General features: G+C 73.0%; 54 protein-coding genes (2 of these 54 only partly in view). 31 read left to right on the top strand and 23 right to left on the bottom strand.

The features are described 5' to 3' along the window. Positions 1–21, bottom strand: partial view of a hypothetical protein gene (locus tag O7600_RS03255; protein WP_281592216.1) — the beginning only. It extends 363 nt beyond the left edge of the window; 21 of the gene's 384 nt are visible here — the first part of the coding sequence; it begins with the start codon at positions 19–21; its stop codon lies off the left edge, out of view. 234 nt (positions 22–255) lie between these two features. Here O7600_RS03255 and O7600_RS03250 point away from each other — a divergent pair, with 234 nt between their 5' ends. The 7 genes from O7600_RS03250 (at position 256) to O7600_RS03220 (ending at position 6,384) form a co-directional block, all read left to right on the top strand. Continuing rightward, positions 256–3,177, top strand: coding sequence for an MXAN_6230/SCO0854 family RING domain-containing protein (locus O7600_RS03250; RefSeq protein ID WP_281592215.1), 2,922 nt, complete (start codon positions 256–258; stop codon positions 3,175–3,177). Positions 3,178–3,208: 31 nt separating this feature from the next. Then, complete coding sequence (locus O7600_RS03245; protein WP_281592214.1) at positions 3,209–3,607, top strand: YbaB/EbfC family DNA-binding protein; 399 nt, start codon at positions 3,209–3,211, stop codon at positions 3,605–3,607. After that, complete coding sequence (locus O7600_RS03240; RefSeq protein ID WP_281592213.1) at positions 3,594–3,914, top strand: type VII secretion target; 321 nt, start codon at positions 3,594–3,596, stop codon at positions 3,912–3,914. Before O7600_RS03245 ends, O7600_RS03240 begins: the two co-directional genes overlap by 14 nt. Beyond that, positions 3,911–5,212 carry a hypothetical protein gene (locus O7600_RS03235; protein WP_281592211.1) on the top strand — a complete coding sequence of 434 codons (1,302 nt, stop codon included), beginning with the start codon at positions 3,911–3,913 and terminating at the stop codon, positions 5,210–5,212. Before O7600_RS03240 ends, O7600_RS03235 begins: the two co-directional genes overlap by 4 nt. A gap of 13 nt (positions 5,213–5,225) precedes the next feature. Next, positions 5,226–5,699, top strand: a complete 474-nt coding sequence (locus O7600_RS03230; protein ID WP_281592210.1) for a hypothetical protein — start codon at positions 5,226–5,228, stop codon at positions 5,697–5,699. A gap of 130 nt (positions 5,700–5,829) precedes the next feature. Next, on the top strand, positions 5,830–6,114 hold the full coding sequence (locus O7600_RS03225; RefSeq protein WP_281592209.1) for a hypothetical protein: 285 nt from the start codon (positions 5,830–5,832) through the stop codon (positions 6,112–6,114). A 54-nt stretch (positions 6,115–6,168) separates the two neighbouring features. Continuing rightward, positions 6,169–6,384, top strand: a complete 216-nt coding sequence (locus tag O7600_RS03220) for a DUF4926 domain-containing protein (protein WP_281592208.1) — start codon at positions 6,169–6,171, stop codon at positions 6,382–6,384. 364 nt (positions 6,385–6,748) lie between these two features. Here O7600_RS03220 and O7600_RS03215 read toward each other — a convergent pair whose 3' ends face one another. The 5 genes from O7600_RS03215 to O7600_RS03195 form a co-directional block, all read right to left on the bottom strand. Continuing rightward, positions 6,749–6,973, bottom strand: coding sequence for a hypothetical protein (locus O7600_RS03215; RefSeq protein WP_281592207.1), 225 nt, complete (start codon positions 6,971–6,973; stop codon positions 6,749–6,751). A 223-nt stretch (positions 6,974–7,196) separates the two neighbouring features. Next, on the bottom strand, positions 7,197–13,139 hold the full coding sequence (locus O7600_RS03210) for a DUF4011 domain-containing protein (protein ID WP_281592206.1): 5,943 nt from the start codon (positions 13,137–13,139) through the stop codon (positions 7,197–7,199). A 117-nt stretch (positions 13,140–13,256) separates the two neighbouring features. After that, positions 13,257–13,832, bottom strand: a complete 576-nt coding sequence (locus tag O7600_RS03205; protein ID WP_281592205.1) for a hypothetical protein — start codon at positions 13,830–13,832, stop codon at positions 13,257–13,259. Between the two features lie 45 nt (positions 13,833–13,877). Continuing rightward, positions 13,878–17,336 (bottom strand): protein kinase, encoded by a 3,459-nt coding sequence (locus O7600_RS03200; protein ID WP_281592204.1) that lies wholly within the window; start codon positions 17,334–17,336, stop codon positions 13,878–13,880. A 9-nt stretch (positions 17,337–17,345) separates the two neighbouring features. Continuing rightward, complete coding sequence (locus O7600_RS03195; RefSeq protein ID WP_281592203.1) at positions 17,346–17,936, bottom strand: SAVMC3_10250 family protein; 591 nt, start codon at positions 17,934–17,936, stop codon at positions 17,346–17,348. 192 nt (positions 17,937–18,128) lie between these two features. Here O7600_RS03195 and O7600_RS03190 point away from each other — a divergent pair, with 192 nt between their 5' ends. From O7600_RS03190 to O7600_RS03180, 3 genes are all read left to right on the top strand, one after another. Continuing rightward, positions 18,129–18,464: a nucleotide pyrophosphohydrolase gene (locus O7600_RS03190; protein WP_281592202.1), complete on the top strand. Its 336-nt coding sequence runs from the start codon at positions 18,129–18,131 to the stop codon at positions 18,462–18,464. Between the two features lie 127 nt (positions 18,465–18,591). After that, positions 18,592–20,505, top strand: coding sequence for a DUF2075 domain-containing protein (locus tag O7600_RS03185; RefSeq protein ID WP_281592201.1), 1,914 nt, complete (start codon positions 18,592–18,594; stop codon positions 20,503–20,505). Between the two features lie 100 nt (positions 20,506–20,605). Next, a complete protein-coding gene (locus O7600_RS03180) occupies positions 20,606–21,625 on the top strand; it encodes a hypothetical protein (protein WP_281592200.1) in 1,020 nt (339 codons plus the stop codon). Between the two features lie 53 nt (positions 21,626–21,678). Here the strand turns inward: O7600_RS03180 and O7600_RS03175 are convergent, their stop codons facing one another. Further along, entirely contained in the window at positions 21,679–22,353 is a 675-nt protein-coding gene (locus tag O7600_RS03175; protein ID WP_281592199.1) for a GntR family transcriptional regulator, read from the bottom strand. Between the two features lie 156 nt (positions 22,354–22,509). Between O7600_RS03175 and O7600_RS03170 the strand changes: the two genes are divergently transcribed. The 7 genes from O7600_RS03170 (at position 22,510) to O7600_RS03140 (ending at position 31,047) form a co-directional block, all read left to right on the top strand. Continuing rightward, complete coding sequence (locus O7600_RS03170) at positions 22,510–23,709, top strand: CoA transferase (RefSeq protein WP_281592198.1); 1,200 nt, start codon at positions 22,510–22,512, stop codon at positions 23,707–23,709. 9 nt (positions 23,710–23,718) lie between these two features. Further along, positions 23,719–25,794 carry a hydantoinase/oxoprolinase family protein gene (locus O7600_RS03165; RefSeq protein WP_281592197.1) on the top strand — a complete coding sequence of 692 codons (2,076 nt, stop codon included), beginning with the start codon at positions 23,719–23,721 and terminating at the stop codon, positions 25,792–25,794. Positions 25,795–25,796: 2 nt separating this feature from the next. Next, positions 25,797–27,668, top strand: a complete 1,872-nt coding sequence (locus tag O7600_RS03160; RefSeq protein ID WP_281592196.1) for a hydantoinase B/oxoprolinase family protein — start codon at positions 25,797–25,799, stop codon at positions 27,666–27,668. Then, positions 27,665–28,291, top strand: coding sequence for an isochorismatase family protein (locus O7600_RS03155; RefSeq protein WP_281592195.1), 627 nt, complete (start codon positions 27,665–27,667; stop codon positions 28,289–28,291). The genes O7600_RS03160 and O7600_RS03155 overlap by 4 nt, the downstream gene beginning before the upstream one ends. After that, positions 28,288–29,187, top strand: coding sequence for a hydroxymethylglutaryl-CoA lyase (locus tag O7600_RS03150; RefSeq protein ID WP_281592194.1), 900 nt, complete (start codon positions 28,288–28,290; stop codon positions 29,185–29,187). Before O7600_RS03155 ends, O7600_RS03150 begins: the two co-directional genes overlap by 4 nt. An 82-nt stretch (positions 29,188–29,269) precedes the next feature. Further along, positions 29,270–30,013, top strand: a complete 744-nt coding sequence (locus O7600_RS03145; protein WP_281592193.1) for a methyltransferase domain-containing protein — start codon at positions 29,270–29,272, stop codon at positions 30,011–30,013. A gap of 137 nt (positions 30,014–30,150) precedes the next feature. Continuing rightward, positions 30,151–31,047, top strand: a complete 897-nt coding sequence (locus O7600_RS03140) for an arginase family protein (protein WP_281592192.1) — start codon at positions 30,151–30,153, stop codon at positions 31,045–31,047. On the opposite strand, the gene O7600_RS03135 is transcribed toward O7600_RS03140, so the two are convergent. Next, positions 31,044–31,454 (bottom strand): NUDIX domain-containing protein, encoded by a 411-nt coding sequence (locus O7600_RS03135; protein ID WP_281592191.1) that lies wholly within the window; start codon positions 31,452–31,454, stop codon positions 31,044–31,046. The two genes, O7600_RS03140 and O7600_RS03135, sit on opposite strands and share 4 nt — an antisense overlap. A 186-nt stretch (positions 31,455–31,640) precedes the next feature. Between O7600_RS03135 and O7600_RS03130 the strand changes: the two genes are divergently transcribed. Further along, a complete protein-coding gene (locus O7600_RS03130) occupies positions 31,641–32,582 on the top strand; it encodes a sugar phosphate isomerase/epimerase (RefSeq protein ID WP_281592190.1) in 942 nt (313 codons plus the stop codon). A 123-nt stretch (positions 32,583–32,705) separates the two neighbouring features. Continuing rightward, a complete protein-coding gene (locus tag O7600_RS03125) occupies positions 32,706–33,323 on the top strand; it encodes a class I SAM-dependent methyltransferase (RefSeq protein ID WP_281592189.1) in 618 nt (205 codons plus the stop codon). 19 nt (positions 33,324–33,342) lie between these two features. Here the strand turns inward: O7600_RS03125 and O7600_RS03120 are convergent, their stop codons facing one another. After that, on the bottom strand, positions 33,343–33,852 hold the full coding sequence (locus tag O7600_RS03120) for a pyridoxamine 5'-phosphate oxidase family protein (RefSeq protein WP_281592188.1): 510 nt from the start codon (positions 33,850–33,852) through the stop codon (positions 33,343–33,345). A gap of 70 nt (positions 33,853–33,922) precedes the next feature. Next, a complete protein-coding gene (locus O7600_RS03115; RefSeq protein ID WP_281592187.1) occupies positions 33,923–34,921 on the bottom strand; it encodes a LacI family DNA-binding transcriptional regulator in 999 nt (332 codons plus the stop codon). Between the two features lie 153 nt (positions 34,922–35,074). Between O7600_RS03115 and O7600_RS03110 the strand changes: the two genes are divergently transcribed. The 6 genes from O7600_RS03110 (at position 35,075) to O7600_RS03085 (ending at position 40,491) form a co-directional block, all read left to right on the top strand. Further along, complete coding sequence (locus O7600_RS03110; RefSeq protein WP_281592186.1) at positions 35,075–36,226, top strand: Gfo/Idh/MocA family oxidoreductase; 1,152 nt, start codon at positions 35,075–35,077, stop codon at positions 36,224–36,226. Continuing rightward, on the top strand, positions 36,223–37,386 hold the full coding sequence (locus O7600_RS03105; protein WP_281592185.1) for a dihydrodipicolinate synthase family protein: 1,164 nt from the start codon (positions 36,223–36,225) through the stop codon (positions 37,384–37,386). The genes O7600_RS03110 and O7600_RS03105 overlap by 4 nt, the downstream gene beginning before the upstream one ends. Next, the gene (locus tag O7600_RS03100) at positions 37,383–38,222 is read left to right on the top strand and encodes a sugar phosphate isomerase/epimerase family protein (protein ID WP_281592184.1); all 840 of its coding nucleotides are present in this window, start codon (positions 37,383–37,385) and stop codon (positions 38,220–38,222) included. The genes O7600_RS03105 and O7600_RS03100 overlap by 4 nt, the downstream gene beginning before the upstream one ends. Positions 38,223–38,304: 82 nt before the next feature. Continuing rightward, entirely contained in the window at positions 38,305–39,483 is a 1,179-nt protein-coding gene (locus tag O7600_RS03095; protein WP_281592183.1) for an SGNH/GDSL hydrolase family protein, read from the top strand. Positions 39,484–39,503: 20 nt separating this feature from the next. Then, the gene (locus O7600_RS03090) at positions 39,504–40,073 is read left to right on the top strand and encodes an adenylate kinase (protein ID WP_281592182.1); all 570 of its coding nucleotides are present in this window, start codon (positions 39,504–39,506) and stop codon (positions 40,071–40,073) included. A 58-nt stretch (positions 40,074–40,131) separates the two neighbouring features. Further along, on the top strand, positions 40,132–40,491 hold the full coding sequence (locus O7600_RS03085) for a hypothetical protein (protein WP_281592181.1): 360 nt from the start codon (positions 40,132–40,134) through the stop codon (positions 40,489–40,491). Positions 40,492–40,720: 229 nt separating this feature from the next. Here O7600_RS03085 and O7600_RS03080 read toward each other — a convergent pair whose 3' ends face one another. The 4 genes from O7600_RS03080 to O7600_RS03065 form a co-directional block, all read right to left on the bottom strand. Next, entirely contained in the window at positions 40,721–41,146 is a 426-nt protein-coding gene (locus O7600_RS03080) for an integrase (RefSeq protein ID WP_281592180.1), read from the bottom strand. A 63-nt stretch (positions 41,147–41,209) separates the two neighbouring features. Further along, positions 41,210–43,150: a beta-propeller domain-containing protein gene (locus O7600_RS03075; protein WP_281592179.1), complete on the bottom strand. Its 1,941-nt coding sequence runs from the start codon at positions 43,148–43,150 to the stop codon at positions 41,210–41,212. Between the two features lie 49 nt (positions 43,151–43,199). After that, positions 43,200–43,496, bottom strand: coding sequence for a MoaD/ThiS family protein (locus O7600_RS03070; protein WP_281592178.1), 297 nt, complete (start codon positions 43,494–43,496; stop codon positions 43,200–43,202). After that, entirely contained in the window at positions 43,493–44,608 is a 1,116-nt protein-coding gene (locus O7600_RS03065) for a sialidase family protein (protein ID WP_098744937.1), read from the bottom strand. Before O7600_RS03065 ends, O7600_RS03070 begins: the two co-directional genes overlap by 4 nt. 163 nt (positions 44,609–44,771) lie before the next feature. Here O7600_RS03065 and O7600_RS03060 point away from each other — a divergent pair, with 163 nt between their 5' ends. Beyond that, a complete protein-coding gene (locus O7600_RS03060; protein ID WP_281592177.1) occupies positions 44,772–45,182 on the top strand; it encodes an MmcQ/YjbR family DNA-binding protein in 411 nt (136 codons plus the stop codon). Position 45,183: 1 nt separating this feature from the next. On the opposite strand, the gene O7600_RS03055 is transcribed toward O7600_RS03060, so the two are convergent. After that, positions 45,184–45,720, bottom strand: a complete 537-nt coding sequence (locus O7600_RS03055) for a GNAT family N-acetyltransferase (RefSeq protein WP_281592176.1) — start codon at positions 45,718–45,720, stop codon at positions 45,184–45,186. A gap of 113 nt (positions 45,721–45,833) precedes the next feature. Between O7600_RS03055 and O7600_RS03050 the strand changes: the two genes are divergently transcribed. Next, positions 45,834–46,712: an alpha/beta hydrolase gene (locus O7600_RS03050; protein WP_281592175.1), complete on the top strand. Its 879-nt coding sequence runs from the start codon at positions 45,834–45,836 to the stop codon at positions 46,710–46,712. A gap of 10 nt (positions 46,713–46,722) precedes the next feature. Here O7600_RS03050 and O7600_RS03045 read toward each other — a convergent pair whose 3' ends face one another. After that, a complete protein-coding gene (locus O7600_RS03045) occupies positions 46,723–47,298 on the bottom strand; it encodes a TetR/AcrR family transcriptional regulator (RefSeq protein ID WP_281592174.1) in 576 nt (191 codons plus the stop codon). Between the two features lie 148 nt (positions 47,299–47,446). Here O7600_RS03045 and O7600_RS03040 point away from each other — a divergent pair, with 148 nt between their 5' ends. Continuing rightward, positions 47,447–48,466: an aldo/keto reductase gene (locus tag O7600_RS03040; protein ID WP_281592173.1), complete on the top strand. Its 1,020-nt coding sequence runs from the start codon at positions 47,447–47,449 to the stop codon at positions 48,464–48,466. 25 nt (positions 48,467–48,491) lie between these two features. Next, positions 48,492–48,908: an ASCH domain-containing protein gene (locus tag O7600_RS03035; RefSeq protein ID WP_281592172.1), complete on the top strand. Its 417-nt coding sequence runs from the start codon at positions 48,492–48,494 to the stop codon at positions 48,906–48,908. 6 nt (positions 48,909–48,914) lie between these two features. On the opposite strand, the gene O7600_RS03030 is transcribed toward O7600_RS03035, so the two are convergent. The 3 genes from O7600_RS03030 to O7600_RS03020 all read right to left on the bottom strand — a co-directional run bounded on the left by O7600_RS03030 (position 48,915) and on the right by O7600_RS03020 (position 52,338). Next, on the bottom strand, positions 48,915–49,856 hold the full coding sequence (locus tag O7600_RS03030; RefSeq protein WP_281592171.1) for an inositol-3-phosphate synthase: 942 nt from the start codon (positions 49,854–49,856) through the stop codon (positions 48,915–48,917). Between the two features lie 182 nt (positions 49,857–50,038). Further along, positions 50,039–51,034 (bottom strand): hypothetical protein, encoded by a 996-nt coding sequence (locus O7600_RS03025; RefSeq protein WP_281592170.1) that lies wholly within the window; start codon positions 51,032–51,034, stop codon positions 50,039–50,041. Positions 51,035–51,210: 176 nt separating this feature from the next. Continuing rightward, complete coding sequence (locus O7600_RS03020; RefSeq protein ID WP_281592169.1) at positions 51,211–52,338, bottom strand: CoA transferase; 1,128 nt, start codon at positions 52,336–52,338, stop codon at positions 51,211–51,213. 168 nt (positions 52,339–52,506) lie between these two features. Between O7600_RS03020 and O7600_RS03015 the strand changes: the two genes are divergently transcribed. Further along, positions 52,507–53,343, top strand: coding sequence for a glycosyltransferase family 8 protein (locus tag O7600_RS03015; RefSeq protein WP_281592168.1), 837 nt, complete (start codon positions 52,507–52,509; stop codon positions 53,341–53,343). A 69-nt stretch (positions 53,344–53,412) separates the two neighbouring features. Here O7600_RS03015 and O7600_RS03010 read toward each other — a convergent pair whose 3' ends face one another. From O7600_RS03010 to O7600_RS02995, 4 genes are all read right to left on the bottom strand, one after another. Beyond that, a complete protein-coding gene (locus tag O7600_RS03010) occupies positions 53,413–53,748 on the bottom strand; it encodes a VOC family protein (protein ID WP_281592167.1) in 336 nt (111 codons plus the stop codon). A gap of 57 nt (positions 53,749–53,805) precedes the next feature. Continuing rightward, positions 53,806–54,039, bottom strand: a complete 234-nt coding sequence (locus O7600_RS03005; protein ID WP_253866477.1) for a DUF5988 family protein — start codon at positions 54,037–54,039, stop codon at positions 53,806–53,808. Positions 54,040–54,279: 240 nt separating this feature from the next. Beyond that, complete coding sequence (locus O7600_RS03000; protein ID WP_091574810.1) at positions 54,280–55,020, bottom strand: ABC transporter permease; 741 nt, start codon at positions 55,018–55,020, stop codon at positions 54,280–54,282. Continuing rightward, positions 55,017–55,949 (bottom strand): ABC transporter ATP-binding protein, encoded by a 933-nt coding sequence (locus O7600_RS02995; protein WP_099161124.1) that lies wholly within the window; start codon positions 55,947–55,949, stop codon positions 55,017–55,019. Before O7600_RS02995 ends, O7600_RS03000 begins: the two co-directional genes overlap by 4 nt. Before the next feature lie 352 nt (positions 55,950–56,301). Here O7600_RS02995 and O7600_RS02990 point away from each other — a divergent pair, with 352 nt between their 5' ends. Then, positions 56,302–57,671, top strand: the 5' portion of a protein-coding gene (locus O7600_RS02990; protein ID WP_281592166.1) for an acyl-CoA synthetase. It continues 40 nt past the right edge of the window; only the first 1,370 of its 1,410 coding nucleotides appear in the window; its start codon is at positions 56,302–56,304; its stop codon lies off the right edge, out of view.

Genomic DNA, 57,671 nt, shown 5'->3' with positions numbered 1-57,671 from the left:
TCCGAACTCGATGTCCGCCATCGCTAGCTCCCGCCGACACGGTCGTCCGCACCCTACCAAGGCGCGGCTCGCGGAAACGCCCAGCGAGACGCCGGCTGGCACGCACCGCCGGTGAAACCGGGCTGAGATCGTCGCCGGACGTCCGTATGATCCATCGCGCGGTGGGCGGCTCCCCGCGGTACTTCCTTCTCACCTTTCCGACGAACCAGTGTCACGACCCTCCGCCCACCGCCTCACACGGGGAGGCGGCAACAGGTGGACGCGCTCGCGGTGGTGCTGCTGCGACGGACCGGCCGGGTTTCGGCGTTCGGCGCCACCGACCCGCCGAGCGACGGCACGGCGTGGGTGACGGCGCTGGAGGCGGATCTGGCCGACCGCGGCTGGGTGCTCCGGCACGACCTGCGCGTCGTCGCGTCCCGCCTGCCGGCGGCGCTGCGGGTCCGCTGGGCCGACTGGCTGCTCGCGGCCGTCGACGACCTGGTGGGCGCGGACCGTCCGATGCTTCCGCTCTACCGTTCGTTCCCCGCCACGCCGCACGACGTGGAGGCGCTCTACGTGCGGCGGCTGCTCACCCACCTGTTCGCCGTGCCCGACGCGCCGTGCGTGCTGTGCGGTCGCGAGGTGGGCGGGGCGCCACTGGACCCGTGCGGGCACGTCGTCTGCCCCGGCTGCTTCCCGCCGGAACAGGTCAGCGCGTGCCCGATCTGCGGCCGGCGGATCGCGCCGGACAACGCCTACCTGCCGCTCGTCGCTCCCCCGGCGCGCCGCCGTCAGTCCACTTCCGACCTCGCGTCGGCCCCACCGCTGCCGGTGCGCCTGATCGGGCACGAGGCCGACCCGGCCGGCGCCGCACGGCGACTCCGCGACGAGCTGGTCAGCCGGCCCGCCGCGCTCAGCGAGGCCGACCGCGCCGACCTGAAGGTGCTCGTCGACGCCACCGCGCCGGGGCGGCTGCACTGGCTGCCCAAGGTGGTGCCGGCCCGGGAGACCCTGGCCACGGTGCTCGCCTGGGCGCTGCACACGGCCGCGCTGCGACCCGGCTACGCCGAGGTGGTCGCCGTCGCCCGGCAGCGCTGGTCGAGCGCCACGGACGCGGCGCGGACGCTGTGGGCGTACTCGGGTGGGGACCCCGGGCTGGTCCTGCCGGCGGCCGACGACGAGCCGGCGGCGTGGCGGCCTCCCGGTGAGCCGGTCGTGACCGTGCCGACCCCCCGGGTCCGCGCCCTGCCGCGGCCGCTGCGCCGCGCGGTGCTGGCGCACCTGGACGACTGCGGCGCGGCCACCGCCGCCGAGGACCTCCGTCGTCATCCGGCGGTGTGGAAGCGGCTCGGCGAGCGACTGCACCCGTACGAGCGGGTGGCCGCGCATCCGGCGGCGGCCGTCGCGTTCGCGGCGCTGCGCGGGACCCGCACCGACCGGGACAGCGCCCTCGGCGCCGCGCTCGTGGCCGCCTGCGCGCGCGAGCCCCGACACCTGCGGCTGACCGACCATCCGGACGGCCGGGTGTCGGTCCGGCTGCGGACCCACGCCGCGCTGGTGGAGGCCGCACTGTCCGGCGACGACGTGGCCGGCGCCGCGCGGCTGCTCACCGAACGGCCGGGCGACCTGTGGCGGCGGGTCGACCACCTGCTGCGCCTCGCCGGCGACGACCCGGCTTCGCGGGAGGCGGTCACCGCCGCGCTGCGCCGCACCGCGGCACGGGTGTCGCCGGGCGTGCTCGCCGCGGTGGCGGCGCAACTGGCCGGCCGCGCCGAGACGGTACGGGCGACCGACGCCCAACTGGCCGCCGCCGAACGGGCCCGCGCGGCGGCCCGGGTCGCGGTCGCCGAGGTGCCCGCCCGGGTGTTCAGCGTCGGGCTGGCCGGCGTGATCCGGGAGGCGGCACGTCACCACCCCGAACTGCTGCCGACGCCACCGTCCCCACCGGACGACGTGCCCACCGACCGGACGCCGGTCGGTGACGGGACCGACGACCGGCAGCCGGTCCTCCGGATGCCCCGGCGGGTCTTCTTTCCCCGGGGTGGCGTGGTCACCACCTGGACCGAGCCGGAACGACGTCCCCCGCTGGCGCCGGCCGCGATCGGCGCGGTCCGTACGCTGGTCGACGCGGAGCTGACCTCCCGGGCCGGCCACCTCGACCGGTACGACCTCGCGGTCCTCGACGCCACCCTCGCCGACGTGCCCGCGCCGATGCGCGAGCGGGCCGCGTCCGAGCAACTGGCCGGCTGGCCCCGGGGCAGCGTCCGGGCGCTGCCCGACGCCGACGTGCTGCGTCTGTTCCTGCACTGGGCGCAGCCCGACGGCACCCGCGTCGACCTCGATTTGTCCTGCGTCTTCTTCGACGAGGACTGGCACCGGGTCGGGCACTGCGACTACACCCGGCTGCGGTACGCCGGCGACGCCGCCGTGCACTCCGGGGACCTCACCTCGGCGCCCGCCCCGCTCGGTGCCACCGAGTTCCTCGACCTGCGCCTGCCCCGGCTGGCCGAGCGCGGCGCCCGCTACGTGGCCCCGCTGGTGCTCAGCTTCAACGCCGTACCGTTCGAGGCGCTCGACGAGGCGTTCGCCGGTGTCATGCTGCCGCTGACCGACGGCGAGCAGTTCGACGGCGCCCGGGTGATGCAGCGGTTCGACCTGCGCGGCAACGCCCGCATGCTGATGCCGCTCGTGGTGGACCTGCGCACCCGCCGACTGCTGTGGACCGACCTGACGCTGACCGGGCGCGGCTACGGTCACGACGTCGGCCGGCACGGCGACCAGCTCGCCCGGGCCGCCGCCGACCAGTGGGAGCACTTCCTCGGCGGGCACCGTACGACGGTGCTGGACCTGCTCGCCTGGCACGCCGCCGGCCGCGCGGACCGGGTGCTCGTCGGTCATCCCGACGGCACCTATTCGGAGGTGCCGGCGGAGGTGGCGGCCGTGCGCGCCGCCGCGACGACGGGCAGCGGCGCAACCGTCGCCCTACCCGATCCGGCGGGCCTGCGGGTGCTCGCCGGCGCGGTCGACGCGGAGGCCCTGGCCCGGATGGTCCCGACGAGCGCGGTCGGAGCGGGGTCCACGGCGGTGACGGTGACCGGCCTGCCGGGCGCACAGTGGACGGCCGCCGGACCGGCGGAGGTGCTCGGCCTCCTGGGCGCTCGCGGGGACAGTACGGAGCGCGACGAGTTGGTAGCGTGACGGTCACCGGTGTCCCTTGGGGAGGGTGGCCATGTGGGCGGACGAGGCCGCGCTGGACGCGGCGACGCGTCGGCTCGACGAGTGGGAGTCGTCCCTCGCCGACCGGGCCGCGCGCGCCCGTGACCTGTCCGCCCGCACTCAGGCGCTGACCGGCACCGCCCGCAGCGCCGACGGCCTGATAGAGGTCACCGTCGACCAGACCGGTGCGCTGGCCGACCTCCGGCTGGACGAGCGCACCCGGCAGCACTCCGCCGCCCACACCGCCCGACAGATCCTGGCGACAACCCGGGCGGCCCGCGTCGACCTGCTGCGGCAGCTCACCAAGGCGACCACACAGGCCCTCGGCGACGACCCGGCCGCACGCGCGATCGTCGAGAGCCACCGGCGGCGGCTCGACCCCGACCAGGGCCCGCCGGATGCCGGGCGGTGAGGGCCTCCAGGTCGACCCGGACGACCTGACCGCCCACGCCGCCCACCTGCACCGCTGTGCCGACCGCGTTGACACCGCGCGCGGCGCCGGGCAGCAGGTCCGGTTGAGCGCCGACGCGTACGGGCAGCTCTGCGTGATCATTCCGCTCCTGCTCGACGGCCTCCAGCGCACCCTGACCGACGGCATCGGCACCGCGGCCGCCTCGGTGCGCGACACCGCCGACAAGGTCCGCGCCGGCGCCGAACGCTACCGCGCCTCCGACGCCCACGCCGCGCACCTGCTGGACCAGGTGCGGCCCTCGCGGTGACGACCAACCCACTGGTCGCCACCGCGACGGACACCGGCCCCAGCGCCTGGGCCGGCGTGTGGATCTGCGAGGACATCGAACTCATCGCCCAAGGCGTCCGTAGCGGCAGCTGGATCGACGGCAGCCTCGGCGTGGTCAGCGCCGGCCTGGACGCGCTCGCGTTGGTGTCCGACCCCGCCGGAGCGCTTCTCCAGTACGGCATCGCCTGGCTGATCGAGCACGTCCGGCCGCTCAGCGAGGCCCTGGACTGGCTCGCCGGCGACCCGGCCGAGATCACCGCGCACGCCCAGACCTGGCGCAACGTCGCCGCGTCACTGGGCGAGGACGCCGCCGAGCTGGCTCATGCCGTCCGCACCGAGGTCGCCGGCTGGACCGGGACCGCCGCCACCGGCTACCGCCGCTGGGCCGGCGAGCAGCAACAGGCGATCACCGGGCTGGCGCAGGGCGCCGAGGCCATGGCCGCGATCACCGAGGGTGCCGCCGGCCTGGTCGCGGCCGTGCGACTGCTGGTCCGCGACGCCATCGCCGCCTGCGTGTCCCGCCTGATCGTGTACGCGACGGAACTGGTCGCCACGGCCGGGCTCGCGACGCCACTGGTGGTGGAGCAGGTGACCACCACGGTGGCGTCGTGGGCGGCGCGGATCGCGCGGCTGGTGCGAGGGTTGTTGGCGAGCCTGCGGCGGTTGATGCCGGAGGTGCGACGACTCGGCGACCTGATCGAGAAGCTGAAGGAGGCGCTCGGACGGCTCATCCCCCGCCGCCCGCCGGAAGGTTCGGGGAATGGCCCGTCCGACCCCCGTGATGGCGATTCTAGGCCTCGATCTCTCGATTTCGACCCGGGCAAGCAGCACGGGCCGCTCGGGGTTGACTTCCGTCCGGGAGTGGACGACCCTCGCGGCCTGTTCGAAGAGAAGGAGCGCGCCATCGCCGACCGCCTCGGCGACGAGGGCGACATGGTTCACCCCAGAGAGCGAAACGACGGTGTATACAAGCTCAAGAATCCAGACGCAATGGTGCGGTCCGGGCCGGGTGATCCTGGGGTCGTCACCGAGTTCAAGACGCTCGAAGTCTCCAGTAGCGAATCGGTTCGCCGTAACATCTTGACAGCAGGCAAGCAGGTGGCTCAGACCGGAGGCGGCGACCTGGTCATCGACGGCCGCGCGGTGGGTCTGAGTGAGGAGGATGCGCGGCGGGGCTTTGCCCGAGCGCTTGGGCAGCATCACCAACACGGCAGCGCCCTGCCTGGTCAGGTTCGCATCGTTCTGGGCGACAATCGAATACTTACACTTCCTGAATGATCACGGTGCTCACATGTCTACCTTGGAACACATATTCATCCATACGCAGGACCCACTTGGCAGGGTCGCTGACCGGATCGCCTCAACCGTCGGCATGAAGACCTCAGTCGGGCCCGAAAATGCGATCTATCTCAGCCGTCCCGCCCAATGCGATCCGAGTCGGGAAGTCGGCGGTGAGGTCGCCCTCAACTACCTCGCCTATCCATCCGATGTGCCTGAGGAACAGTCCCTCCTGGATGCCTACGAAATCATGTGGGACTTCGGATACACCGGCAGGAACCGTGACATCCAACTAACCGAGGCCCGCAAGGTCTTCGAGCAACTCTCCGCCGCACGACTGTGGCCAGCGGCGTTGGTCGGAGGTCTCGACTCTCTGGTTGCTGCTTGGGATCCCAACCTGGGGCTCACCTGGTTTCCGCCGGGCACCTCGCCCGATGCGGTCGACAGCCCTGCCTGGCAAGGCTATCTGGCCCACCTGAAGGCCTGAAGTCCGCTCACTACACTGGATGCCCGGCGGGGGTTCGGCCCGGGATCACCGGCGGATCGGTGCCGAAGCGAGGAGGACTAGCGCACACACTGGAGCACGAAAGGGTCCGGTCAGGCCGGAGATGGGTTTGATGGCTGCCTTTGACGACTGGCTCGACGCCTATAACGTCTTCTACCGCGCCCTACCTGCGACGTTCGATCCACCCTGCCGCAACTGCGACCACCGCACTCTACGTATGGTGTTCACGGGCCCCCCGGCCGCCGGATATGGCTACGTCTCATTCTGGTGCGACACCTGTCTCGAGGGCATCCACGTGTCCCGTGCGCCAGTTCCCGCCGGTGTGGCAGCACGGCCGATCGACGCACCCGACGAGGAACGCGGTCGAGACATCCCGAACTATCGTCTGGTGACGTAGTGGAGGCCGGCGTGACCGCCCTTCGCTGATCATCACCATTCTCGTTCCGACGAAGTGAGGACACGCGCGGAGCTGCAGGACCTGGTCGAACTCAGGGCCGCCGTTCCGGAGGAGAACCTGCCCGCCGGGGCGGTCGGTACCATCGTGCACATGTTCCACCGGCCCGAGTTCGCCTATGAGGTGGAGTTCATCGACGAGGACGGCCGGATGCTGAGCAGCCTGGCTCTCACCCCGGACAAGATCCGACAGGCCGGGGCTGCCGACCTCTGACAGCAGCACTGACCCGGCCTCCCGGAGGACGACATGCCCTTCCCTCGGTACCGGGATCACCTGAGCCCCGGACGGTAACGACATGGGCATGATGGTGATCGCCCGGCGGGTCGAAGCCCCGGGGGGACGAGGTGCGCTACGAGTTCGGGTTCGGGGACAGGTTCGACCGCACTCTGGTCATCGATCCACGAACATCGGAGGCGCGTGTCGAGGATGGTGCCTTCGATGCCGCCGCCAGCGCCATCACTGCCAAGGTCGTCAACTTCTGGCGGGAGCGCGGGACTTCCCGCAACGAATGCTCTTCGCCAGTTAGCCACGCACTGGCCGGGACCGGGTGGATGGCGACGCGGGAGCTACCCCTCGGTCATGGCCAGGTGGGCGGGGGTGAACCGAACGCGCGGCGGCCGGCACGCACAGCCAGCGTGGCGAGAGCGGCGTTCGCGCCGCCACCGATCAACGCACCGATACCGAACGGCGCCACGCGGCCGAGGACGATGATTCCCTGCTTGGTCCCGTACTTGGTGACGAAGTGCTTCCCCAGGACCTTGTTGATCTGCTTCAATGTCTCGCTGGGCACCTTCGCGACCACCTGACGTCCCCAGTGCTGCCCGGTGCGCTCGGCGACCTTGCTGATGGGGCGGAGCCGGATCCGCCGAGCATGATCCCCATGACGATTGTTCGGCGACGTTCGATCTCGTCGATGCGGACTCCGTGGACTTCCGCGATCAAGAGCGCGAAGAGGGACGCTGAACAGTCACCGCCGTTGACCTGCTGGGCGAAGCGATCATCGTCCGTTCGACGGCGAAGATGCGTCAGCTCAGCGTGAGGCGCCGCTCCGCGTCGAACCGGACCCGGCCGCTGGTCACCGCCACGTGCAGGCCGTACCGCAGCAGGCGGTCGATCTTCTCGGTGCGCCGCCGGTAGCCGAGGCGCTCCAGGCCGGCGCGCAGCAGCCGTTCCTCGTCGAGGCTCGGCACACCCTGCAGCACGTCGACGAACGCGTTCGCCACCTCCTCGGGCGGCACCTCCTCGAACGCGCGGTCGTTGCTGAGCTGGGTGACCCGGTACGCCTGCCAGCTGCGCGGATCCGTCCCCTCGGGCCACGCGTAGCGTCCGACCGTCGGATGGTCGTACCAGCGGCGGGCGTCAACGAGCGCGAGCACGGCGAGCCGCCGGTCCTCCCGGGTACGCAGAAAGCCGAACCGCGCCAGCGCCAGGCGGGCGAGGCGATGCTGTTCGACCGGCCCCTCGACCGCGATGATCTCCCGCAACGCCTCGCGGACCAGCCCGCGTACCCGTTGGTCGCTGGTGAGCAGGTCGAGGTCGCCCTGGTCGCCGAGCGGCGTCGGGGCGTACGGGACGAAGGGCCGGACCTCGACGGTGCCGGCAGCCACCGGCGGCGCGGTCGTGGCGGCGCCGGCCGGCGCGGTCACGAGACTCGTCACCGGCGCAGGCGCGACGTCCGTGACCGGCTCGCGGTCCTCCGTCACGCCCGACTCCGACGCGGCGGGCAGGCGCGGCGCCGGCACCTCGGCCTCGTCGGGAGCCGGTAGGGGCTCGGGCTCGTCGGCGCGGGAGACGGCCTCGTCGACCCGGTCGAGCAGGCTATCCCGGTCGCGGAGCCACGCCGGCAGCCAGAACCGGACCACCTCCGGCCAGCCCATGATCTGCCGCAGCAGCGCCGGCGCCGAGTCCCGGTCGGCCACCGTGGGTCGCGCGCTCCACTCGGGGCCGTCCAGCATGACCGCCACCTGCCACCGCGGCGATCCGGGTCGGCGTACGGCGATGTCCACAGTGAAGTCGGACAGGCCGTGCGCGGTGCGCACCTCGTGACCGCGTTCGCGCAGCGCGTCGGCGACCTCGTCGCGGATGCGATTGCGTCGCTCGGCCCGGTCGGTGGCCAGGTCACCCAGCCGGTCGGGGCCGGCCGCCGCCATCTCGCAGTACGCCCGCAGGTGCTGGGTGCCGACCGCGGAGGTGCGGGACAGGTCGATGTCGGACGGGTCGAACGAGGAGTAGAGCACGACCTGCCGGCGGGCGCGGGTGATCGCGACGTTGAGCCGGCGCTCGCCGCCGACCTGGCTGAGCGGGCCGAAGTTCAGCGGGAGCTGTCCGGTTTCCGGGTTGGTGGAGAAGGCCAGCGAGAACAGCACGACGTCCCGCTCGTCACCCTGCACGTTCTCCAGGTTCTTCACGAAGATCGGCTCGGCGACGGCGCCGGAGAGGTGTTCCCGGACGATCGGGTCGCCGCTGTCCTCCAGCAGGTTGAGGATGAGATCCCGCTGCTGGATGTTGAAGGTGACCACGCCGATCGACTGCCCGGCGGTGGCCGGGTCGTGCAGGCGCCGGGTGATGTCGGCCAGGACGGCCCGCGCCTCGACCTCGTTGGTTCGGGTCCCGCCGCGGTCGTACCGGCCGTCGACCCGCCGCCAGGTGATGCCGGCGGAGCTGCTGGCGCCGGGTGACGGGAGGCTGGAGAGCTTGTTGTCGTAGTAGTAGCGGTTGGAGAACGCGATCAGCGACTCGTCGTGGCTGCGGTAGTGCCAGGACAGCCACCGCTGCGGCAGCCCGCACTCGACGGCTTCGCTGAGGATGCTCTCCAGGTCCTCCAGCACCGGCGCCTCGCCGTCGGGGACCTCGTCGACGGTGTGGCTGGCCTGCATGATGCTGCTCGGCGGCATCTGCCGGGAGTCGCCGACGATCACCGCGGCGCGGCCGCGTCCCATCGCGCCGACGGCCTCGGCGACGCGGATCTGCGACGCCTCGTCGAAGACGACGAGATCGAACCGCTGGCTCCCCGGGGCCAGGAAGTTCGCCGCCGAGGCGGGGCTGACCAGCACGCACGGCGTCAACGCCAGGACGACGTCCGGGTACAGCTCGAACAACTCCCGGAAGGACCGGCCGCCGCGCTTGCGGCGCAGCTCGGCAGCGAAGTCGGCGAAGTCGGCGAAGCGTCCACGTCGGTCGGTCGGGCTGAAGGGGCGGCGGGCGACCAGCACCGACGGTAGGCGCTCGGGCAGTGCCGAACGCAGCTCGCCGGCGGCGGTCTCGAACTGGGTGATCTCGTCGTCGTGCAGCTCCGGGTCGAAGTACTGCAGGCCGCCGGCCCGCACCCGTTCGGCGAGGGAGGCGGCGGCGACGCCCCGCCGGTACGCCTCCTCGGCGAACTGCCCGGCCACCTCGGCGCGCAGCAGTCGGTCGCGGTAGTCGGTAAGGCCGGCGGAGGCGAGCACGTCGGCGTGGCCGAGCACGGTGGCCCACCGGCGCAGCGGGAACAACTCCTCGGTCCGCAGATCGTGCAGCCAGGTCGCGCCGTCCCGCTGCCAGGCGTCGGCCCAGTGCGCGCCGGCGGCCCAGAGGGCCAGTTCCGGCTCCCCGGACCGCACCACTCCGCGCCAGGCCCGCCAGCGGGCGGCGACCCGGTCGAGCAGGGCGGCGTCGGCGTCGGTGACACCGCGCCGGAACAGCTCCCACGCCTGCGGATGGCGGGCCAGCAGCGCACGGCCGACGCGGGTCGCCTCGATCGACTCGGCGAGCCGACGCGGCGCGTCCGGGTCGGTGGGCAGCCACCCGGGCAGGTGCAGGCCACCCAGCGCGACCGCCTGCCGGTGCAGGGCCGCAGCCTGCGCCTGCGCGGCGACCAGCCGCCCGGTGGTCACCTCGACCTGCTCGGCGTCGAGCGTCGCGCCGGCGACCAGGTTCACGGCCAACCGGTCGACGACGGCCTGCCGCCGTTTGCGCTTACCGAAGACCTTCTTCGCCGCCTCCTGCGCCTCGGCGTGCCACCCCGCCAGCTCCGGGCGCGCGTACACGTCCGGTCGGAAGGTGGCCAGCTCGCCGGCGAAACCCTGGTGGAAACCGGCCACCTCGGCCTGGAACCGGGCCACTGCCTCGTCCCAGCGCCGGTCGCCGGCCCGTGCGGTGGTCTCCCGGTCCGGCACCATCCCGCGTACGGCGAGCCAGGCTCCGGCCAGCAGCTCGCCGACCGCCTCCGGGGTGGGCAGCGTCCGCAGCAGCGCGAGCAGCTCGGGGCAGGCGGCGAGGTCGGCGCGGACGCGTTCCAGATCGGCGGCGATCTCGGTGAGGGCCGCGGCGTGCAGCCCGTCGAGGGTGCGACATCCGCTGAGGGACCAGGGGTGCTCGGGGCGGATCCGCGCCGAGCGGGCGGCGGCCGGGAACTCCCGCAGGGTCCGCTCCACGTGCGCCCGCGTCTCGTCGGGCGCGTGCAGGTAGCTCACCGGAATCGGGGCGACCGGCCCGTCCCCGTACGCGAGCACCTGCTCGTACGCCGACCAGAGCGACACGCCGACGGGGTTGGCGGCGTGGACCTGCGCCGGATACTCGGCCAGCGGCGCGAGCCGCGTCCGGTAGGCGGTCTCGACGGCGGTCCAGGTGCCGCCGTCACCCGCGTCGTACTGGTCCAGGGCGTCGCGCAGCTGCTGGCGGATCGCGTTGAGGGACTGCTTGCGCCCGTGCAGGTCGAGCGCGAACGGCCCGAGGCCGACCTGCCGCAGCCGCCGCTTGACGACCTCCAACGCCGCCTGCTTCTCGGCGACGAACAGCACGGACCGGCCGGCCGCGACCGCTCGGGCGATCATGTTGGTGATGGTCTGCGACTTGCCGGTGCCGGGCGGCCCTTCGAGCACGAAGGACTGGCCGCGCTCGGCCATCACGATGGCCTGCATCTGTGAGCCGTCGGCGGGGATGGGCAGGTGCAGGTCCGCCTCGTCGACGGCTTCCGCACCGTGGTCCTCCGGCCGCGCCGGGTCGTCGAACGTCGCCCCGGAGGACTCGACCAGGTGCCGGACGACCGGGTTCTCCAGGAACCGGGGCCAGTGGTCGCCGAGGTCCCGCCACATCTGGAAGGTGGAGAACTGCAGCAGCCGCAGACTGGCCGTCTCGTCGATGCGGTAGTTCAGCCGGTTGTCGACCAGCCCGGCGTTGATCGCCGCGAGGGTCTTCGCCACGTCGATCCCGTGCTCGTCGCGGACCGGCTGTTCCAGCTCCGGGATCCGCACGCCGTGCTTGACCCGCAGCCACTCGACCAGGCAGTGGTTCGGGCTGGCCACCTCCGCGCCGTCGATGACCATCGCGTACGGGCGGCGGCCGGTGCCGCCCTCGATGCGCACCGGCAGCAGGAACAGCGGGGCGTACGCCTCTCCCCCGGTCGCCCGGGGGTGCACGAGCGTGCCGATGGTCAGGTAGAGGTAGTTGCTGCCGGTCTCCTGCTCCATGGTGCGCGCCTCGCGCTGGATCGCCCGCATGGCGGTCTTGTAGCGCGCCTCGGTGACCGCGCCGTAGACCCGCCGGTCGGTGCGAAGTTCCCGGGTGAGGATGTCGGCGTCCAGGTCCTGCGCCCGGCGGGCGCCGGCCAGCTCGTGGACGTGGCTGATGTCGTCCTGCGGGATGACCTGCACCTGGCGGCCGTCGTGGATGAGGTCGTCGAGCAGGGCCAGGGCGCCGGCCGGCACGTGCAGGTCCAGGCCACGGCCCCGCTTGGGCAGGTTGAGCAGCGGGTTGCGCAGGCTCAGGTCGAGCAGGGACTTGCGCCACTGCTGGACCCGCGCCGGTGAGCCGTCGGAGGGCTGAGGCACCTCCTCGCCGTCGTCGGCGAGTTGGCGCAGCTTGGCGGCGGCCACCCCGGCCGGCAGGTCCAGCGACGCCTCGGCGGTCGGGTCGGTCGCCGGAGCGGCGTCGACCGGCGCGACCACCTCGTCGGTCGACGGCAGCGACCGGATGCCCGAGCGGTGAGCCAGGTGGACGTCGACCACGCCCTGTAACCGGTGACCCTCACCGCGGAAGTGGCCGAGCCCGACCCGCACCGCCTCGGTGAACGTCGCGGTCTGCGCGCCGGGCCCGATGCGGGTCAGCTCGACCGGCACGGAACGGCCGGAGTCCACCATCGAGATCAACAGGTTCGTCTCGGTGACCGAGGCGGCGCTGAGCCGCTCCTCCTCCAGCAGGAAGCCGCCGAACGCGTGTCCCGTCGCGATGAAGACGAGCGGGTGCAGGCCGGCCGCCTCCAGGCAGGCGGCGTAGGTCACCGACAGGTCGAGGCAGTTGCCGAGCCGCCCGTCCAGCACCGCCGCCGTCGTCCGGACCTTCTGACCGCTGTTCTCGAACGACGCCGGCAGCGTCTGGTAGTGGATGTCGAGACCGCGCAGCGCCTCGTAGACCGCGCCGGCGATGAGCGCCGCCCGCTCCGCGCCGTCCTGGTAGCCCTGCAACGACCCGGAGCCGGTACGCGCCAGCAGGAGCCGCGCCGCCGACCGCAGCACCGCCTCCACCGCCCGGGTGTTCGGCTGCACGAATGCGGCCAGGCTGTCGTAAAGGGCCGGGCTGTTGAACCACTCGTTGTGCGCGAGCACCCGCGACGGGGCGTTGAGGCTCAGCGGTGTGCCGTTCGCCTCGACGGTCAGGCGGTAGTCGACCGGGAACGCCTCGTCCGTGCGATGGAGCAGCGCGCGGTCGGGGGTGACGTCCCGGAAGTCGTCCCAGCCGGTGCTCGCCCCCGGCCGCAGCGGCCCGCCGAGGGTACGCGTCCACGGCTCGGTCAGAGCGCCGTCGGGGCCGACCAGGTCCAGCGTCACCGTCACGTCCGTCAGCGGCTCGGCGCCACGGTTGGTCAGCGTGAGGTGCCGGACCAGCGGCACCCGGTTGTGCACCAGGGCGGCGTTGATCGCCGGCTGGACGAGCAACGCGACGGCGAGCTGGTCGTCGTCGGCGGTGAACTGCGCGAAGACGCTGTCGGACATGGGCGTTACTCCAGGTGGCGAGGCCGGGAAGCGCCCAGCCTAGCGGTCGGCCGCTGGGCGGCGGCTCCCCCGGCCGATCTTGGTTGTCGTACCGCTCGGGCAGGAGGTGCGCCATGTCTACCGCTCGGGGATGGAGACCCCGTCGGCGTCGAGCGGTGAGCCGTCCAGGGCGCGGTCGGTCTCGACCGCGGTCAGTTGCACGATCACGTTGCCGTCGGTGTCAGGGAAACGGCTGAACCTCATCAGGACGAATCCCGACCGCTTGTTGCCCCGTACGGCGTTGCCGAGGGGCGTCATGCCGACGCCCTCGACGAGCCACTGGTAGACCGGCTGCGCGTCCTCGTCCCGCCAGCCCCTCAACCCGGCCTGGTGAACAGCCAGGGTCAGTTTCTCGGCCAGGTACGCCGGGTCACACACGCTCACGATCGTCAGGTCCAGTTCCTCGAACCGGTGCCCCGCCCCGAACTGCCACCGGACCCGGACCTCCCGGACTCCAGGAGTCAACGGACGCCCGAGGAACATCCAGTGGTAGGTGTCCATCACGGGCGCGTGGATCCTGAGCCAGCTCTCCCGGTCCTTCTCCAGCACGATCCAGGGCGAGGGAACCTCGTTGAACTCGTCGGTCCACACGACCTCGGGGATCTCCCACGCCTCCTGCCAGGACCGGACCCGATCCCGGTTGGCCAGGAACATCGCTCGCAAATCGTCGTGCTGGCGGCGCCTTCCGAACACTGTCGATCACTCCCCGTAGTCCCAGTCGAGGCCCCAGATACGGACGTTGCCCTGATAGTCGCCGGTGACGACGGTGCTGAAGGAGCCGTCGGCACGTACCGTCTTCACCCAGACGAGATGACCGTGCAGCGTGCGGATCCGCCGTCCCGCCCGCAGGTCCCAGACATCGACGGTCTGCTCACCCGGGTCCCCCGCCACGGCGAACGCTCCGTCTTCGGAGATCGCCACATTGTCGATCCCGTAGACGGGATGGTCGGGATCCTCGACGGCCCGCCCGTCGAACACCAGGTGTCCGGTCGCGGCGTGCCAGACGACGAAGCCCTTCTCACCCGCGATGGCGGCGAGGCGACGGCCGCCGGTGAAGGCCAGTCGTGCCGCACAACTGTGCTTGACCCACTGGAGGTCGTACAGCGGGCGCCGGCCGCCGGGGCGCCACGCGGTCAGGCGGGTCATCTCGGCCATCAGCAGCACACCGGAGGCGAACCGGATCTCGGTGTGCGCGTCGACGTGCGAAAAGGTCTTCACCATCTGTCCGGTGTCCATCGACCGGACCTCCACGGTGCTCGTGTCGCCCGTTCGCAGGAGCACAGCGACCAGGCGGGACGTCTCGTCGGCGGTGACACCGTCGATCGTGCCGCGCCCGGTGCGGACCGTGGCGACGCAGGCCGCGGCCTCCAGCGACCACACCGTCGCCAGGCCGTACCCGAATCCGACGGTCAGCAGGTCGCCGGAGAGGTCGAGCGTCGTCTCCCCCTCGTCGCGGGGCAACGCGCCGGCGACCCGGAACCGCGGCTCGAACGTCGCGGTGTCGTGGCAGGCGACCGACCCGTCCGAGTAGCCGATGACCAGGTCACGCCCGCCCCTGGCGAAGCGCAGCGTGGTGGCGGGGTTCCGTTGCTGGGCCACCGAACCCGCCTTCTCGAGCGTCTCCAGGTCGAAGACCTCGACCTCGTCGACGTTGGCGGGGAAGGCGAACAGTCTCCCGTCCTCGCTGACGTCGAAGGTGCCCCGGGTGAGCATGATGTCGGACAGTTCCTGCTCCACCCAGACGCCGGCCAACGCGGTGCGCCGCAGGTCGCGGCCGGCGGCCCGGGACGCACGGCGCAGTCGAGGATGACGGTGGTAGCCCGGAATCGCCCTGGCCTCGCGGATCGCGTCGGCGGCGCGCCGGCGCTCCCCCGCCCGGATCAGCGTGTCGATGTGTGCCATGACCTGCTCGAACGCCCGTTCCTCGTGGGCGAGGACACCGACCGGGCGAGGCGGCGCGTACGACCACGGAGCGAGGTGCCCGCTGAGCGGCATGGGCAGCCGGGACAGCGAGGTCTGGTCGCGGGGAAAGCCCGCCGACTCGGCGATGACGGCGTATCCGCAGTCGCCGCTGAACGCGGCGGCGTCGCGGCGCGTACCCCGCTCCCAGTCCTTGCCGAAGGTGCGGACACACCGGCGGTTGGCCAGTTCGAGCACCTGGAGGTCGCCGGTCCCGGGGTCGAGCAGGGCCCAGCCCGCCCGGCCCGACACGCCGAGCAGGTCGTATCCCATCAGCCAGGAGAGCTCCCACCGTCGCGGTCCGTCCCAGACCCGCATGTCGACCGCCATCAGGGAACGGAACGCGGCCCTCAGAACCGTGGAACCGTCCGCGGCCAGGGCGACCTTCTGGTTGTCGGGCCCCAGCTCGTCGGGAGGCATCTCCAGGCCGCGCATCCGGGTACGCCGCAGCGGCCACCACTGCTCCACCCGGTGATCGACGTCGGAGTGGGCGCGCCCCAGGGAGGCGGAGACGACCACCTCGGCGTCCCGGCCGAGAATGACGCGGGTGACCCTGCCCTCGTGCGGCCGGATGTCGGCGACCGGCTCCCACGTGTCGGCGCGGAGCACGAGCACGCGACCGTCGGCGGTCCCCACGGCCGCGAAGGCACCGTCGGGGCTGAGCGCGACGGCGGTTCCGCCCTCCCACCGGCCGTCGAGATCGGCGGCTCCGTCGGCGAGACGCCACCTCTCGACCACGGAGTCCTGGTAGCAGACGAGGACCCGGGCGCCGGCCTCGTCAACGGCGACGTCGACCGGGGTCCGGCCGGAGCCGCCGAGTTCGGCGACGACCCGGCCCGCGAACGCGTCCCAGATCCGCACCTCGCCCGACTCCTCGGCCACCACCACGTGCGTCGCGTCGTGGTCGCAGGCCATCGCCACGACCCTGCCGGCCGTGCGCCCGAACACCTCCAGGGTGCCCCTCGGCTCCAGCCGGGCGCAGCGTTCGCGCGCGGCCGCGATCTCGGGTGAGCCCGGGTGTTTCCGGTCCGCCTCGGCCAGGTGGCGCGCGGCGGAGACACCGTCGCCGCGTTCCATGTGCACCATGGCGGCCAGGTGGTCCGCCTCCCAGGAGTCGCCGGTGGCGGCCAGCTCCGACAGCAGGGTCTCGTCGGTGACGACGCCGTTGCCCCACCTGATCAGCCCGTGGTTGTAGACCGCGCGGACGTTGTTCGGGTCGATCGCCTTCGCCCGCTCGAACAGCTCGACCGCCCGGTCCTGCTCACCGAGGTCCCACAGCGACAGCGCCTTGTTGGACAGGCCGTCGGCGCGCAGCGACGGCGGGACCCCGTCGGGGTGCGGGTAGGGGTTTCCGGTGGCGTGGGCGTACACGTCCAGGAGGACGGCTTCCGCCTGCGCGGTGTCGCCGACCCGGGACCGGGGATCGGGGTCGAGGCAGCCCGCGAGGAGGTCGCGCAGCGCCGGCGGAAGGTCGTCGCGCAGTTCCGCCAGCGCGTCCGCGCCCTCGTGGCCCCACCGCCAGAGCCGGCGACCGTGCAGCACCTCGATCACCGTCAACGCCCACGACCACATGTCGCTGGCCCGGCCGATCCGGCCCTCCGGGTCGACCTGTTCCGGCGAGCAGTACTGCGGGGTGAAGCCGCCGAGCGTCGCGTACGCCGTCTCGTCGCCACCCGGCGCGGGCGACGAGACGGACGCCTTCGCCTTGGCCGTCCCGAAGTCGGTGACCCGCGCCGTCTCCCCGTCGTACATGACGTTGGACGGCTTGACGTCCTGGTGCACCAGACCCGCCGCGTGGGCGTGCCCGATGCCGCGCAGCATCTGGATCGCCACGTCGAGCGCCCGGGGCAGGTCCCGGCACCGACCGTCCCGGACCGCCGCGGTCAGGTCACCGCCCGCGACCCATTCCGCGAAGATCACCGGGTACGCGCCGACGCGCTGGACATAGTTGCAGCCGACCACGTTCGGGTGCGGGTCGAGCTCGGTCCAGGCCTGCGCCTCCTGCGCGAGCAGGTCGAGGATCCCGGGTGCCGAGGCCAGGTCGGGGCGCGGCGTCTTCACCGCCAGGTCGACGCCCCAGGCGAGGTGATGGGCGCGGTAGACGAAACCCGTACCGCCGGTCTCGACGACCTCCTCGATGCGGAACGTGTCGAGGACGGTCTCCCCCGGCCGCCACCGGATGACCTGCCCCGCGTCCACGCCGAGGCCCTAGTCGACCAGCGCCACGTAGATCGGGCTGCCCAGCAGCGTGCCGTTCGCGCCCGGCTTCTCGGCCAGCCGCTTCGCGACGAACTCGACGCGTTGCGCCGGCCCCGGCAGTGCGGCCCCGATCTGCGCCAACGACTCGTGGAAACGCTCGTGGTCGAACTCGCCCGGGTCGGCTCGCAGTTCCTGAAGCTTGCGGAACAGGTACGGCGGGACCGACCCGACCGGCTCGGCGTCGCCGCCGCCGACCACGTGCGACGCGGAGCCGCCGAGGACGATGACCTGGTCGTCGAGCGTTCCCGCGAAGACCACGATGCCGGCGGTCGGGAAGACCTGCCAGCGCATCTCCAGGCAGGCCTGGACGTAGGGGCGCTCCTCGTCCGCGGCGCCGATCTGGTCGGCGTCCTGGAGGTGCCGAATCACCCGCTCCAGCTTGTCGAGGTCGTGGCGCTCGGGCAGGACCGCCTTGCGGCTGTAGCGGACGACCTTCAGGTCCACGGCGAGTTCGGTCTCGTGCTGCGCGGACGAGGCGACCTGCGCGGCCAGGAGCCCGATCTTGAGATGCGAGAGGTAGAGGTAGTACTTCAGGCTCAAGATGCACTCCGGTTACGGGGAGACGTCCGAAGCCCACCCTACGTGGCGCACGCTCGTGTCGCTGGCCCGCACAATCGACGAAGATCGCCGTCGTGGTCACGCCCACCCGCCCGCACGGCTTGCTCGACGTTCGTCAGCCCGTGACCCGCTGCCTCGTCAGGGCGTCCGGCACATCCGTGGCAGACTGCCGCGGTGGACGACCTGACAGCTCAGGTGCGAGAGTTCGCCGAGGAACGGGACTGGCAACAGTTCCACACCCCCAAGAACCTCGTCATGGCCCTTGCCGGCGAGGTCGGCGAACTGGTGGCCGAGTTCCAGTGGCTGACCCCGGAACAGGCGAACGCCGTGATGGGCGATCCGGAGGCGGGGGCCCGGGTCCGCGCGGAGGTCGGTGACGTCATGATCTACCTGACGCGGCTGGCAGACGTTCTCGGCATCGAGCTTCAGGAGGCAGCCGTCACCAAACTGGCCGAGGTCGCCATCCGCTATCCCGTCGACGAGGTGAGAGGCTCCGCGACGAAGCGGTAGCGGAGCGTGCGAGGAGATGATCTCTTCGATACAGTCCACCCGTACAGGCGCGTAACGACGGGCTTCCGGCCGCAACCGGACAGGCCCCCCATGCGCACGATCACTTCGTGCTGCCCGGGGGCAAGTCTTGTCTGCGTTCCGCACCTCCGCCGACGGCCTGCTGCGCCTCACGACCGACGGTGGCCTGGCCGACCGCATCGCGGACCACATCGGGCACAACGTGAGTGCGGCCGAACGCCGGTCATGGGAGCGCAGTCTCACGGTGCTCGGGCAGGATCTGGCCGACGCCGGCCTGGGTCAGGTGGAGGTACTGGCCGAGTACCAGCTACCGCTGACGAGCAAGCGGGTCGACGTGGTGCTCGCGGGCATGCATCCGAGGACCGCCGACGACTCGTACGTGGTGGTGGAGCTGAAGCAGTGGTCACGGGCCGAGTCCTATGAAGGATCCGACCGGCTGGTGCTGGTCGAGCACGCCCGCGGCCCACGTCTGCACCCCGGTGTGCAGGTCGGGGACTACTGCGAGTACCTGACGGACTTCCTCGGCGTCCTGTCCCACCGTCGTACCCCGATTGTCGGCGCCGCGTACCTCCACAACGCCGTCGACCGGGATGTGAACGACCTCTTCGTGCGGCGGCCCACGGAGCAGAGCCGGATCTTCACCAAGCAGCGCCGTGGGCAGTTCCTCGACTACCTGCGCACCCACTTGGCTCCCGTTCCGGGGGCGGCTGCCGCAGACCGCTTCCTCACCAGTTCTGTCCGCCCGAGCAAGCACCTCCTGTCGTACGCGGCGGCCGAGCTGAAGGTGCGGTCGCACTTTACGCTGCTTGACGAGCAGCGTTTGGCGTACGAGTTGGTGTTGCACGCCGTGGAGCGGGCGCGCGCCGCGGACCGCAAGTCGGTCGTGGTGGTGTCCGGTGGACCGGGCAGTGGCAAGAGCGTGATCGCGCTGTCCGTGCTCGGGGAGTTGGCCCGCCAGCAGCGCTCGGTCATGCACGCCACCGGTTCGCGCTCGTTCACCCAGACCCTGCGCAGGTACGCCGGCAAGGGCTCGACTCGCTTGAAGAACCTGTTCGGCTACTTCAACAGCTTCATGGCCGCTGAGAGGAACGGCCTTGACGTGCTGATTTGCGACGAGGCACACCGGATTCGGGAGACGTCGGTCAACCGCTTCACACCCAAGGCGAAGCGGGACAAGGCTCGCCCGCAGATCGATGAGCTGATCGCGGCCGCGCGGGTGCCGGTGTTCCTCCTCGACGAGCATCAGGTGGTCAAGCCGGGCGAGCTGGGTAGCGTCGACATCATCTCCGCGCACGCGAAGCAACTCAACCTGGAGGTGGAGGTCGTGTCGCTGCACGACCAATTCCGGTGCGGCGGCAGCGAGGCGTACGAGGACTGGGTCCTCGACCTGCTCGGCCTCGACGGCGGCGAGCCGTCGGTATGGACCGGTGACGGTCGGTTCGACCTGCGGCTGGCGGCATCGCCGGACGAGATGGAGGCGTTCCTGCGGGCGAAGCAGGCCGTCGGGGAGACTGCCCGCATGTCCGCAGGCTATTGCTGGCCGTGGAGCGACCCGCGACCAGACGATTTCCTGGTCCCGGACGTGCAGGTCGGTGGCTGGGCTCGACCCTGGAACGTGAAGAGCGACCGTAGCGTCGGTGACGCGCCGGGTAGCGCATTCTGGGCCACCGACCCGAACGGCTTCGGCCAGGTGGGGTGCGTCTACACGGCCCAGGGCTTCGAGTACGAATGGTCGGGCGTGATCATCGGACCGGACCTGATTGCCCGCGACGGCCGGCTGGTGACCCAACGGACCGAGTCGAAAGACCCGGCTTTCCGCAGTCGAAAGCAGCTCAGCGACTTCGAGGCGGACCGGCTGATCCGGAACACCTACAAGGTGTTGATGACCCGAGGCATGCGCGGCACCATCCTCTACTCCACCGACCCCGAGACACGCGCCTATCTGGCTACCTTGGTCCACGTGAAGCGGCTGGTAGAGACGACTTACGAACCTGTCGTCGACGAAGCCACGATGCACGGCTGAAGCGCCCTGGTGCTGAACGCGGGTGCTGGCTAGAGTCGACCATTAAAGGCGGTCCGACAGGCTTTCGAACACGAACATGCCTCCACCGCACGAGCGATTCGTGCATCCGGAGGCAAGATCCTTGTCGGCGTCCTACTACGTCTACGTCGGTGTGGATTCCCTGACGAACTATGAAAGGGGTAAGGCGCGGGGCATCTGGGGTTGGGAGTCCAGCGTGCTTGACCGCGGCGGCGCCGACGACTCGTCGAATCGGGCTGTGGCCCTTCGCATCCGCCCCGACGACTATCTGATTCTGGGGTTCAGTGCTCCCGGTGGTCCCCGTGTCAGCGACCACCAGTTCTTCGCGCAGGACCTGGCTGAAGTCCTGATCACTCGGGTGACGCGTCCCCTCTATCAGTCGGTCGCCGAGGTGTGGGAGGACAAGCCCTATCCCGAACGAGTCGATGTCGACGTCCTACAGACTCTGGAGCAAGTGCAGGGATGGCGGATCGGGCCAGCAGCGATGAGGGCGCTCCGCCTGTCTGGCACCAAGCAAGGCGCACCCGTCGCAGGGGAATCGATGGCCATCACGGCTTTCGAAGACGGGACAGATGGTGACCAGGACGAACTCGACCTGGCTGACGACCTGGATGCCTTGGTGTCCGCCGTACGGCGGCGTGAGCAGCGCCGCCTACGACGGCTCAAGTTCGGCTCACAGGCAGAAGTGATGTGTGATCTCTGCGGGCGGACGCTGCCAGCACGTCTCGTATCGGCGGCACACATCAAGCGACGCGCTGACGCGACGAGGCGGGAACGTCTCAATCCCGACAACATTATGGCAGCCTGCCTATTCGGCTGCGACGCGCTCTTCGAACACGGTCATGTCGTCCCGGACGCCGCCGGAACAATTCGGCTCAACCCCGCCCTGCGGGGAGAACTGCTCGCGGCAGCCCGCCATCTCGCTGGTCGACGATGCGGCGCACACAACCCGCGGTCACGCTCCTTCTTCGAAGCGCACGCCCGCCGGTTCATCCCCGAACGGCTGGACCAGAGGTGGCAGGCGGAGTGGGATGCCGTGGCCGACTCCGCAGCAATGAAGCGGTATTCGGAACCCGAGCGGGGGCGCTCTTCGGTGTCCTGACCGCCGTCACCCCGACGCCCTGACGACGGCACCGGGTACGGGGCGGTACCGCCTCACATGTCGTGACCCGGGCGGATGGAGTGCCACGCCGCCCGGACGTGGCTGCGCATGACCGACTCGGCCCAGTCAGGGTCGGCGGCGCTGAGTGCCGCCACCAGTTCGTGGTGGTGCGCCAGACTACGGCGCAGGGCCTCGGGGCTGTAGTGGGAGAAGGTCCGCCAGACGAGTGGCATCTGGATCACCGAGGAGACGACGCCGGCGAGGCGGCTGTTGTCGGACGCCTCGAGGATCATCCGGTGGAACTGGTTGTTCAGCTCGGTGAGCTGGTCCACGTCGGTCGGTCGTCCGTCCGGCGCGACCTCGTCCATCCGGTGGGCCAGCGCGTCGAGCGCGGCCACGTCGACGGTGCCCGTGGTGGCCGCCAGTCGACAGCCCCAGGGTTCCAGCACCGACCGCAGACTGAAGATCTCGTCGAGGTCGTGGACGCTCCAGGCCTGGACCTGCACGCCGCGGTTGCGTTCGTGGCGGACCAGCCCCTCGGCGGTGAGCCGTCGCAGCGCCTCCCGGACCGGCGTCCGGCTCACCCCGATCGACTCGGCCAGCTCGCCCTCGCGGAGCCACTCGCCGGCCGACCGCTGCCCGGACAGGATCTGGTCCCGGATCAGCCGGTAGGCGTGGTCGGCGGCGTGGCCGTTGTCGGCCTCCCGCAGCCCGGTGCGGTCACTCATGATGCTCCGCACGGTAACAACGCGGCAGGTTGTATGCAATAAGCCCATGGACCATTGACAGCGCCAACGTGAGGAGCCTACTTTTCCCGCACAGCCTGCTGTAACGCCAGTCACACGTCGGGCTGATTGCATGCAAAGACGCTGATTGAGGGGTCCATGAGCACTCCACTGCCGCTTGACGACATCCGGGTGATCGAGCTGGGCCAACTGCTGGCCGGACCGTTCTGCGGCCAGCTCCTGGGTGACTTCGGCGCCGAGGTGATCAAGGTCGAGGACCCGGGTCGGGGTGACCCCATGCGGCAGTGGGGACGCGAGAAGCCGTACGGGAAGTCGCTCTGGTGGCCGGTGGTGGCGCGGAACAAGAAGTCCGTGACCGCGAACCTGCGGACCGACGAGGGACAGGACCTGGTACGCCGGCTCGTCGCGCGGGCGGACGTGCTGATCGAGAACTTCCGGCCCGGCACACTGGAGCGGTGGGGCCTGGCCCCCGAGCGCCTGTGGGAGATCAACCCCGGTCTGGTGATCACCCGGGTGACCGGCTTCGGCCAGACCGGCCCCTACTCCTCCCGCGCCGGATACGGCTCGATCGGTGAGGCGATGGGCGGGATCCGGTACGTGACGGGCGACCCCGACCGCCCACCGGCGCGAGCCGGCGTGTCCCTGGGCGACTCCCTCGCGGCGACGTTCGCCTGCCTGGGCACCCTGGTGGCGTTGCACCAGCGCGGCCGCACCGGTCGGGGCCAGGTGGTGGACTCGGCCATCTACGAGGCCGTGCTGGCGATGATGGAGTCGCTCGTCCCCGAGTACCAGATCGCCGGCTACCAGCGGGAGCGGACCGGGACGACCCTGCCGAACGTGTCCCCGAGCAACGTCTACCCGACCGCCGACGGCGAGATGGTGCTGATCGCGGCGAACCAGGACACGGTGTTCCGCCGCCTCGCCGAGGCGATGGGGCAGGCGGAGCTGGCCACCGACGAGAGGTACGCCACGCACGGCGCCCGCGGGCGGTGGATGGAGCAACTGGACGGCCTGATCGCCGAGTGGAGCTGCACGCTCGGGTCCGACGACCTGCTCGAGCGGCTGCACGCGCACGGCGTGCCGGCGGGCCGCATCTTCCGGGCCCGGGACATGCTCGCCGACCCGCACTTCGCCGCGCGGGAGGCGATCGTCCGGCTGACCCATCCGGACCTGGGCGAGTTCGCCATGCACAACGTCGCACCCAAGCTCTCCGACAGCCCGGGCCGGGTCCGGCACGTCGGCCCCGAACTCGGCGAGCACAACGAAGACATCTACCGCGACCTGCTGGGACTCGACGACGACGCGATCGCGTCGCTGCGTTCCGCCGGCGTCATCTGAGGAGGAACCATGACCTACCGGCTCGGTGTGGACGTGGGGGGAACGTTCACCGACATCCTGCTGATCGACGAGGCGACGGGAGACACCTACCGGGCCAAGACCTCCTCCACCCCCGAGGACCAGTCCGTCGGGGTGCTGCGGGGCATCGAGCGGGCCTGCGCGGCGGCCGGCGTGCCCATGTCGGAGATCGCCGAGGTGTTCCACGGCACCACGGTCGCCACGAACGCGATCCTCGAGGGCAAGGGCGCCCGGGTCGGGCTGGTCACCACCGAGGGCTTCCGGCAGGTGCTCCAGATCGCCCGGTCGTTCGTGCCGGGGGGCCTCGCCGGCTGGATCATCTGGCCGAAGCCGGAGCCCCTCGCTGCCCTGGAGGACACCGTGGAGGTGCGCGGCCGGATCGGCGCCGACGGCACGGTGGTGACCGAACTCGACGAGGCGGACGTCCGCGCAAAGCTGCGTCGCCTGCGGGCGCAGGGCATCGAGGCGTTGAGCGTCAGCCTCATCCACTCCTACGCCAACCCGGAGCACGAGCGCCGCGTGGCCGAGCTGGCCGGCGAGGAGCTTCCGGGCGTACCGGTGTCGCTGTCGTCGTCGGTGCTGCCGGAGCTGCGCGAGTACGAGCGGACCATCACCACCGTCGCGAACGCCGCCGTGCAGCCGCAGGTGGCGCGCTACGTGGCGAACCTCGAGGCGCAGCTGCGCGAGTCGGGGGTGGCCGGACGGCTGTGCATCCTGCGCAGCGACGGCGGTCTGGTCTCCGCGGCCGTCGCCGCGGACAACCCGGTGAACCTGCTGCTGTCCGGCCCCGCCGGCGGGGTGACCGGCGCGACCTGGGTGGCGGAGCAGGCCGGCTACCGGGACTTCCTGACCTTCGACATGGGTGGCACCTCGACCGACGTCGCGTTGGTGCAGGGGTTGTCGCCGCGGGTGGGTCGGGAGACCACCGTCGGGGACCTCAAGGTGCGGGCCACCTCCGTCGACGTCCGGACGGTGGGCGCCGGAGGCGGATCCATCGCCCACGTGCCGCCGCTGACCCAGGCGCTGCGCGTGGGCCCGCAGTCCGCCGGCGCCGCCCCCGGTCCGGCCGCGTACGCGGCGGGCGGCGACCAGCCGACGGTGACCGACGCGAACGTCGTGCTCGGCTACCTGCCCACCGACCTGGCCGGGGGCGAGATCACGTTGGACCGGGCGGCGGCGCGGGCGGCCGTGAAGTCGATCGCCGACGCCACCGGGTTGGAGTCGGTGGAGGCCGCCGCGGCGGGCATCATCGACATCGTCAACGAGAACATGTTCGGCGCGCTGCGGTTGGTGTCGGTGCAGCAGGGCTTCGACCCGCGCGACTACGCGCTGGTGGCCTTCGGTGGCGCCGGTCCGCTGCACGCCAACGCCCTGGGCCGGCTGACCGGAGCCTGGCCGGTGATCATCCCGCCGTCGCCCGGGGTGCTGTGCGCCTACGGCGACGCGACCACGAACCTGCGCGACGAGTCGGTGCGCACGCTGGTGCGCCGCTTCAGCGAACTCACCGACGAGAGCCTGCGCGCCGTCCTCGACGAACTCGCCGCCAAGGCGTGCGCCACCCTCGGCGAGCAGGGTGTCCCCGCCGAGGATCAGCGGGTCGTCTACTCCGCCGACCTCCGCTACCACGGCCAGGGTTTCGAGATCCCGGTGGCCGTCGACATCGACGCCTTCGACGGGACCGGCGGTGGGCTCGCCGCCCTGCGGTCGGCGTTCGACGCCGATCACCAGCGGCTGTTCTCCTTCGTCCTGGACGCCGAACACGAACTGGTGACCGTCCGGGCCACCGCGCACGGCCCGCGGCCGCAGGTCGCCGCGCCCGAGGTCGAACCCGGCGACGCGGACCCGAGCCCCGCGCTGCGGGCCCACCACCGCATCTGGGTCGACGGCGCCGAGGTCGAGGCCGGCGGTTACGACCGGGCCCTGCTGCGCGCGGGCAACGTCGTCCCGGGCCCGGCGATCATCACCGAGATGGACTCCACCACCCTCGTGCTGCCCGGGCACACGGCCACCGTGCACCCCAGCGGCAGCCTCCTCATCCGTCCCGTCGACACCACCACGGAGAGCTGACCATGGCACGCCTCATCGAGACCGCTACCGGACCACTTCGCTCCGTGGACGTCGACCTGGTCACCCTCGACCTGATCGAGAACGGGCTGCGCAACGCCCGCTACGAGATGGACGAGGTGCTCTTTCGGACCGCGCTGTCGCCGGGGATCCGGGAACAGCACGACGAGTTCCCGCTGATCGCCAACCGCGACGGGAAGATGATGGTGGGACAGTTCGGGCTGTCCATCCCGGACTTTCTGGAGAACTTCGACGGTGACATCGAGGAGGGCGACGTCCTGCTGACGTCGGACCCGTACTCCTGCGGCGCCGCGATCAGCCACGCGAACGACTGGCTCGTGGTGCTGCCCATCTTCTTCGAGGGACGGATCGTGGGCTGGGCGGCGATGTTCGGGCACATGTCCGACGTCGGCGGCAAGACCCCGGCGTCGATGCCGACCGACGCCCGCACCATCTTCGAGGAGGGCGTGGTCATCCCGCCCTTCAAGCTGTACCGCAGGGGGGTGCTCGCCGAGGACGCCCTGCGGATCATCCTCAACCAGGTGCGCAAGCCCGACTGGAACCGCGCGGACCTCAACGGGATCGTCGCGGCCTGCCGGACCGCCTCCCGTCGGGTCCAGGAGATGTGCGCGCGGTTCGGGGTGGACACCTACGACTCCGCGCTCGACCAGCTCCTCGACCGCAACTACCGGGCCATGAAGGTGCTGCTGGAGGCGGTGTTCGCCGAGGGCGAGACGCTCTCGTTCACCGACTACATCTGCGACGACGGGCTCGGCTACGGACCCTACGAGCTCAAGCTCAGCCTGACCCGGACCGGCGAGAAGGTGCTGCTGGACTTCACCGGCAGCAGCCCACAGGCGCAGGGCCCGATCAACTACTACATCAACGAGAACCTCGTCCGGATGTTCTTCGGGATCTACATGATCACCGTCGCCGACCCGCAGATCCTCTGGAACGACGGCTTCTACCCGCTGGTCGACGTCACGATCCCCGACGACTCGTTCTGGAAGCCCGCGTACCCCGCCGCCCTCAACGCGCGCAACCACGGCATCGGACGCGTCTTCGACCTGTTCGGCGGCCTGCTCGGCCAGACGAACCCGGGGCTGCTCAACGCCGCCGGCTTCTCCTCGTCGCCGCACTTCATGTACTCGGGCACCTACGGGCCCGGTGAGCGCAAGGGCGAATGGTTCCAGCTCTACTCCATCGGGTTCGGCGGCATCCCGGGCCGGCCGGTGGGAGACGGCCCGGACGGCCACTCGCTGTGGCCGTCGTTCGTCAACATCCCGTGCGAGTACCTGGAGTCCTACTACCCGCTGCGCATCGAGCGCTGGGAGACCGTCGCGGACACCGGCGGCGCCGGACTGCACCGCGGCGGGAACGGCGTCGACGTGGCCTACCGGTTCCTGGAGGCCGGCACGATCGCGATCCACGACGACCGCTGGCTGACCTATCCGTGGGGGGTCAACGGCGGCGAGCCCGGTGCGCGTGGCCGCAAGTGGCTCGAACGCGCCGACGGCGGCACCGAGATCCTGGGCAGCAAGGTGCACGACGTGCCCGTGGCCCCGGGCGACGTACTGCACTTCGTCACCTGGGGCGGCGGCGGGTGGGGCGACCCGCTGGCCCGCGACCCGGAACTGGTCGGCCTGGAGGTCCGCCGGGGCCTGGTCACCCCCGCGGGCGCCCGTCGCTACGGCGTGGTCTGCGACGAGGCCGGCGCCGTCGACGTCGCGGCCACCGAGGAGGTACGCGCCGAGCTGCGCCGCGGACGCCCCGACCCCCTGCCCACGTTCGACATGGGGCCGCCGATCGAGACGGTCCTGGACCGGTGCCTGGAGGAGACGGGCCTGCCCGCACCCCGACCGCCCGTAGCCCGATGAACCCCGCACCGACCGGTCGCGACGACGGGTTCGGGGGTACGCTCCCGCCCGGCGCCCGTCCCGCCGTGCTCGTCATCGACCTGATGCGGGCCTACTTCGACCCGGCCAGCCCGCTGTGCCTGCCGTCCACCGACTGCCTACGGTCGGCCGGCCGAGTCGTCGCCGCGGCCCGCGGCCACGAGATCCCCGTGCTGCACACCCGCGTCGCCTACGGGCCCGGCGGTGTCGACGGAGGTCTGTTCGTCCGGAAGGTCCCCGCCCTGCGGCAGCTCGTCGACGGCGGTGGCGCGATGGGGCAGCCGATGCCGGAGGTCTGCCCCGCCGACGACGAGCTGGTCCTGGTCAAGCAGTACGCCAGCGCCTTCTTCGGCACGTCCCTGGCGTCCACCCTGCGCGCGGCGCGCATCGACACCGTCGTGCTGGTCGGCGTCAGCACGAGCGGTTGTGTACGCGCCACCGCGGTGGACGCCATGCAGCACGGGTTCGTGCCGCTGGTGGTGCGGGAGGCGGTCGCGGACCGCGCCGCCGGCCCGCACGAGGCGAGCCTGTCCGACCTGCAGACCAAGTACGCCGAGGTGATCGGCGAGGCCGACGCCGTCGCCTACCTGTCGGAGGACCGATGACCGCCGGCATCGACATCGTGGAGGTGTCACCCCGCGACGGCCTGCAGAACGAGTCGACGGTCCTCACCACCGACGACAAGATCGAGCTCGTCGACCGGGCGGTGCGGGCGGGCGCCCGGCGGATCGAGGTGACCAGCTTCGTCAACCCCGCCCGGGTGCCGCAGATGGCGGACGCGGACGAGCTGATGGCCGCGGTCCCCCGCCACAACGGCGTCCGGTACGCGGGCCTGGTCATGAACCGCCGCGGCCTCGACCGGGCCCTTGCTGCGGGCGTCGACGAGATCAACGTCGTCGTGGTGGCCACGGACACCTTCTGCGGCCGCAACCAGGGCATGACCACGGCCCAGGCGTGCGACACGGCGGCCGAGCTGGTGCGGGCGGCCGGCGCGGCAGGGGTGTTCGCGACGGTGACCGTCGGCGCGGCGTTCGGCTGCCCGTTCGAGGGCGAGGTCCCGCTGTCCCGGTTGCGGGAGGTGCTCGCCCGGGTGCGGGACGCCGGCCCCGACGAGCTGGCTCTCGCCGACACCATCGGGGTGGCCGTACCGTCCGACGTCACCGACCGGTTGGCGCTCGCCCGGGAGGTCACGCAGTCGCGGACACCGCTGCGGTTGCACCTGCACGACACCCGGCACACCGGCGTGGCCAACGCGGTCGCGGCGGTCCAGGCCGGCGTCACCACCCTCGACGCCAGCATCGGAGGAGCAGGCGGTTGCCCGTTCGCGCCGGCGGCGACCGGGAACGTCGCCACCGAGGATCTCGTCTACCTCTTCGACCGGACGGGGCGGTCCACCGGTCTGGACCTGGGGACCATCACCTCGACCGCCTCCTGGCTGGAAGGCAGGCTCGGCAAGCGGCTGCCGGGCGCGCTGCTGCGGGCGGGGCCGTTTCCCGCCTGAGCCCAGCCCGGCGAGCACGACCCGGTGCGTGGTGCGCCACAGTGCTTGCTCCGCCGGACGGTCGCGTAGTTGGCTCGACGACATGGCCCGCATCGCCTACCACGACGCGGACGCCGAGGCGTTCGCCGCGACCCGTCACCTCACCGACGAAGGCGTCACCGACTGGCGCGCCGCCGTCACCCGCCACCTCGACCCGCGTCCCGGCATGCGCCTGCTCGACCTGGGCGCCGGCACCGGCAGCTGGGCCCACGCCTTCACCACCTGGTTCCCCGGCGTCGAGGTCGTCGCCGTCGAACCGTCGGCGGCGATGCGCGCCCGCTGCGCGTTCACCCCACTCGTCGCGGGCGACGCCACGAGCATCCCCCTGGCCGACCGGAGCCTCGACGGCGTGTGGCTGTCCACCGTCGTCCACCACGTGCCCGACCTGGCCGCGGCGGCGCGCGAGCTGCGCCGGGTGCTGCGGCCCGGCGCACCCGTGCTGATCCGGTCCGCGTTCGCCGGACGACACGAGGCGATCACCCTGTTCCGCTTCTTCCCGGAGGCGATCCGCGTGCTCGACTCCTACCCCGGCATCGCCGACGTGGAGGCCGCCTTCGTCGGCGCCGGGTTCACCACCGTCGCCGTCGAGCCGGTTCCGCAGGTCACCGCGCCGTCGCTGCGGGAGGCGGCCGCCGGCCTGCGGCGGGAGGCGCACACCCCGCTTCAGCTGATCACCGACGACGAGTACGCCGCCGGGCTGGAGCGGCTCCGCGAGGCCGCGCGGGTGGAGGCCGGACCGGTGATCGACGCGCTGGACCTGCTGGTCCTGCGCCGCGACGGCGGGTGAGTCGTTACCGATATCAGCTCGACAGGGGGCGGTGGGCGGCACCCCGCCCGGCACCAGGCGAGCCGTCGCGAGGCGGCCGGCCGGGCCGGGCGGCCGGACGGACAGACGTCGACTGTGGACGCGGCTAGGGTGAGCCGATGGGAACCCGCCGATGGACGGTCGTCGGCGCGCCGTCGAGCGCCGGCGCGCACACCCCCGGTGTCGAGCGCGCCCCGGCCGCCCTGCGCGCCGCCGGCCTGCTCGACCTGCTGGGCACCGCCGTCGACGTGGAGGACGCCGGCGACACGGGCGGCTTCCGGTGGCGGCCGGATCCGGCGTACCCCCGGGGTCAGAACGCGGGCGCGGTGGCCGGCGTCGCCGCGGAGGTGGCCGCGGGCGTCGCGGGGGCGATGGACCGGGGACGGACGCCGCTGGTGCTCGGCGGCGACTGCACCGTGACGATCGGCCTGGTGGCGGGGTGCGCGCGGGCCGGGGTGGCGCCGGCGCTGGTCTACGTGGACGGTGGGCCGGATCTCTACACGCCGCTGACCCGACCGAACGGCAACCTGGACGCCACCGGCCTGGCGCATCTGCTCGGGCTGCCGGGGACGCTGCCGGAGGTGGCCGGCGTCGGGCCGAGTGTGCCGCTGCTGTCGCCGCAGCGGGTGGTGGTCTACGGGGACTCGCTGCCTCGGGGAGACCACGAGCGGGAGCTGGTGGCGGAGCTGGGGCTGGCCTACGTGCCGGCCGAGGAGGTGCACGCCGACCCGGGGGCGGCGGCGCGCCGGGCCCGGGTCGTGGCGGAGGGCGCGGCGGACGGGTTCGTGGTGCACTTCGACGTGGACGTGCTGCGGTTCGTCGACGCGCCGCTGGCCGACGTGCCGGAGCCGTTCGGGCTCAGCCTGGCCGAGGCGGCGGCGACGCTGGCGGAGCTGGTGGCGAGCCCGCGGTTCGTCGGGTTGTCGGTCACCGAGATCAACCCCGATCACCTGCCGGACGGTGCGGTGCTCCCCGGGTTCGTCCGCGCGTTGGCCGGGGCGCTGACCGCGGGTTAGGCGTCCGCGAGGTGCAGCGGCAGGACCTTCGCGGTGCTGATCGCCAGCGGGCGGTCGAGCACCTGGTCGCGGGGCACGAAGACCATGGCCTGCCCCTCGCCGAGCACCACGTCCCCCTGCCGGGCGTCGGTGACGCCGCGGAAGACGTGAACGGTGACGTCGTGCGGGAAACCCTCCTCGTAGGGGCGGGGGCCGCTCCACAACAGGTGCAGCTCGCCGGCGGTCAGGCCGGTCTCCTCCCGTAGCTCCCGCCGGGCGGCCTGTTCCGGCGTCTCTCCCGGTTCGATGCTCCCGCCGGGCAGGCTCCACTGGTGCGGCGACACGGTCGTGTTCCCGTCGCGGTGCTGCATGAGCACCGCGCCCGACCGGTCGACGAGCAGGACGAGGGCGACGTCGTAGAAGGCCACGACCCCGAGGATGTCACACTCTCCCACTTTCCTCCGATGCGGACGAAAGTTCCGATAGAAGCACTGAAAGCTATAGACATATAGACATGCCTTTTGTAGCGTCGGCAGCGACGGCCCGTCCCCACTGACCGGCACCAACCAGGTCGTCCTGGTCCCTCCGCGTAGAACCGCGAAAGGAGAACGGCCATGTGCTACGGATTCGAGGGGGAGGCCGCGCTGAGGCAGTCCCTGAACCGGCGCAACCTGCTGCGCGGCTCGCTGGCGGCGCTCGCCGGCGTCGGGCTGGCCTCCGGGCTCGGCGCGACGGCCGCCCAGGCCGGCGGGCACCACCACGGGCGACGGCACGTGCCGAAGGAGCTGATCAGCATCCAGCTCTGGACCGTCCGCGACGCGCTCAACGGCTCGCCCGGCTACGACGCGACGCTGGCCCACCTGGCCCGGATCGGCTACCCCCGGGTGGAGTTGGCGCTGGGCTACTTCGGCCGCACCGCCGCGCAGCTGCGCCGGTTCCTCGACGGCATCGGCATCAAGGCCAGCTCCAGCCACGACGGTATCGCCGCCGACGCCGCCGGGCTGGAACAGAAGATCGCCAACGCCCGTACGCTGGGCCAGCGCTTCATGGTGGTGCCGTACCTGAACTCCGACAAGGAGGACGACTGGAAGCGGTGGGCGGAGCAGATGAACGTCGAGGCCGCCGCGGCGCGCAGGGCCGGCCTGCGCTACGGCTACCACAACCACGCGCACGAGTTCACCATCGACTTCGGCAACGGCCGACGCCCGTGGGACGTGTTGACCGAGGAACTCGACCCGCGGCTGGTGCACCTGGAGATCGACCTCTACTGGGCGGTGACCGGCGGCATCAACTCCGGTGAGGGCGTCGAGGACCCGGAGGGTTTCGCGCTCGACGTGATCCGCTGCGCGCCGCAGCGGGTCCTGCAATACCACGTGAAGGACCGCGACCCGGCCACCGGCGACATGGCCGACCTGGGCACCGGGATGATCGACTTCGCCCGCATCTTCCGCCGGCACCAGGTGCTGGAGTACATCGTGGAGAACGACACCCCGGACGTGACGCCGCAGCAGACCGCCGCCGTCGGCTACCGCTACCTGCGCCGGCTGACGTACTGACGCGCGCCCGGCGACGCCGGGGCCGGCCCACCGCCGGCCCCGGCGTCGCGCGCGGTGGGTCCCCCGGCCGCCGCCGGACGTGGCACGCTCGGGTGGGTCAGGCACCGACCGAGGGGGTACGCGATGACCGACGAGCCGGACGAGGTCCACTACGACCGTCTCTACCGCGACACCCGGCGCCCGCCCTGGGAGATCGGCGGCCCGCAGCCGGCGCTCGCCGCGGTCCTCGACACCGGGGTACGCGGCCCCCGCGTGCTCGACGTCGGCTGCGGCACCGGTGAGCTGTCCCTCGCGCTGGCCCGACGCGGCCACGACGTGACCGGTGTCGACATCTCCGAGGTGGCCGTCGCGCAGGCCCGGGCCAAGGCCGCCGAGACGGGTCTGCCGGTGCGCTTCGAGGTCTGCGACGCCACCCGGATCCCGGTGCCGGACACGCCCTACGACTCGGTGTTCGACTCCGGGCTGCTGCACACGCTGGACCGCCGTGGCGCGGCGGTCGGCGACTACCTGGCGCTGCTGCCGCGCCTGACGGCGCCGGGCGGCGCCGTGTTCGTGCTGGCGGTGTCGCCGGAGGCGGGCCAGGACTTCGGCCTGGCCGCCGACACCCTGCGCGCGTCCTTTCCGGAGCCGACCTGGACGGGGACCACGGTCGCGCCGATCGACGTGCTGGCCCGGGTCGAGTCCGGTGAGCTGCGCCTGGCCGGCAACCTCCTGCGCACCGTGCGCTCCCCGGCGTCGTGACGGATCTCGCCGGGCGGGGTCAGCGGCGCCAGTGCTGGCGCGGGGCGTAGCCGTCGCGGCGCAGCCAGTGCTCGGTGTAGACGATCCGGTCGGCCTCGATCACGACGAGCGTCTCCTGGGGCGGCTCGGACAGGGGGCGGCCGCGCTCGACGTGCTCGTTCTGCCAGCGGAACGCCGACCAGTGGTGCGCGTGGTCGGGGTGGTCGGGGGCGAGCACCCGGGCGGTGCCGAAGATCTGCGCGCCGCGGCTGCTGGCCAGCCCGACCAGGGGCGCGAAGACGCCGACGGACACGCGCGGGTCGGCGGCGATGTTGCGCATCTTCGGTGAGCGCGGCGCGGCGGTGAACATCAGCGCGAGGTCGAGCGGGTAGTAGCGCACCGGGGTGGCCAGCGGCCCGTCCGGACCGGTGGTGGCGAGCACGCACATGTTCTGCGACGACAGCAGGTTGAGGATGCGCTCCTCGAGCCGGTCCCGGTCCAGCTTCCCGGTGGGCGTCGGCCCGCCCAGCCACGGATTCGTCACCGGCACGCGGCGTCCTTGATCATGCCGGCACCCTACCCGGCCGTTCATCCACGGGTGGTCCCGCGCCGGGGTCAGGTCACGCGCCGAGCTTGGCGGTGCTGGCCCGCACGACCACCTCGCCGTCCATGCGCACGATCCGCCGGCGACGGCCGGTGTTCTCGGTGAGCGCCATCTCCATCGCCTTCTCGCCGAGCTGTTGCAGCGGCAGCGCCACGGTGGTCAGCGGCGGGGTCAGGTCGCGGACGATCGGGATGTCGTCGAAGCCGGCGACGGACACGTCGCCGGGCACGGACAGGCCGTGGTCGCGCAGTGCCGCGTACGCGCCGATGGCCATCACGTCGGTCACCGCGAAGACGCAGGTGGCGTCCAGTCCGCGGGTGAGCAGCTCGGTCATCGCCTGGTAGCCGCCGTCGCGGGTGAACGGCCCCTCGACCACGGCGGCCGGGTCGAGCGTCACGCCGGCGGCGGCCAGCTCGTCGCGGAAGCCGCCGAGGCGGTCGATGACGGTGGTGAGCGCGCGCGGGCCGGACAGCACGGCGAAGCGGCGGTGGCCCAGCTCCAGCAGTGTGCGGGCCATGGCGGCGGCGCCGGCCCGGTTCTCCGGGAGCACGCTGTCGACCTTGAGGCTGCGGTGGCGGCTGACCACCGCGACCCGGCCCCCGCCGTCGAGGTAGGGCTTCAGCTCGGCCTCCATGGCCCGCTCCCAGCGGGCGTCCTCGAAGCCGGAGCCGATGAGCAGGATGGCCGGGGCGCGTTCGGCGCGCAGCATCGACACGTAGGCGATCTCCCGCTCCGGGTCGCGGAACGTGCTGGCCAGCATCACCAGCAGGTCGTTGGCGCCGGCGACGCGCATGACGCCGCCGGCGACGGCGGCGAAGTAGGGGTCGGTGACGTCGTGGCAGATGACGCCGACGGTGCGGTGGGAGGCGCCGGCCAGCGCCCGGGCGTGCGCGTTCGGGGTGTAGGCGAGCTGCGCGGCGGCGGCCAGGACGCGGTCGCGCAACTGCGGGGTGACACGCATGCCGTTGAGCGCCCGGGAGGCCGTGGCCAGCGAGACGTCGGCGGCTCTGGCCACGTCTTCCAGGGTCACGTGCGTCCGCGGCTGCATCGATCTCCCCCTACGGAACGTCTTGACCCGGCTGTCGGGGCGTGGCTACCGTAACATCCTGAAAGCGCTTACTGAAAGCGCCTTCAGGAGCGTGACCGACCACCCCGGAAGGACACCCACGTGGAGCGCAGGTCTGTCGGGATCATCCTCAACGGCGTGACCGGACGAATGGGCTACCGACAGCACCTCGTCCGATCCCTGCTCGCCATCCGCGAGCAGGGCGGCCTGCCCGCCCGGGACGGCAGCCGCATCTGGCCGGAGCTGACCCTGGTGGGCCGCAACGAGGCCCGACTCGCCGAGATCGCCGCCCGGCACGGGCTGGACTCGTACACCACCGACCTGGACGCGGCGCTCGCCGACGACGCCCACCGGATCTACTTCGACGCGCAGGTGACCGCCCAGCGGGAGAAGGCTATCCGGGCGGCGATCGAGGCCGGCAGGCACGTCTACACCGAGAAGCCGCTCGCCGAAGGGCTGGCCGGTTCGCGGGAACTGGCCCGGCTCGCCGCGGCGAGGGGCGTGAAGAACGGCGTGGTGCAGGACAAGCTGTTCCTGCCCGGGCTGCGCAAGCTCAAGCGGCTGGTCGACGGCGGTTTCTTCGGCCGGATCCTGTCCGTGCGCGGCGAGTTCGGCTACTGGGTGTTCGAGGGCGACTGGCAGGACGCGCAGCGACCCAGCTGGAACTACCGCGCCGAGGACGGCGGCGGGATCACCGTCGACATGTTCCCGCACTGGCACTACGTGCTGGAGCAGATCTTCGGCCCGGTCACCGCCGTCACCGCGGTCACCGCCACGCACGTGCCCGAGCGGGTGGACGAGAACGGGGTCACCTACCGGGCCACCGCCGACGACGCCGCGTACGGGATCTTCGAACTGGCCGGCGGCATCGTCGCGCAGATCAACTCCTCGTGGGCGGTCCGGGTGTACCGGGACGAGTTGGTCGAGTTCCAGGTCGACGGCACGCACGGCAGCGCGGTGGCCGGGCTGCGCGAGTGCCGCATCCAGCACCGCGGCGCCACCCCGATGCCGGTGTGGAACCCGGACCTGCCGGTCACCGAACCGTTCCGCGCCCAGTGGCAGAGCGTGCCGGACAACGCCGACTACGACAACGGGTTCAAGGTGCAGTGGGAGTCGTTCCTGCGGCACGTCGTCGACGACGAGCCGTTCCCGTGGGACTTCATGGCCGGCGCCCGCGGGGTGCAGCTCGCCGACGCCGGCCTGCGCTCCGCCCGGGAGGGCCGGCGGATCACCGTCGAGGAGATCACCCGGTGACCGCGCGGATCACCCTGCCCCTGCCCGGTGGCGGCACCGAGTCGCGCACGCTGCGGGAACCGGCCGGCTGGCAGCGGCCGGACGGACCGCCGGCCAGCCGGATCGCGTACGCGGCGGCACACGTGGTCGCCGACCCGTACGCCGACAACGCTCCGGACGCTCCCGCGCGACTGGACTGGGACGCCACCCTCGCCGTACGGCGCGACCTGTGGTCGTGGGGGCTCGGCGTGGCCGAGGCGATGGACACCGCGCAGCGCGGGATGGGGCTGGACTGGGCGGCCACCCGCGAGCTGATCATGCGCAGCGCCGCCGAGGCCGCCGCGTGCGGCGGACGGATCGTCGCCGGGGCGGCCACCGACCAGCTGCCCGGCGTGCCCGACACGCTCGACGAGGTCGTCGCCGCGTACGCGGAGCAGGTCGGGTACGTGCAGGAGTGCGGTGCGGTCGCGGTGGTGATGGCCAGCCGTCAGCTCGCCGCGCTCGCCACCGGACCGGACGACTACGTGCGCGTCTACGAGCGGGTGCTGCGCGAGGCCGGCGCGCCGGTGGTGCTGCACTGGCTCGGCGACATGTTCGACCCGGCCCTGGCCGGCTACTGGGGCTCGACCGACCTGGACGAGGCGACCAAGACGTTCGTCGCGCTGGTGCACGCCCACGCCGACGTCGTCGACGGGGTGAAGGTGTCGCTGCTGGACGCCGGCCGGGAGGTGCGGCTGCGCGAGCTGCTGCCGCCGACGGTGAAGGTCTACACCGGCGACGACTACCACTACCCGGAGCTGATCGAGGGCGACGGCGCGCGGTCCAGTCACGCCCTGCTGGGCGCGTTCGCGGCGATCGCCCCGGCCGCGTCGGCCGCGCTGCGCCGGCTCGACGCCGGGGACCAGGCCGGTTTCCGGGCGATCCTCGACCCGACCGTGCCGTTGTCCCGGCACGTGTTCGCCCCGCCCACGCGCTACTACAAGACCGGCATCGCGTTCCTGTCCTGGTTGCGCGGCCTGCAACCCGGCTTCACCATGGTCGGCGGCCTGCAGGGCGGGCGCGGCGTCCCGCACCTGGTCGAGGCGTTCCGGCTGGCCGACAGCGCCGGGCTGCTGCTCGACCCGGAGCTGGCCGCGCGGCGGATGCGCGCGTACCTCGACGTCGCGGGCGTGGCCGGATGACCGCCGACCCGCGGCTGGCGAAGCTGTCGCTCAACCAGCGCACCACGCGACGCTGGTCGGTGCGGGAGGCGGTCGACGGCTGCGTCCGCGCCGGCATCCCGGCCATCGGGCTGTGGCGCGAGCCGGTCGCCGAGATCGGCGTACCGGCCGCCGCGACGCTCGTCGCCGACGCCGGGCTGCGGGTGTCGTCGCTGTGCCGGGGTGGTTTCCTCACCGCCGACGGCGATGCCGCCCGGGCCGAGGCGCTGGCCGACAACCGGCGCGCCGTCGACGAGGCGGCCGGGCTCGGCACCGACTGCCTGGTCCTGGTCGTCGGCGGCCTGCCGCCGGGCTCCCGTGACCTGTCCGGCGCCCGGCAGCGGGTCGCCGACGCCCTGGCCGAGCTGGCCCCCTACGCGGGCGAGCGCGGGGTACGCCTCGCGTTGGAGCCGCTGCACCCGATGTACTGCGCCGACCGGGCGGTGCTGTCCACGCTCGGGCAGGCGCTCGACCTGGCCGAGGCGTTCCCCGTCGACCAGGTCGGCGTCGTGGTGGACACGTTCCACGTCTGGTGGGACCCGGACGTGTGGCGGCAGATCGCCCGCGCCGGGCGCCGCATCGCGAGCTTCCAGGTGTGCGACTTCCTCACCCCGCTGCCGGCCGACGTGCTGCTCGGACGGGGCATGATGGGCGACGGGCACATCGACTTCCCGCCGCTGCGCCGGGCCGTGGAGGCCGCCGGGTACACCGGCGACACCGAGGTGGAGATCTTCAACGCCGAGGTGTGGGCGACCGACCCGGACCGGGTCCTCGCCACCGTGGCCGAGCGCTACGTCGAGCTGGTGCTGGCCGACTGAGGCGGTCGCCGCCGGCGGCACGAGTCGGGCCTGTCGGACGAATCAGGTGGCCGCACGGCCCGGGACGGGGCAGGATCTGATCATGACGTCCGCCCAGCCCTGGATCACCACGCCCATCACCACCGACCTGCTGCGCGGGGCGCTCGACCTGGAACGCACCGCGCACGGGGTGCTGCCGCACCGGCTGCCCGCGCCGGCCCGGGCCCGCAACACCGACCCGCAGGTGGCGATGGCCTCGGCGATGCCGTCCGGCGTACGGCTGGTGTTCCGCAGCCGCGCCACCGCCGTGGAGCTGGACGTGCTTCCCACCAAGATGGTTTACCGGGGCACCCCGCCGCGTCCCGACGGCCGCTACGACCTGCTGGTCGACGGGCGTCTGACCGGGCAGGCCACGGCCGACGGCGGCAAGGTGCTCACCATCGACCTGACCACCGGCACGGCGACCACCGAGCCCGGTCCGGTCGGCACCGTCCGCTTCACCGACCTGCCCGCCACCGACAAGGACGTCGAGATCTGGCTGCCGCAGCGCGAGATCACCGAGTTGGTGGCGCTGCGCACCGACGCGCCGGTGGAGACCGTCGGCGACCGGGGCCGGCGGGTGTGGCTGCACCACGGCAGCTCGATCAGCCACGGCTCGGATGCGGAGAGCCCGACCGGCACCTGGCCGGCGATCGCCGCCGGCCTGGCCGGGGTGGAACTGGTCAACCTCGGGTTCAGCGGCAGCGCGCTGCTCGACCCGTTCACCGCCCGGGCCATGCGGGACACCCCGGCGGACCTGATCAGCGTGAAGATCGGCATCAACCTGGTGAACAGCGACGTGATGCGGTTGCGCGCGTTCACCCCCGCGGTGCACGGCTTCCTCGACACGCTGCGCGACGGCCACCCGGACACCCCGCTGCTGGTCGTGTCGTCCATCCTCTGCCCGATCCAGGAGGACACGCCCGGCCCGGGCGCCGCCGATTTCAGCACCGGCACGTTGCGGTTCCGCGCCACCGGCGACCCGGCCGAGCGGGCCGCCGGCAAGCTCACCCTGAGGGTCATCCGCGCCGAGCTGGCGCGGATCGTCGCCGCCCGGTCCGCCGAGGACCCGCACCTGCACTACCTGGACGGGCTGGACCTCTACGGCGAGGCGGACTTCGCCGAGCTGCCGCTGCCCGACGAGCTGCACCCCGACCCGGTCGCGGACCGCCGCATCGGCGAGCGCTTCGCCGCTCTGGTGTTCGGCCCCGGGGGTCCGTTCGCCGCCGACGCGGGGCGGTGACGAGGACGTAGGCTGCGGCGGTGACGACACCGGCTCGCATCCTCGTCTACGGGGTCTACGGCGCCGGCAAGTCGACACTGGCGCAGCGGCTGGCCGAGCGCCTCGACCTGCCGTGGTGCCCGGTGGACGACCTGCTGTGGCAGCCCGGCTGGGTGGAGGTGCCGGTCGACGAGCAGCGCCGCCGCATCGAGGCGGTCTGCCGGCGCGACCGCTGGATCCTGGACGGGGCGTACCACGGCTGGCGGGACGTCGTGCTGGCCCGCGCCGACCTGGTCGTCGGCCTGGACTACCCGCGCCGGCTCTCCTTCTGGCGGCTGCTGCGACGCACCGCCCGACGCCTGGTGAGCGGGGAGGAGATCTGCAACGGCAACCGGGAGTCGCTGCGCAGCGTGGTGTCCCGCGACTCGGTCCTGGTGTGGCACGTCGCCGCGTTCGGCCGGGCCCGGCGGCGGATGCGTGCCTGGCACGCCGACCCGGCCGGGCCGCCGGTGCTGCTGTTCCGCGACCCGGCGGCCCTGGACCGCTGGGTGGCTGGTCTGCCGGCCTCCGCCGCCGGACGGGCTGGCCGTGCGACAGTCGACGGTGTCTGATGGGGGCGGTGCCTGCGGGACCGACGCGGCACCGCACCCGACAGCCGGAGGAGGACGCGTGGCACACGGCCCGGTGCTCGTCGTCGGTCTCGACCCGACCCGCTTCCCGGACTGGGACCCGGAACCGGTCCTGGCCGCGATCGCGAGTGGCCACGCCCGCTTCGCGGAGCACGGGATCGAGGCGGACCTGTGCCTGACGGCGGCCGACGCGGACGGCGAGCAGGCGATCGCGGCCGCGCTGACCCGCCGGGACTACGCCTGCGTGGTCATCGGCGGCGGGATCCGCAAGCACGAGCCGCTGGTCGGGTTCTTCGAGCGGGTCGTCAACCTGGTCCGACGGCACGCGCCCGGCGCCGCGATCGCCTTCAACAGCACGCCCGAGGACACCGTGGACGCCGCGCTGCGCCACCTGCGCTAGGTTGCTCCGCTCGACGGCCCCGTCTGCGCGGCCTCGCCCCGGCCCACCGTGTCACTGTCCGTGATGACGCGTCGGGACACCATCACTTCGCACCGATATACCGCTGGGTCATAATCATGACTCAGCGGTATATCAGTCTCAGGTGACCACTCGTCTCACCGCGACGGTACGGTTCCGGAGTGGCTCCGGGACGCTGCCCGGCAGCCGTCGGCCAGCCGGCCGGCGCCGGTCAACCGACCGCCGGGGTAGGCTGCGCCTCGGCGACGCGCCGCGTGGGGTCGCCGCCGCCGGGGCCGCGAAGCCGGTCGGTGAGCAGGAAGTCGGGCCACCGGAACCGATGCGCGTGTTCCTGCTCGGCGAGCACGAACGTGCCGCCACGACGGTCGGGCCGCCAGCCGTTGCGCAGGGCGTACCCGACGACGTCGCGCACGTCGGCCGGCGTCGGGTAGGCGCCGTCGGTCGCGCACGCGGACCACGGTGTGCCCCAGGCGGTGGACAACAGATCGGCCTGGAGCGCCTCGCCGGTCTTCCCGGCGCCCCAGATCCGCAGCCGGATGCACCGATGGCAGTCACCGCTGCCCGGCACGTGGCGGATCTCCGCACGCCAGGTGACCATCCGCCCGTCGATCCACAACCGCCGCAGTCGCGTACGCACGGAGGCCATGCTGCCCGGCGCGTCCGGGTCGGACCACCCGATTACCCGAGCGGCCGGCACGGGTCAGAACGTCGGCACCCAGGCCAGCGGCGTCATGCCGGACAGGGTGGTCGCCTTCAACCCGGCGTCGGACACCGTCCACAACACCCCGTCGACCACCAGCGACCGGCGGATCGGCGTCCATTCCCCGCCGTCGCGCAGGGACGTCGGATGCTCGACCGTGCCGGCGACGGTGAACCCGGTGTCGGTGACCCGCAGCACCAGCACGCCCATACTCGGCCCGCTCCTGCCGCCCTCGGCGCCCGCCCGGTCGGTCACCACGCCGGGCCGGCCGACCGGGACGGCCACCAGGCGCTCCGGCGCCCAGTAGAGGAAGGCGTGCGGGTCGGACTCCACCTCGGACCAGCCCTCCGCGACATGGTGCTGGGCGATCCGGGACGGGTGGGTCGGGTCGGTCACGTCGAAGAGGGACACCTGCGTGCCCTGGACCTGACCCCGGACGGACGCCTCCTGCCCGACCCCCAACAGCCGACCGTCCCCGGCCGGGTGCAGGTACGACGAGTAGCCGGTGATCTTCAGCTCGCCGGTCACCCGGGGCGCGGCCGGATCGCGCAGGTCCACCGTGTACAGCGGGTCGACCTGCCGGAACGTCACCACGTAACCGGTGTCGCCGAGGAACCGGACGGAGTGGATCCGCTCGCCCCGGCCCAGCCCGGTGACCTGGCCGACCGGGGTCAGCGCCGGGCCGTCGGCGCGCAGCACGTACACGCCCGACTCGGAGCGGCCGCCGCCACCCCAGACGTCACCGGTGGTGGTCGCCACCCGCAGGTGACCGTTCCACTCCGACAGGGCGTACTGGTTGATCAGCCACCCCGGCACAGAGCCGGCGGCGACGTAGCGCGGGGTGCCCGCGGAGGTGTCGAACTGGAAGATCTCCGTGCCGGTCGCCCCGAACCCGCCGTCACGCGCCCGCCAGCGCTGGTCGTTGACCACGTAGAGGCGCGGGCCGGTGCCGTAGACGGTGTCGCCGTCGGCGACCACGCTCACCGGGTCGCCCGTGCCGAGGGCGCCCGCGCCGAGGTCGAAGCTGAGCACGGTCACCAACGAGGCCCCGGAGAACCGGGGCGGCCGGCTGACCCGGTCGCAGCCGACCTGCCCGGAGGTGGTGCGGCCGCCCTCGCGGACCTCGTACCGGGGCAGCCAGTCGTCGATCGTGGCCCGGTCGACGACGGCGCGGTTGGCGGCGGTGCGCTGCGCGTCGGTGCCCTTGCGCGGCTGCGGGAACGTCAGTCGCGGCGCCGACCGGATCACGACGCGGGCGGTCGCGCCGACCTGCCGCGCGTCGACCACGCTGCCGTCGATCCGGTACTCGGCGACGATCCTCGGCGCGCCGGCCAGATCGACCAGCACCAGGCGGGGCCGACCCACCTCGGCCGGACCCGGACCCGCCCGGTCCACGGCCGGCTTGGTGACCCACGGGGCGCGCAGCAGCACGAGCGCGCGGTCGCCGTGCAGCAGCAGATCGCCGTCGGCGCGGGCGAACCGCTCGGTGGTGCGGTCGAGCGCGAGCCGGCCGGTCAGCCGGCGGCTCACCGGGTCGATCACGGACAGCACACCGCGCCCGAGCGTGACGATGCGTCGTCCGTCGGTCTTGACCAGGTCCGGCTCGTCCACGCCGGCCTCGTGCACGGTGGTGCCCGAGTAGCCGCCCGCGCCCACCGCCGGCGCCTGCTTCGTCACGGCCCCGTCGGCCCGCTCCGCCGCGGCCATCGGCAGGGCACTGCCGAACGGGTCGAGCCCCCACGGGCCGACCGCGGCCTTCGCCGCGGTGCGGAGCTGCCGCAGCGCCTCGGCACAGGAGTCGAAGGCGACCAGCCGCAGCCCGCCGGCCGGCAGCACCCGGTCCCGCGGCGGGGGCAGAGCGGGCGCGGGCCCGGTGCAGCCGGCGAGGGTCAGCGCGGCGACCACCGCCCATCCGATGGCTCGGGTTCTCGCACAGGTCATGGCTCGTCAGACGTCGCCACGCCGGGCGCGGTTCCCGCGCCGGCGCGGTTCAGCCGCCGGCCATCGCGCCGAGCACGATGAACGGCTCCTTGCCGGCGACCACCTCCTCGGGCAGCGGCGCGTCCGGCGACTCGTGGGACAGGTCCAGCTCGCAGGCGTAGAAGCGGACGAACGGACGACGCTCGCCGCTGTGCCGGTCGCGGATCGTGCCCAGCAACATCGGGTACGCGGTCTCCAGCGCGTCCAGCACCTCCCGCTGGGTGGGCGGGCCGGCCACCTCGACGCGTACCTCGCCGGCGACGTGCGCCAGGTTCTTCAGGTGGGCGGGCAGCACCACCCGGATCACGGCAGCACCTGGACCTCGACGGAGAGCACCGCCGGCAGGTCCCGCACGATCGGCGCCCAGGTGTCACCGGCGTCGGCCGAGTGGTAGACCTGGCCACCGGTGGTGCCGAAGTAGATCCCGCACGGGTCGAGGGTGTCGACCGCCATGGCGTCACGCAGCACGTTGACGTAGCAGTGCGACTGCGGCAGGCCCTCGGTCAGCGGCTCCCAGTGCTCGCCGCCGGTGCGGCTGCGGTAGACGCGCAGCTTGCCCTCCGGCGGGTAGTGCAGCGAGTCGCTGGTGATCGGCACCACGTAGATCGTCTCCGGCTCGTGGGCGTGCACCGCGATCGGGAAGCCGAAGTCCGTGGGCAGGTCGCCGCTGACCTCGCGCCAGCTCGCGCCGGCGTCGTCGGTGCGCATGACGTCCCAGTGCTTCTGCATGAACAGCGTGTCCGGCCGGGACGGGTGCTGGGCGAGGCGGTGCACGCAGTGGCCGACCTCGGCGTCGCCGTCGGGGATCTCCCCCGAGCGCAGGCCCTTGTTGATCGGCAGCCAGCTCGCGCCGCCGTCGTCGCTGCGGAACGCGCCCGCGGCGGAGATCGCGACGTAGATCCGGTCGCGGTCGGCCGGGTCGAGCAGGATCGTGTGCAGGCACATCCCGCCCGCGCCCGGCTGCCAGGAGGGGCCGGTCGGGTGCTGGCGCAGGGCGGTCAGCTCCGACCACTTCTGCCCGCCGTCGGTGGAGACGTAGAGGGCGGCGTCCTCGCCGCCGGCGTAGACCGTCTCGGGGTCGTGGCGGGAGGGTTCGAGGTGCCAGATCCGCTTGAACTCCCAGGGCCGGGGAGTGCCGTCGAACCAGAGGTGCTGCCCGACCTCGCCGCTGTAGGCGAAGTCGTTGCCGACCGTGTTCCAGGTCCGGCCGCCGTCGTCCGAGCGCTGGATCAGCTGCCCGAACCAGCCGCCGGACTGGGACGCGTAGAGCCGGTCCGGCTCGACCGGCGAGCCGGTCAGGTGGTAGATCTCCCAGCCACCGAAGTGGGGGCCGTCCACCGTCCAGTCGTCGCGCCGACCGTCCGACGTCAGGATGAACGCGCCCTTGCGCGTGCCGACAAGTACCCGTGTGGTGGTCACGTCTTCGCCTCCGTTCGACCGTTGTCCAGGGTCTGACCGTGCGCCGTGCCGAAACTCATCGCTGTCGTACTCCCCGGGTACGACAATCGGCGTGCGGGCGGGCGGCGGCAAGGCCGCCGCGCCGGCCGTCCGGTCTGTCGGTGGGGGCCGTTAACCTGCGCGCATGAGCGGCCCCGGAGACGTACCGTCCGCATACCTCGACCGCCTGCGGCCGGTCTGCCTCGGCCTGCCGGAAACCTACGAGGAGCCGGCCTGGGTGGGCACCCGCTGGCGGATCCGGTCGCGCACGTTCGCCCACGTGCGCGCCGTCGGCCCCGACCACCAGACGGCCGACGCCCGGGCCGCGACGGGCGACGATCCGCTCTGCGTGCTGACGTTCCGCTCCCCCGGCGACGAGATCGCCGGGCTGCTCGCGGCCGGGCCGCCCTTCTACTCACCCGGCTGGGGCGTCGACGTGGTCGGGATGGCGCTCGACGACGCGACCGACTGGACCGAGGTCGCCGAACTGCTCACCGAGAGCTACTGCGTGCTGGCCCCGAGGAAGCTGGTCGCGCTCGTCGACCGGCCGGGGTGAGTCAGCCGAGCTTCCTGCGCAGCGTCTCGAACGCCAGGTCCGGCCGGCGCGGCAGGCCGAAACGCTCGTCGCCGTAGGGGAACGGGCTCCGCTCGCCGGTGCGGGTGTAGCCGCGCCGCTCGTACCAGGCGATCAGGTCATCGCGCTGGACGATGACGGTCATCCGCATCTCGCCGGCGTGCCACTGCTCCCGGGCGAACCGCTCCGCCTCGGCCAGCAGTTCCCGGCCCAGCCCGCCGCCCTGCCGTCCCGGCGACACCGCGAACATGCCGAAGTAGACGTGGTCGTCGCGGCGTTCCAGCTGACAGCAGGCGACCGGGGCGTCGCGCTCGGTCAGGACCAGGACCACGCCGTCCGGGGCGGTCACCGCGGCGGACACCATCTCCGGGTCGGTGCGCTGCCCGTCGAGCAGGTCCGCCTCGTGGGTCCAGCCCGCCCGGGCGCGCTCGCCCCGATAGGCCGACTCGATCAGGTCGACGAGCGCGGCGACGTCGGCGGGTCCGGCGACCCGGACGGCACGGGGTGCGGGGCTGGTCATCGCTGGTCTCCACGGTCGCGGCGGCGTACCGGGCCAGCGTACGCAGGCCGCGGTGCGACGCAGCCGGCGGCACGGGGCGGCCGGGACCGGCGCGGCGTGGTTGACTGCCCGGCATGGAGGCGACCGTCGGAGCTCTCGGTCTGCCGGCCGTGCTCGACCTGCCGGCCGGGCCGGTCCGGGGCGGCCTGGTGGTGCTGCACGGCTCGCACGCCGACCAGCGGTCCTATTTTCTCTACGCGCACCTGGCCCGGCTGCTGCCCCCGGTCGGCGTCGCGGTGCTGCGCTACGACCGCCGTCCCCGCGTCGACGGGCACGACGTGCCGCTGGCCGACCAGGCCGAGGACGCGGCGGCCGCCCTGACGGAGGTGCGCCGGCACGTCGGGGCGGTCCCGGTCGGCATCTGGGGGTTCAGCCAGGGCGCGTGGGCGGCGGCGGTGACCGCCACCCGCGACCCGGTGGACTTCCTGGTCCTGGTCGGGTGCAGCGGGGTCAGCCCGGCCGCGCAGATGCGCTACGGCACCGCCGAGCAGTTGCGCCGGCACGGCTACGGGCCGGCCGACGTGGCCGAGCTGACCCGGCTGCGCGAGGTCGCCGAGGGCTTCCTGCGCGGCGACGTGCCCCGGTCGGTGGCGCAGGCGGAGCTGGACGCCGCCGTGCGACGGCCCTGGTTCCCGCTGGCGTTCCTGCCCGACGAGCTGCCCGAGACGCCCGGCACCTGGGCCGACATGGACTTCGACCCGGCCCCGGTCCTCGCCCGGCTGACCTGCCCGGTGCTGCTCTGCTATGGCCAGACCGACGCGTGGACCCCGATCGAGGCGAGCCTCGGGGTGTGGCGACGGGAGGCCCGGGACGCGGAGCTGACCGTGGCCCGGCTGGCCGGCTGTGACCACGCGCCCACCCTGGGCGGGGGTGACGACCCGGGCAGCGTGAGCCCGCAGTACGAGGCGGTCCTGCTCGACTGGCTCGACCGGCGGCTGTCCCCGGCCGGCTGAGCCCGACGGCTCAGTCGCGGACCCGCAGCCCGTCCAGGAGCAGGCCGACCACCCGGCGCGCGTCGTATCGGGGGTCGCTGTCCGCGCCGACGCACAGGTTCCCGACCGCGCGCAGCAGCTGGTAGGCGTTCACGTCCGCGCGGATCTCGCCGGCCGTCGCGGCGGCGTCGAGCAGGCCGGCGCAGACGGGCACCAGCCGGTCGACGAAGTAGGTGTGCAACGCCTCGAACTGGGCGCTGTCGGCGCGCAGCGCGGCGGCCAGGCCGTGCTTGGTGACCAGCAGGTCGACGAACCGGTCGATCCACCCGGTCAGCGCGGCGTGCGGGCTCTGCGCCTCGGCGAGGCAGGTCGGCCCGGCCTCGGCGCACGCCTCGACCTGGTGCCGGTAGACCGCCACGACGAGGTCGGCCCGGGTCGGGAAGTGCCGGTAGACGGTGCCGACGCCGACGCCGGCAGCGGCGGCGATGTCACGGACCGGGGCCTCGACGCCGGACGCGACGAACACCGCGGCGGCGGCGTCGAGCAGGGCCTGCTCGTTGCGGCGGGCGTCGGACCGCCGTCGGGCCTGGCCGGTGGTGTCGGTCACACCGTCCGTCCTCTCCTCGGGCTGGCAAAGCGGAACAGTGTTCCGTATCGTTACCGGAGCAACGTTCCGTCTAGCCATGATGCCAGGCGGGAGGGCGAACCACCCAGACAGGGGCCGCGAACCACCGTGGCCGTCGGAAGGGAACACCATGCAGTACCGCACCCTCGGCCGCACCGGCGTGCAGGTCAGCACGCTCGCGCTCGGCACCATGAACATCGGCCCGATCGGAGGCACCACCCAGGCGGAGGCCGACGCGCTCGTCGGCGCCGCGCTCGACGCCGGCGTCAACCTCGTCGACACCGCCGACGTCTACGGCAACGGCCTCTCCGAGGAGATGGTCGGGCGGGCCCTCGCCGGACGGCGCGACGACGTGGTGCTGGCGACCAAGGCGGCCCTGCCGATGGGCGAGGACCGCAACCGCCGGGGCGGCTCCCGGCGCTGGCTGGTCACCGCGCTGGAGGACAGCCTGCGCCGGCTCGGCGTCGACCACGTGGACCTCTTCCAGATCCACCGCTGGGACCCGACCACCGACGACGAGGAGACCCTGTCGGCGCTGACCGACCTGCGTCACGCCGGCAAGATCCGCTACTTCGGCACGTCCACCTATCCGGCGCACCGCCTGGTCGAGGCGCAGTGGACGGCCCGCGAGTACCACCTCGGCCGGTACGTCACCGAGCAGCCCAGCTACTCGATCCTGCAACGCGGGATCGAGGCGCACGTCCTGCCGGTGACCCAGCGGTACGGGCTCGGCGTGCTGGTCTGGAGCCCACTGGCCTCCGGCTGGCTCTCCGGCGCGATCCGGGCCGACCGGGAGATCGCCACCCACCGGTCCACGTTCATGCCGCAGCGCTTCGACGCCGCGGTCCCGGCCAACCGGGCCCGGATGGACGCCGTGGAACGGCTGGCCACGGTCGCCGACGAGGCGGGCCTCACGCTGATCCAGCTCGCCCTCGGCTTCGTCACCGCGCACCCGGCGGTGACCGGCGCGCTCATCGGTCCCCGGACGACCGAACACCTGCACGCGCAACTGGCCGCCGCGGACACCGTGCTCACCCCGGACGTGCTCGACGCGATCGACGCGATCGTCGCCCCCGGCGTCGACCTGGCGCCGCACGAGAAGAACGACACCCCGCCGGCCCTGCTCGACCCGGCGCTGCGCCGCCGCTGACGTCGCGCCCGGCTAGGCTGCCGCCGTGGACGCCGCACTGCCCCCGTACGAGTTCGCCTTCCCGGGCCCGCTGCGCGACCGGCTGGTCGCCGCGGTGCTCGACGGGAGCAAGACCAGCACCACCGGGCTGCTCCAGGACTACGAGATCGAGGGCGAGCCGCTGCCGTCGGCCGGCACCCGGCACGCGGTGGTCGACTCCGCCGGGCGGCCGGTGGCCGTGATCGAACTGGTCGAGGTCCGCGTCGCCCGACTCGGCGACGTGGACCTCGACCACGCCCGCGCCGAGGGTGAGGGGTACGGGTCGGTCGGGCAGTGGCGAGCCGGCCACGAGGCGTACTGGCACGGCGCGGACTACCGGGCCTGGCTGGGCGACCCGGAATTCACGGTGGACGACGACACCCCGGCCGTGCTGGAGCGGTTCCGGTTGGTCGAGCCGCGGTGACGCGACTCAGACCGGCGTTCCGGGCGGGGACTTGAGCAGTGACGCGGCCTCCGCGAGATGACCGCCGCGCCCCGAGCGCCGGGCGGCCGCCGCCATCCGGACCAGGTCGATGTTCACCCCGGCGGCTCCGCTGGGATCGTGCACCGTCAGCCGCACGTCCAGACTGACCGCCGTCTCCCCCCAGCCCCGCGCCTCGAGGTTGAGGTGCGCGACCTTCCGGGAACCGAGGTGCGGCAGGTAGCCCAGCGGCGCCATCTCCACCCGGTCGGAGCCCAACGCGTTGAGCTTCGACTGCGTCTTGGTGTTCGCGTTCTCCACCAGGTTGCGGAAGTCCTCCGTGCCGCCGAGGTTGACCTGGTAGGAGCTGACCAGGGTCAGCCCGCGCTCCGCCAGCAGCCGCAGCAGCGCGGCGTGCACCACGGAGGTGCCGAACTGACTGGCCAGGTCGTCGCCGACCAGGGGCAGGCCGGCGGCGGCGAACCGGTCGAGCAGCTCGGGATCACGGGCGACGGGATCGGAGGTGGTGTTGACGAACGCCACCCCGGCCCGCAGGGCCGCCTCGGCGTAGGCGCGGGCGGTGGCCGGCCGGCCGCTCGGCGCCGAGTAGAGCAGGACATCGGCGCCACCCAACGCCCCGGCCACCCGCTCGACCTCCGTCGCGTCGACTAGACCCCGTTGGACCCGGACACCGGACGGCGGGAGTTCCGCGTCGAGGCGGGGGAAGTTGTTGGGTGGCGCGAAGATCGCCTCGTGCAGGTCCGTGCCGACCCGCGCCTCGGACATCGCGAACGCCGCGACGATCCCGACGTCCCCCACCCCGAATCCGGCGACCTCGGGACGGTGGACACCGACCAGGCGGCCGGTCACGCGGTGCAGGTTGATGCCCTGCACGAGGGCCGAGGTGTTGTTCCCGACACCGACCACGGCGATCTTCACCTGTTCACTCATCGCGCGAGGCTACCCGGCGCGGCAGGCCGGCGTCGGACCGTCGTCGCGCGCTCAACCCACGTCCCGGCGGACGAGGCGACCGCACCGTCGACGAGCGCGACGAGCGCGTACCCGGCCAGCACACCGGCCGCGCCGGCCGGCGGCAGGTGGGTGGCGACGTCGGCGCGACCCCGGGCGCGCGCCTACGGCTCGGGGCGCGGCGGTGCCCACCACGGCCCCGGGTCACGGGCGACGACCAGGTCCTTGTCGCCGACGGCCCGCACCGACCACCGGTCCGCCGGCCACGACAACCCCCACGACCGGGGCACCAGTTGCGCGCCGAACACGTCGAGGACGCCCCGCTCCTCGAACTCCCGCTCGTCGACGGCGGTCGGCAGCGCGCCGGGTCGGTCCTCCGGCCGGGTCCATGGCCCACCCAGGTCGAGCAGGCCCCGGGCGCGGCGCGCGAAGCCGTACCGGGACCAGGGAGCCCCGACCTCCAGGGCCTGGACGATCCGCGCGGTCGCGTCGGTCACGTCCGGCCCGAGGTGGTCGACGGCACCGGTCGCGAACACCAGATGGCCGGTCTCCGGCAAGAATTTGACCAGGCGGAACCGCCGGCCGTCGGCCACCAGGATCTGGGCGGGATGCCGCGGCGACCCGGCCAGACCGGCCGGCACCAGGTCGAGGACGAGGTCGGCGGTGGCCCGGGACCAGGGAATCGCGCCGATGCTGACCTCCACCGTGGACCAGTCGGTCACGGCGAGCCAGGACAGCGCGGCCGCGAGGCCGTCGCGCAGCCCGCGTTCCGGGGCGGGATCGACGGCGAGCCGGCACTGCACGATGTCGGCGTGCCACCAGGAGGCCGGCGGTGGCGCGTCCGGGACGGGATAGGGCACGAGGGCGCCTCCGACGCCCCGGCGGCCCAGCTCGGCGGCGATCGGTTCGAGCCGGGGGCGCAGCTCCGCGCCGTCGACGGCGCCGAGGCAGACGCCGTCCGGCGTCGGCACGACCTCGTCGATGTCCGCCGGGTCCTCCACCCCGTCCGGCGGGGCGAGGAGGGAGCGGTCCACGACGTCGCGGACCACCGGCAGCAACGCCGTCACCGGTCCCGCGTCGGCGAGCAGGATCGTGATCCCCGGCCCCTCCCGGTCGTCGTCGTACCAACGGTCCCAGACCGCCTGGTCGATCACCGTCACGGCCGCGTCCGCCCCGCGCCCGGTCGGAGCACCGGGCCGGCGTACGCGAACCGCACGGCATGCGGGGCGGCCGGGCCGGCATCGACGGACATGACGCGAGCGTAGTCGGTCCGGCACCCGGTGTGCCGCCCCGACGGCCGGCCGGCGGCCCACGGCCGGAACCTGGGCGTCGCCGGTCAGTCGCCGGCCAGCCAGGCGCGCACCTCCGCGCCGTGCGCGTCGAGCCCGGGTGGGGGCAGGTCGTAGCGGGGTGGGGTGTCCGACAGGCCGATCGGATGGCGGATCCCCGGCACCCCGCCGACCGTCACCACCGGGTTCAGCCCGAGCCCCTCGGCCAGCGCCACCCCCTTGGCGACCGAGTTGATCGGGCTGCACGGCACGCCCGCCGCGCGCAGCTCGCCGAACCACTGCGCGCTGCCCCGCCGGGACAGCGCCGCCACCAGCAGCGGACGCAGCGCGTCGCGGTGCGCGGTGCGGTCGGCGTTGCCCCGAAACCGCGGGTCGGTCGCCGGCTCCGGCACACCGAGGACCCGGCAGAGGGTACGGAACTGGCCGTCGTTGGCGGCGATCACCACCAGCTCGCCGTCGGCGGTGGGCAGCGGCTCGTACGGCACGATGCTCGGGTGCGCGTTGCCCATCCGGTGCGGCACCACTCCCCCGGCGACGTACGCGCTCGCGTGGTTGACCAGCCCGGACAGCGCCGAGGAGAGCAGGTCCACGGTGACGTGCTGAACGCGTCCGGTCGACTCCCGGTGGCGCAGCGCGGCCAGGATCCCGAGGGCCGCGTGCAGCCCGGCGATCACGTCGAAGACCGCGACGCCGGCCTTGACGGGCGGGCCGTCGGCGGCGCCGGTGAGGCTCATCAGCCCGGCGGCGGCCTGCGCCATGAGGTCGTACCCGGGCAGGTCGGCGCCCCCGGCGGCGCCGAAGCCGCTGATCGAGGCGTAGACCAGGCGGGCGTTGCGCGCGGTCGCCGTGTCGTGGTCGAGGCCGAAGCGGCGCAGCGCGCCGGGGCGGAAGTTCTGGATCAGCACGTCGGCCCGGTCGGCCAGGCGGTGCGCCAGCACCAGGTCGTCGGGGTCGGTCAGGTCGAGGACCACCGAGCGCTTGTTGCGGTTGACCGCGAGGTAGTAGGTCGAGACGTCGTCGCGCAGCGGCGGTCGCCAGTGCCGGGTGTCGTCGCCGTGCGGCGACTCCACCTTGACGACGTCCGCGCCGAGGTCGGCCAGGAGCATGGTCGCGTACGGGCCGGCCAGGACCCGGGAGAAGTCGGCGACGAGTACCCCGTGCAACGGACCCGGCATGCCGTCTCCCTTCTCGCCGGCCCACGATGGCACACCGGAAAGTGAGGGGCGAATTCAGGGGTTGCCTTTCGCACCCCCTGAGGACATTGACGTTCCTTGCCGGGCCGTCAATTCCGCGGATACGTTCTCGACAGTCGCGCTCACGCATCGACGCGAAGGAGAGCACGCGTGGACCTCACCCTGACCTTTGACAACGCGTACGCGGCGCACGCCGCGGTCGTGATGTCGACAGTCGCCGAGTCGAACCCGGGCGAGGCGCTCCGGTACTGGTTGGTCGCCGCCGAAGACGTACCGGCCGGCGCCAGGGCCACCCTCACCCGGATCGCCGGTCCGCACGCGACGGTGGAGTTCCTGCGGGTGGACGCGTCCCGGGTGAACCTGTCCAAGGGCAGCGACCCGGTGATGGCGTACCTGTCCCCGGCGATGTACCTGCGGCTGCTGGTCCCCGCGGAGCTGCCGGCCGACGTGGGCCGGGTGCTCTACCTGGACTGCGACACGCTGTGTGTGAACAGCCTGAAGCCGCTGTTCGAGGTGGACATGGGCGGCGTGCCGCTCGGCGGGGTGCGCGACCCGTTCAACCGCCGGCTGCTGGACATGGGCGGGATCCCCGGCCTGGCCGGGTACGACCATCTCGACCCGCACGGGCTCTACTTCAACTCCGGGGTGCTGCTGATCGACGTGCGGCGGTGGAAGGAGTGCGAGGTGACCGAGGTGTCGTTGGACTACCTGCGCCGACACGCGCACGAGTCCCGCTACCCGGACCAGGACGCGCTCAACTTCGCCGTGTTCGACAACTGGCTGCGCCTGCCGCACAGGTGGAACGACCTGATGGCGTGGCGGCGGGAGCCGGAGTTCGGCGGCAAGCTGAGCGACTCGGCCGTCCTGCACATGGCCGGTCCGGTCAAGCCCTGGCAGCCCGGCTTCCCCAAGGGCGCGCGGCGGGACCTCTACTGGCAGCACCGCCGGCGCAGCGGCGGCGGCCTGGGCTCGACGCTGCGCCGCTGAGCGGGTCGGCCGCACGCGACGGCCCCGCCACCTGGTCGGTGGCGGGGCCGTCTGATCGTCGTCGGGCGCCTATCCGGGGTTCGCCCCGGGCACCGCCCAGCGCAGGCCGGCCGGGTCCCGGAACACCACGCCCGCCGGCGGGCCGCCGTTGGCCGGCTCCAGCGTCGCGCCGGCGGCCAGCGCCCGCCGCACGAGCAGGTGCGGGTCGGCCGGGGTGAGCGGCAGCGGGCCGCCCGGCCCGCCCGGCTCGACCGGCGGGTCACCCCACTCGCTCACCGTCAGTCGGTGCCCGTCGACCACCAGTTCGGCGTGCAGGACCCGGCCGTCCAGCAGACACTCCCGCTGCACCGGCACGGCCTCGAAGACCTCCGCGTAGAACGCGGTCACCGTGGCCACGTCGGTCACCGTCAGGTGTGCACCGTTGCGCGGATCCCCGACGCCCATCGCGCTACCGCCTCTCGTTCACTCCGCGATACGGGTACGGCCGGTCCAGCGGAACACCGCGGGCGTGCCGTCCACGGCGCCGCCGGGATCCCGCTCGAAGTGCTCGTAGCCCCCGTAGTGCCGCACCTTGATCTTGGATTCCACCGGGGACACCCGGTGGCTGCGCAGCTCGGCCGGCAGCGTCGCCGGCCCGCCCTCCAGCACCGCCTCGACGATGCCGCTTGCCTCGGCGCCTATCTGACGGGCCGTCACCGACCCTCCGGCGGGATCGGAAGAAGCTGTCATGACACGACCTCCGTCGCTCGTCGTTCCGCCTCGCCATGCGCGCGCCGCAATTGCCGCGCGCATTCTCCGAGTGGACCGTCACCGTTTTCGACGTACGCCGGGAATTGGCGATCCGACAGTTCCGAAGACGATCCCTCGAGTCAGAACGTAATCCAGCTCACACTTCCGAAGAACCCTTAGCCACCCCCTAGCGGAGCGGCGGCGGCCCTATTCCCAGCGGAACAGGCGGGTGGCGAGCAGACAGCCCACGACGGCGGTGCCGGCCAGCACGAGCAGCTGCGACACGGCGGGCGTCTGCCCCGCCCAGGCGGCGGAGATGGTGTCCACTGTGGCGCCTAGCGGTGAGTACTCGCCGATCCGGGCCAGCACCGTGGGCATCTGGTCGCGGGGCAGCCAGGCCCCGGCCAGGAAGAGCAGCGGGAAGAACAGCGTCGGCCCGATCGACTGCGCCGCCCGCGCCGACGGGGCGAGCGCCGCGATGAGCAGGCCGATGGCGAAAAGGCAGGCGACCCCGAGCAGGAACGCCAGCACGAAGCCGGGCACGTTGGCCGGCGCCGGCTGGTCCAGCAGCAGACGGACGCCGAGCGCGGTGACCACCGCGCCGGCCACGCCCATGACCAGGTTGACCACCACCTGCGCGACGAGCAGCAGCGCCGGGCTGACCGGCGTGGTGGCCAGCCGTCGCAGCACCTTGCGCTCGCGGTAGATGCCCAACGCCATCGGCAGTGTGAACAGCGCGAGCATCCCGATGGTCAGGGACAGCGCGATGGACGGCAGGAACGTCAGCTCGCCGTGCTGCCCGGTGGCCGCCGCCGGCTGCGCCCCGCGCTGCGGCAGCCCGAAGACCAGCATCAGGCCCAGCGGCAGCGCGAAGACGAAGAACAGCGAGACCGGCTCGCGCAGGAACAGCTTGGCCTCGACGGCGACGAGCTTGGACAGGGCGTTCACGATGACCTTCCGTCGAGCGCCGGCGGGGCGCCGGCGTGACCGGTGAGGGAGACGAAGGCGTCGTCCAGGGTGGGCTGGTCGACCCGCAGGCCGGCGTAGCGGATCTTCCGCTCGGCCAACGCCGACAACACCGCCTGGAGGACCTCCTCGGGACCGGTGACGGTGACCTCGTCGCCGTCGCGGCGCACGGAGGTGACCTCGGGCAGGGCGGCGAGGACCGCGTCGTCGAGCCGGTCGACCGGGCGGAAGTGCACCCGGGTCTCGCCGTCCACCCGCGACATCAGACCGGACGGCGTGTCGATGGCGACCACCCGGCCGGCGTCGATGACCGCGAGCCGGTCGCACAGCCGCTCGGCCTCGGCCATGAAGTGGGTGACCAGCACGACCGTCACGCCCCGGTCGCGGATCCGCTCGACCAGGTCCCAGGTGTCCCGCCGGCCCTTCGGGTCCAGCCCGGTGGTCAGCTCGTCGAGGATGGCGATCTCGGGTCGGCCGACCAGCGCCAGCGCCACCGAGAGGCGTTGCTTCTGGCCGCCGGAGAGCTTGTGGAACGCCGTGTCGCGCTGCTCGGCCAGCCCCAGGTCGGCCAGCAGCTCGTCGATGTCGGCCCGGTTGCGGTAGAAGGACCGGTAGAGGTCCAGCGCCTCGCGTACCCGCAGCTTGTCGGGGAGCTGGCTCTCCTGCAACTGGGCGCCGACCCGCTGGCGCACCTCGGTGCGGTCGCGGACCGGGTCGAGGCCGAGCACCCGCACCGTGCCGCGGTCGGCGCGGCGCAGGCCCTGCACGCACTCCACGGTGGTGGTCTTCCCGGCGCCGTTGCGGCCGAGCACCCCGAAGATCTCGCCCTGCTCCACGGTGAACGAGACGTCGTCGACGGCCACCGTGTCGCCGTATCTCTTGTGCAGGTGCTCGACCTCGATGACCGGCATCTGGCGGGGTCCTCCGTCATGTGCGGGGTGCCGCCGGGCCCTTGAGGTGTCGCGGCGTCGGGTGCGGGAACGGGCCGGCCCGCCACGGCGGGTCGACGCCGCCCATCATCCGGGCAACCGAGGCCCGGTTCAACCCTTCGGCCGATGAATGGGGGGTGTCGACCGTCCACCAGGGGTGTCGGACGGTCACCCGGCGTGTCGGCCGCCGGGCGCCGACCGACGGCGCGACGGTAGGGGTGGCCCGTCCTCCGGCGGGGCGGTTACGGTCGGGCGTCCGGAGGACGGCGCCGGCCGTACCCGTCACCGGGACGACACCGGCGACCCGGCGCCGACAAGCGCGAAAGGGGCGTCCGTGCCGCTGCTGAGCTGGCTCGACGGGACCACCGACGAGCGTCCCGACGCGGTTCGGGTGGACGACCGGGCGGTGTCCTGGGTGGAGCTTCGTCGGGCGGCCGCCGCCGTCGCCGACGACCTGCGCGGCGCGCGCCGGGTCGCGGTGCCGGCCACGGCGAGCCTGGAGACCGTGGTCGGCGTGGTCGGCGGGCTGCTGGCCGGCGCGGCGGTGGTGCCGGTGCCGCCGGACGCCGGGCCGGTGGAGCGGGACCACATCCTGCGCGACTCCGGCGCCGAGGTGCTGCTGACGCCGCCGGACGCGCCCCCCGTGGACGGCGCGACCGCGCCGCCGCCGGTGCCGGTCGACCTGCGGCGGCGCTCCGACACCCGGCACACCGAGCCGGACCCGGCGGCCACCGCGCTGATCCTCTACACCAGCGGCACCACCGGCGCGCCGAAGGGCGCCGTGCTGTCCCGCCGCGCGGTGGCCGCCTGCCTGGACGGGCTCGCCGACGCCTGGGCGTGGACGCCGGACGACCTGCTGGCGCACGGCCTGCCGCTGTTCCACGTGCACGGGCTGGTGCTCGGCGTGCTGGGGCCGCTGCGCATCGGCAGCCGCCTGCACCACGTCGGTCGGCCCCGCCCCGACCGGTACGCGGCGGCGGCCGGATCGCTCTGCTTCGGCGTACCCACGATCTGGTCGCGGATCGCGGCGCAGCCCGCGGCGGCCCGGGCGCTGCGCGGCGCCCGGCTGCTGGTGTCGGGCAGCGCCGCGCTGCCCGAGCCGGTCTTCGCCGCGCTCGCCGGGTTGACCGGGCACCGGCCGGTGGAGCGGTACGGGATGACCGAGACGCTGATCACCGTGAGCGCCCGGGCGGACGGGCCCCGGCGGCCGGGCACGGTGGGCGTGCCGCTGCCGGGCGTCCGCACCCGGGTGGTCGGCGAGCACGGCGACCCGCTGCCGGCCGACGGCGCGGCGATGGGCGAACTCCAGGTACGCGGCGACACCCTCTTCGACGGCTACCTGCACCGGCCGGACGCCGACGCGGCCAGCCGCACCCCGGACGGCTGGTTCCGCACCGGCGACGTGGCCGTCGTCGCCCCCGACGGGTGGCACCGGATCGTCGGCCGGGCCGCCACCGACCTGATCAAGAGCGGCGGGTACCGGATCGGCGCGGGCGAGGTGGAGGACGCCCTGCTCGCCCACCCGGGGGTGCGCGAGGCGGCGGTGGTCGGCACGCCCCACCCGGACCTGGGTCAGCAGGTCACCGCGTACGTGGTCGGTGACGGGCTGGGCGAGGCGGAGCTGATCGACTTCGTGGCACGGCAGCTGTCCGCGCACAAGCGTCCCCGGCAGGTGCGGCTGGTCGACGCGCTGCCCCGCAACGC

Origin of the sequence: Micromonospora sp. WMMA1998, assembly GCF_027497375.1 — a bacterium.
Classification (GTDB): domain Bacteria; phylum Actinomycetota; class Actinomycetes; order Mycobacteriales; family Micromonosporaceae; genus Micromonospora; species Micromonospora sediminicola.
Note: the sequence above shows the minus strand (reverse complement) of the source record. Positions and strands in the feature narration are given on the sequence as shown.

What these genes read in the sequence shown, in the direction of transcription:
- O7600_RS03245 (WP_281592214.1), top strand. Translation starts at nt 3,209, where the DNA reads ATGTGGGCGGACGAGGCCGCGCTGGACGCGGCGACGCGTCGGCTCGAC.
- O7600_RS03095 (WP_281592183.1), top strand. Translation starts at nt 38,305, where the DNA reads ATGACGTCCGCCCAGCCCTGGATCACCACGCCCATCACCACCGACCTG.
- O7600_RS03075 (WP_281592179.1), bottom strand. Translation starts at nt 43,150, where the DNA reads ATGACCTGTGCGAGAACCCGAGCCATCGGATGGGCGGTGGTCGCCGCG.
- O7600_RS03175 (WP_281592199.1), bottom strand. Translation starts at nt 22,353, where the DNA reads ATGAGTGACCGCACCGGGCTGCGGGAGGCCGACAACGGCCACGCCGCC.
- O7600_RS03130 (WP_281592190.1), top strand. Translation starts at nt 31,641, where the DNA reads ATGTGCTACGGATTCGAGGGGGAGGCCGCGCTGAGGCAGTCCCTGAAC.
- O7600_RS03230 (WP_281592210.1), top strand. Translation starts at nt 5,226, where the DNA reads ATGTCTACCTTGGAACACATATTCATCCATACGCAGGACCCACTTGGC.
- O7600_RS03125 (WP_281592189.1), top strand. Translation starts at nt 32,706, where the DNA reads ATGACCGACGAGCCGGACGAGGTCCACTACGACCGTCTCTACCGCGAC.
- O7600_RS03165 (WP_281592197.1), top strand. Translation starts at nt 23,719, where the DNA reads ATGACCTACCGGCTCGGTGTGGACGTGGGGGGAACGTTCACCGACATC.
- O7600_RS03240 (WP_281592213.1), top strand. Translation starts at nt 3,594, where the DNA reads ATGCCGGGCGGTGAGGGCCTCCAGGTCGACCCGGACGACCTGACCGCC.
- O7600_RS03050 (WP_281592175.1), top strand. Translation starts at nt 45,834, where the DNA reads ATGGAGGCGACCGTCGGAGCTCTCGGTCTGCCGGCCGTGCTCGACCTG.
- O7600_RS03145 (WP_281592193.1), top strand. Translation starts at nt 29,270, where the DNA reads ATGGCCCGCATCGCCTACCACGACGCGGACGCCGAGGCGTTCGCCGCG.
- O7600_RS03055 (WP_281592176.1), bottom strand. Translation starts at nt 45,720, where the DNA reads ATGACCAGCCCCGCACCCCGTGCCGTCCGGGTCGCCGGACCCGCCGAC.
- O7600_RS03205 (WP_281592205.1), bottom strand. Translation starts at nt 13,832, where the DNA reads ATGTTCCTGGCCAACCGGGATCGGGTCCGGTCCTGGCAGGAGGCGTGG.
- O7600_RS03225 (WP_281592209.1), top strand. Translation starts at nt 5,830, where the DNA reads ATGGCTGCCTTTGACGACTGGCTCGACGCCTATAACGTCTTCTACCGC.
- O7600_RS03020 (WP_281592169.1), bottom strand. Translation starts at nt 52,338, where the DNA reads ATGCCGGGTCCGTTGCACGGGGTACTCGTCGCCGACTTCTCCCGGGTC.
- O7600_RS03030 (WP_281592171.1), bottom strand. Translation starts at nt 49,856, where the DNA reads ATGAGTGAACAGGTGAAGATCGCCGTGGTCGGTGTCGGGAACAACACC.
- O7600_RS02995 (WP_099161124.1), bottom strand. Translation starts at nt 55,949, where the DNA reads ATGCCGGTCATCGAGGTCGAGCACCTGCACAAGAGATACGGCGACACG.
- O7600_RS03140 (WP_281592192.1), top strand. Translation starts at nt 30,151, where the DNA reads ATGGGAACCCGCCGATGGACGGTCGTCGGCGCGCCGTCGAGCGCCGGC.
- O7600_RS03060 (WP_281592177.1), top strand. Translation starts at nt 44,772, where the DNA reads ATGAGCGGCCCCGGAGACGTACCGTCCGCATACCTCGACCGCCTGCGG.
- O7600_RS03040 (WP_281592173.1), top strand. Translation starts at nt 47,447, where the DNA reads ATGCAGTACCGCACCCTCGGCCGCACCGGCGTGCAGGTCAGCACGCTC.
- O7600_RS03160 (WP_281592196.1), top strand. Translation starts at nt 25,797, where the DNA reads ATGGCACGCCTCATCGAGACCGCTACCGGACCACTTCGCTCCGTGGAC.
- O7600_RS03170 (WP_281592198.1), top strand. Translation starts at nt 22,510, where the DNA reads ATGAGCACTCCACTGCCGCTTGACGACATCCGGGTGATCGAGCTGGGC.
- O7600_RS03210 (WP_281592206.1), bottom strand. Translation starts at nt 13,139, where the DNA reads ATGTCCGACAGCGTCTTCGCGCAGTTCACCGCCGACGACGACCAGCTC.
- O7600_RS03155 (WP_281592195.1), top strand. Translation starts at nt 27,665, where the DNA reads ATGAACCCCGCACCGACCGGTCGCGACGACGGGTTCGGGGGTACGCTC.
- O7600_RS03100 (WP_281592184.1), top strand. Translation starts at nt 37,383, where the DNA reads ATGACCGCCGACCCGCGGCTGGCGAAGCTGTCGCTCAACCAGCGCACC.
- O7600_RS03150 (WP_281592194.1), top strand. Translation starts at nt 28,288, where the DNA reads ATGACCGCCGGCATCGACATCGTGGAGGTGTCACCCCGCGACGGCCTG.